The 57,671-nt window shown below is 63.9% G+C and carries 43 protein-coding genes (1 of these 43 running past the window's edge); 25 read left to right on the top strand and 18 right to left on the bottom strand.

The annotated features are described in order from the left end of the window. The 3 genes from KA354_13950 to KA354_13940 all read right to left on the bottom strand — a co-directional run. A protein-coding gene (locus tag KA354_13950; GenBank protein MBP7935746.1) for a glutamate synthase subunit alpha crosses the window boundary here: on the bottom strand, positions 1-667 show its start. It extends 4,007 nt beyond the left edge of the window; 667 of the gene's 4,674 nt are visible here — the first part of the coding sequence; its start codon is at positions 665-667; the stop codon falls past the left edge of the window. Between the two features lie 3 nt (positions 668-670). After that, a complete protein-coding gene (locus KA354_13945; GenBank protein MBP7935745.1) occupies positions 671-1,678 on the bottom strand; it encodes a LysR family transcriptional regulator in 1,008 nt (335 codons plus the stop codon). Between the two features lie 247 nt (positions 1,679-1,925). After that, positions 1,926-3,569, bottom strand: a complete 1,644-nt coding sequence (locus tag KA354_13940; GenBank protein MBP7935744.1) for an NAD+ synthase — start codon at positions 3,567-3,569, stop codon at positions 1,926-1,928. 189 nt (positions 3,570-3,758) lie between these two features. Here KA354_13940 and sucC point away from each other — a divergent pair, with 189 nt between their 5' ends. From sucC to KA354_13900, 8 genes are all read left to right on the top strand, one after another. Next, the gene (sucC, locus tag KA354_13935; GenBank protein MBP7935743.1) at positions 3,759-4,919 is read left to right on the top strand and encodes an ADP-forming succinate--CoA ligase subunit beta; all 1,161 of its coding nucleotides are present in this window, start codon (positions 3,759-3,761) and stop codon (positions 4,917-4,919) included. Between the two features lie 366 nt (positions 4,920-5,285). Then, positions 5,286-7,070, top strand: a complete 1,785-nt coding sequence (locus KA354_13930; protein MBP7935742.1) for a DUF3592 domain-containing protein — start codon at positions 5,286-5,288, stop codon at positions 7,068-7,070. Between the two features lie 105 nt (positions 7,071-7,175). Continuing rightward, entirely contained in the window at positions 7,176-8,060 is an 885-nt protein-coding gene (locus KA354_13925) for a sugar phosphate isomerase/epimerase (GenBank protein ID MBP7935741.1), read from the top strand. Then, positions 7,963-8,538, top strand: coding sequence for a GNAT family N-acetyltransferase (locus KA354_13920; GenBank protein MBP7935740.1), 576 nt, complete (start codon positions 7,963-7,965; stop codon positions 8,536-8,538). Before KA354_13925 ends, KA354_13920 begins: the two co-directional genes overlap by 98 nt. Positions 8,539-8,632: 94 nt before the next feature. After that, entirely contained in the window at positions 8,633-9,520 is an 888-nt protein-coding gene (gene sucD, locus KA354_13915; GenBank protein ID MBP7935739.1) for a succinate--CoA ligase subunit alpha, read from the top strand. Positions 9,521-9,756: 236 nt separating this feature from the next. Beyond that, the gene (locus KA354_13910; protein ID MBP7935738.1) at positions 9,757-10,560 is read left to right on the top strand and encodes a hypothetical protein; all 804 of its coding nucleotides are present in this window, start codon (positions 9,757-9,759) and stop codon (positions 10,558-10,560) included. 152 nt (positions 10,561-10,712) lie between these two features. Further along, positions 10,713-13,412, top strand: coding sequence for a hypothetical protein (locus KA354_13905; protein MBP7935737.1), 2,700 nt, complete (start codon positions 10,713-10,715; stop codon positions 13,410-13,412). Positions 13,413-13,423: 11 nt separating this feature from the next. Beyond that, a complete protein-coding gene (locus KA354_13900; protein ID MBP7935736.1) occupies positions 13,424-14,905 on the top strand; it encodes a hypothetical protein in 1,482 nt (493 codons plus the stop codon). 121 nt (positions 14,906-15,026) lie between these two features. Here the strand turns inward: KA354_13900 and KA354_13895 are convergent, their stop codons facing one another. From KA354_13895 to KA354_13885, 3 genes are read right to left on the bottom strand one after another with little or no spacing between them, the layout of a single operon-like run. Continuing rightward, a complete protein-coding gene (locus KA354_13895) occupies positions 15,027-18,038 on the bottom strand; it encodes a S8 family serine peptidase (protein MBP7935735.1) in 3,012 nt (1,003 codons plus the stop codon). A gap of 31 nt (positions 18,039-18,069) precedes the next feature. Next, positions 18,070-22,056, bottom strand: a complete 3,987-nt coding sequence (locus tag KA354_13890; GenBank protein MBP7935734.1) for a hypothetical protein — start codon at positions 22,054-22,056, stop codon at positions 18,070-18,072. 20 nt (positions 22,057-22,076) lie between these two features. Beyond that, complete coding sequence (locus KA354_13885) at positions 22,077-26,090, bottom strand: FG-GAP repeat protein (protein MBP7935733.1); 4,014 nt, start codon at positions 26,088-26,090, stop codon at positions 22,077-22,079. Between the two features lie 290 nt (positions 26,091-26,380). Here KA354_13885 and KA354_13880 point away from each other — a divergent pair, with 290 nt between their 5' ends. After that, positions 26,381-26,668 carry a hypothetical protein gene (locus KA354_13880; GenBank protein MBP7935732.1) on the top strand — a complete coding sequence of 96 codons (288 nt, stop codon included), beginning with the start codon at positions 26,381-26,383 and terminating at the stop codon, positions 26,666-26,668. 119 nt (positions 26,669-26,787) lie between these two features. Here KA354_13880 and yajC read toward each other — a convergent pair whose 3' ends face one another. Both yajC and tgt read right to left on the bottom strand, forming a co-directional pair. Beyond that, complete coding sequence (gene yajC / locus KA354_13875; GenBank protein ID MBP7935731.1) at positions 26,788-27,096, bottom strand: preprotein translocase subunit YajC; 309 nt, start codon at positions 27,094-27,096, stop codon at positions 26,788-26,790. A 9-nt stretch (positions 27,097-27,105) separates the two neighbouring features. Further along, the gene (gene tgt / locus KA354_13870) at positions 27,106-28,242 is read right to left on the bottom strand and encodes a tRNA guanosine(34) transglycosylase Tgt (protein ID MBP7935730.1); all 1,137 of its coding nucleotides are present in this window, start codon (positions 28,240-28,242) and stop codon (positions 27,106-27,108) included. 252 nt (positions 28,243-28,494) lie between these two features. On the opposite strand from tgt, the gene ispD reads away from it, so the two are divergent. Both ispD and KA354_13860 read left to right on the top strand, forming a co-directional pair. Further along, positions 28,495-29,232: a 2-C-methyl-D-erythritol 4-phosphate cytidylyltransferase gene (gene ispD / locus KA354_13865; protein ID MBP7935729.1), complete on the top strand. Its 738-nt coding sequence runs from the start codon at positions 28,495-28,497 to the stop codon at positions 29,230-29,232. A gap of 115 nt (positions 29,233-29,347) precedes the next feature. Next, on the top strand, positions 29,348-30,301 hold the full coding sequence (locus KA354_13860) for a hypothetical protein (GenBank protein ID MBP7935728.1): 954 nt from the start codon (positions 29,348-29,350) through the stop codon (positions 30,299-30,301). 296 nt (positions 30,302-30,597) lie between these two features. Here the strand turns inward: KA354_13860 and glgP are convergent, their stop codons facing one another. Further along, a complete protein-coding gene (gene glgP, locus KA354_13855) occupies positions 30,598-33,156 on the bottom strand; it encodes an alpha-glucan family phosphorylase (protein ID MBP7935727.1) in 2,559 nt (852 codons plus the stop codon). Between the two features lie 322 nt (positions 33,157-33,478). Between glgP and KA354_13850 the strand changes: the two genes are divergently transcribed. Then, entirely contained in the window at positions 33,479-33,922 is a 444-nt protein-coding gene (locus KA354_13850; GenBank protein MBP7935726.1) for a cupin domain-containing protein, read from the top strand. Between the two features lie 101 nt (positions 33,923-34,023). Here the strand turns inward: KA354_13850 and KA354_13845 are convergent, their stop codons facing one another. After that, positions 34,024-35,625, bottom strand: coding sequence for an alkaline phosphatase family protein (locus KA354_13845; GenBank protein ID MBP7935725.1), 1,602 nt, complete (start codon positions 35,623-35,625; stop codon positions 34,024-34,026). A 360-nt stretch (positions 35,626-35,985) separates the two neighbouring features. Here KA354_13845 and KA354_13840 point away from each other — a divergent pair, with 360 nt between their 5' ends. Next, entirely contained in the window at positions 35,986-37,467 is a 1,482-nt protein-coding gene (locus KA354_13840; protein ID MBP7935724.1) for a hypothetical protein, read from the top strand. Between the two features lie 145 nt (positions 37,468-37,612). On the opposite strand, the gene KA354_13835 is transcribed toward KA354_13840, so the two are convergent. Further along, a complete protein-coding gene (locus KA354_13835) occupies positions 37,613-38,584 on the bottom strand; it encodes a serine acetyltransferase (GenBank protein MBP7935723.1) in 972 nt (323 codons plus the stop codon). A gap of 255 nt (positions 38,585-38,839) precedes the next feature. On the opposite strand from KA354_13835, the gene larC reads away from it, so the two are divergent. From larC to KA354_13795, 8 genes are all read left to right on the top strand, one after another. Then, positions 38,840-40,015: a nickel pincer cofactor biosynthesis protein LarC gene (larC, locus tag KA354_13830; protein ID MBP7935722.1), complete on the top strand. Its 1,176-nt coding sequence runs from the start codon at positions 38,840-38,842 to the stop codon at positions 40,013-40,015. 71 nt (positions 40,016-40,086) lie between these two features. Then, positions 40,087-40,668: a hypothetical protein gene (locus tag KA354_13825; protein MBP7935721.1), complete on the top strand. Its 582-nt coding sequence runs from the start codon at positions 40,087-40,089 to the stop codon at positions 40,666-40,668. 4 nt (positions 40,669-40,672) lie between these two features. Then, positions 40,673-41,755 carry a Gfo/Idh/MocA family oxidoreductase gene (locus tag KA354_13820; GenBank protein ID MBP7935720.1) on the top strand — a complete coding sequence of 361 codons (1,083 nt, stop codon included), beginning with the start codon at positions 40,673-40,675 and terminating at the stop codon, positions 41,753-41,755. Between the two features lie 17 nt (positions 41,756-41,772). Further along, positions 41,773-42,030: a hypothetical protein gene (locus KA354_13815; GenBank protein ID MBP7935719.1), complete on the top strand. Its 258-nt coding sequence runs from the start codon at positions 41,773-41,775 to the stop codon at positions 42,028-42,030. Continuing rightward, complete coding sequence (locus KA354_13810; GenBank protein ID MBP7935718.1) at positions 42,023-42,877, top strand: hypothetical protein; 855 nt, start codon at positions 42,023-42,025, stop codon at positions 42,875-42,877. Before KA354_13815 ends, KA354_13810 begins: the two co-directional genes overlap by 8 nt. Before the next feature lie 34 nt (positions 42,878-42,911). Further along, positions 42,912-43,355, top strand: coding sequence for a hypothetical protein (locus tag KA354_13805; GenBank protein ID MBP7935717.1), 444 nt, complete (start codon positions 42,912-42,914; stop codon positions 43,353-43,355). Positions 43,356-43,452: 97 nt separating this feature from the next. Then, entirely contained in the window at positions 43,453-44,496 is a 1,044-nt protein-coding gene (locus KA354_13800) for an L-lactate dehydrogenase (protein MBP7935716.1), read from the top strand. A 223-nt stretch (positions 44,497-44,719) separates the two neighbouring features. After that, positions 44,720-45,757: a sugar phosphate isomerase/epimerase gene (locus KA354_13795; GenBank protein ID MBP7935715.1), complete on the top strand. Its 1,038-nt coding sequence runs from the start codon at positions 44,720-44,722 to the stop codon at positions 45,755-45,757. A 193-nt stretch (positions 45,758-45,950) separates the two neighbouring features. On the opposite strand, the gene KA354_13790 is transcribed toward KA354_13795, so the two are convergent. Continuing rightward, positions 45,951-47,270, bottom strand: a complete 1,320-nt coding sequence (locus tag KA354_13790) for a nucleotide sugar dehydrogenase (protein MBP7935714.1) — start codon at positions 47,268-47,270, stop codon at positions 45,951-45,953. A gap of 209 nt (positions 47,271-47,479) precedes the next feature. Between KA354_13790 and KA354_13785 the strand changes: the two genes are divergently transcribed. Both KA354_13785 and icd read left to right on the top strand, forming a co-directional pair. Beyond that, a complete protein-coding gene (locus KA354_13785) occupies positions 47,480-48,589 on the top strand; it encodes a DegT/DnrJ/EryC1/StrS family aminotransferase (GenBank protein MBP7935713.1) in 1,110 nt (369 codons plus the stop codon). Between the two features lie 105 nt (positions 48,590-48,694). After that, complete coding sequence (gene icd / locus KA354_13780) at positions 48,695-49,954, top strand: NADP-dependent isocitrate dehydrogenase (protein ID MBP7935712.1); 1,260 nt, start codon at positions 48,695-48,697, stop codon at positions 49,952-49,954. 286 nt (positions 49,955-50,240) lie between these two features. Here icd and KA354_13775 read toward each other — a convergent pair whose 3' ends face one another. The 3 genes from KA354_13775 to KA354_13765 all read right to left on the bottom strand — a co-directional run bounded on the left by KA354_13775 (position 50,241) and on the right by KA354_13765 (position 52,766). Continuing rightward, the gene (locus tag KA354_13775) at positions 50,241-51,173 is read right to left on the bottom strand and encodes a rhomboid family intramembrane serine protease (GenBank protein ID MBP7935711.1); all 933 of its coding nucleotides are present in this window, start codon (positions 51,171-51,173) and stop codon (positions 50,241-50,243) included. A gap of 225 nt (positions 51,174-51,398) precedes the next feature. After that, a complete protein-coding gene (locus tag KA354_13770) occupies positions 51,399-51,602 on the bottom strand; it encodes a hypothetical protein (GenBank protein ID MBP7935710.1) in 204 nt (67 codons plus the stop codon). 195 nt (positions 51,603-51,797) lie between these two features. Then, positions 51,798-52,766, bottom strand: coding sequence for a polyprenyl synthetase family protein (locus tag KA354_13765; GenBank protein ID MBP7935709.1), 969 nt, complete (start codon positions 52,764-52,766; stop codon positions 51,798-51,800). Between the two features lie 143 nt (positions 52,767-52,909). On the opposite strand from KA354_13765, the gene KA354_13760 reads away from it, so the two are divergent. Further along, positions 52,910-53,983, top strand: a complete 1,074-nt coding sequence (locus KA354_13760; GenBank protein ID MBP7935708.1) for a dihydrodipicolinate synthase family protein — start codon at positions 52,910-52,912, stop codon at positions 53,981-53,983. 252 nt (positions 53,984-54,235) lie between these two features. Further along, entirely contained in the window at positions 54,236-54,661 is a 426-nt protein-coding gene (gene arfB, locus KA354_13755) for an aminoacyl-tRNA hydrolase (protein MBP7935707.1), read from the top strand. 133 nt (positions 54,662-54,794) lie between these two features. Here arfB and KA354_13750 read toward each other — a convergent pair whose 3' ends face one another. The 3 genes from KA354_13750 to KA354_13740 form a co-directional block, all read right to left on the bottom strand. Next, entirely contained in the window at positions 54,795-55,400 is a 606-nt protein-coding gene (locus tag KA354_13750; protein MBP7935706.1) for a hypothetical protein, read from the bottom strand. A 52-nt stretch (positions 55,401-55,452) separates the two neighbouring features. Further along, positions 55,453-56,664, bottom strand: coding sequence for a glycosyltransferase (locus tag KA354_13745; protein ID MBP7935705.1), 1,212 nt, complete (start codon positions 56,662-56,664; stop codon positions 55,453-55,455). A 91-nt stretch (positions 56,665-56,755) separates the two neighbouring features. Further along, positions 56,756-57,415 carry a DedA family protein gene (locus tag KA354_13740; protein MBP7935704.1) on the bottom strand — a complete coding sequence of 220 codons (660 nt, stop codon included), beginning with the start codon at positions 57,413-57,415 and terminating at the stop codon, positions 56,756-56,758. Positions 57,416-57,671: the final 256 nt, after the last annotated feature.

The following is a 57,671-nucleotide window of genomic DNA, read 5'->3' as shown; positions in this document are numbered from 1 at the left end:
GGTCGCTCAGATCCTGATAGTACTTCTCGATCTGAGGGGCGAGGAGCAATCCCTTGTAGTTCAGCGTGCGGTGGGAGAGGCTCAGCACGTAGAAGAACCGGGCCTGGCTCAAGCCCGACGAGCGGGCCCAGGCTTCCATGACCTTGCGGATCACGTAGAGTTTGCGTTCGAAAGCCTCGTCGCGGTCGACGCCCCGGCCGCGGCTGATGAAGATCTGCCGAACGACCGGCTCGACCGCTCGGGCGATGGGGCCGATCACCTCGCTGTTGTGTGGTACGTCGCGCCACCCGAGCAACTGCTGGCCTTCCCGGGCGATGACGGCCTCGAAGACCTCCTCGCATTGGGCCCGCTGGTGGAGATCGGAAGGCAGGAACACCAAGCCCGTGCCGTACTCATGCGGATCCGGCAGCCGAATGCCTACCCCGCCCGCGGCATCCCTCAAGAACTCATGAGGGGTCTGAATGAGAATGCCCGCCCCGTCGCCGGTGTCGGGATCACAGCTGCAGGCCCCGCGATGCTCAAGGTGGACAAGGATCTCGAGGGCACGATGGACGATGTCATGCGAGCGGACGCCGTTCAGGCTGGCGATGAAGCCGACGCCGCAGGCCGCCCGCTCGGTGGACGGCTCGTAGAGACCCATCTCCGCAAGACGCTGATACGGCTCCATAGGTCAGACCTTCTCTTTCGTTTTCGATCGCCGCCGGTTCCGAACGGGTCCGGCAGCGGTAGAACTGGTTGTCCCTTCGACCTTGGCGGCACATGGGCTGGACGGCGGTTCGGTCGGGCGCTCCGCGGTCTGGGGCACGCCACCCCGGATCAGATCGATGAACACCTGGGCGGTGCGTGAAAGCACTCGTTTGGCGTGAATGATCCCCATCGGTCGGACCATGACGGGCTCCACCAGCGGCACGGCCACCAGGACCCCTGCGGAGAGTTCCGCCTGGACGGTGGGTTCCGGCAGGATCGCGATTCCCTCACCGATCTCGACTGCCCGCTTGATGGTCTCGACGTTATCGAAGGCCATGACCACGTTCAGCTGACAGCCGTGCTTGGCGAGCCGTCGGTCGATCTCTTTGCGGATCACGAGGTTGTCGGCGAAGGCGACGAACCGCTCGCCGCGCAGGTCCGCCGCCCGAGCCTCCCTGTGACCGGCCAGGCGGTGTTGCGGTCGGCAGACGACGACCATCGGCTCGTCTCGCCACGGCAGGGCCACGAGATCGCGGCCGATCGTGGGATACGACACCAAGCCCAGGTCGAAGTCGCCGGTTTCCACACCTTCCTGGACCCGGTGGGGGTGCAAGTAGGCCAGGCGCACTTCGGCCTTGGGGTACAGATGGGCGAACTGGGCCACGTATCGGCTCATATCGCCCAGGCCGACCGAGTAGATGGCCGCCACACTGACCGTGCCGGCCACCTCGTTTTTGAGCGATCTGACGCGGGCCTCGACGGCCGCGTACTCGTCCACCAGGGTCTGGCAGCCCTCGAAATACACTTTGCCCTCCGGGGTCAGCTGGAAAGGTCGTTTGGAGCGATCCAGGAGCTGTACTCCCAGGCCTTTCTCCAGTTGCAGGACGTTCTGACTCACGGCGGATTGGGAAATGCGGTTGAGGGCTGCAGCTCGGGAGAAGCTGTTCAGCCGGACGACGTCGCAGAAGATCTTCACGGCTTCGAAGTACATGCCTGTGGTATCCTATCATAAATATCGCTAATGTCAAACAAAAACATGAATCAGATATACTAATATATAGAATCAGCCTAGCCGATGCTCACATGGGCGGGTCTGGGCCTGCGAGTCAGGGCTGACCGAGTTGTGGGGGCGTGTGGTCGCCCCTGGTCCTGATCGCATCAACGTGTAGGCCGCCAAAGGGCGGTTGCAGGGAATCGAACCCGCACGGTGGTGCTGTCCGCCCTGCCGATCGTTCCGGTCAGTACCTGAAGCGTGCAGCGATCGGTATCCGGCGTCCGACGCCGAAGGCTCGGCTGGTGACTTTGAGGCCGAGGGCGGCCTGTTTGCGCTTGTACTCGTTCATGTCGATGAGTCGAATGACCCGCTGGACGGTCTGAGGCTCAAAGCCGGCGGCGACGATCTGGTCGGGGCTCTTTTCTTCGCGGATGTAGAGATCCAGGATTGCATCAAGGGTTTCGTATGGTGGCAGGCTGTCCTGGTCGGTCTGGTCTGGGCGCAGCTCGGCCGACGGCGGCTTGGTGATACTGCCTCGGGGGATGAGTTCCCGCCCTGCTCGCTGGTTGATGTATTCGGCCAGTCTATAGACCATCATCTTGGGCACGTCGCTGATGACCGCCAGCCCGCCGCACATATCGCCGTAGAGCGTGCAGTAGCCGACCGCCAGTTCACTCTTGTTACCCGTGGTCAGCAGCAGCCAGCCGAACTTGTTCGAGAGAGCCATGAGGATCCCGCCGCGGACCCGGGCCTGGATATTCTCCTCGGTGACATCGGGTGCTCGGCCAGCGAAATGTGGCGTGAGGTGGGTTTCGAATGTTTCGTGCATCGGGGTGATGGGGATCATCTTGAACTCGATACCCAGGTTGTGAGCCAGGATTTCGGCGTCGCTCTTGCTGTGACTGCTGCTGTATCGTGAGGGCATAGCCACGCCGGTCACGCCTCCGGGGCCGAGCGCGGCCACCGCCAATGCGGCAGTCACGGCGGAGTCGATGCCGCCGGACAGGCCGAGGAGGACATGCTTGAATCCGCATTTAAGGACGTAGTCGCGCGTGCCGAGCGTAAGGGCATCGTGTATCGAGGCGATCTCATCGGGATAGATCTCGGTTCGTGTTGCGCCTGGGGCGGTCAGATCGACGATTAGCAGATCCTCCTCGAACGGGCGTGCCTGGGCCATGACCTGGCCGTCGGGGCCGAAGACGGTCGATGCCCCATCGAAGATCAGTTCGTCGTTGCCGCCGACCTGGTTGACGAAGACCAAGGGCAGGTGATGCTTGCGGGCCTGGCCACCGAAAAGGCGGGTTCGGAAGGGGTGTTTTCCCTGCTCGAAGGGCGATGCGCTCATGTTGACGAGCGCCTTGGCGCCGGCCGCGGCGAGTTGGCCGACCGGGTCGCGCTGGTAGAGCCGTCGGGCGATGAACTGATCGTCGTTCCACAGGTCTTCGCAGATGCTCACGCCGACCGGTATGCCGGCATGCTGGATGAGGGCAACTTCCGGTCCGGGCTCGAAGTACCGCTGCTCGTCGAAGACATCGTAGGTCGGCAGGAGCGACTTATGGCGGACGGCCTGCACTCTGCCATCGGCACAGTAGGCGGCGGCGTTCCGCAACCGGCGGCCGACCGGGTTGGTGCTTGTTTCGACGAAGCCGATCAGGGCGGCGATTCCGATACAGGATTCGGCGATTCGCTGCACGGCCTCGACGTTGGCCTGCACGAAGCGAGGCCTGAGCAGGAGGTCGCGCGGCGGGTAGCCCACTACCGACAGTTCGGGGAAGACCGCCAGCGACGCCCCGGCCTGCCGGGCTCGCGAGATGGAGTCGATGATCTTCTGACTGTTGCCGACGATATCGCCGACTATCGGGTTGATCTGGGCCAGAGCGATCTTCACGTACCGTATCTCCTGTGCGGCTGCGGCAGGCACTTCTGGCACGCCGAGCCTCGCCCCTCGCTGCACGGGGGACGATTGTATCCCGCGGCGCTTGTTTGGACAGCCCCCATAGGGAGGCCACCGCCTTGGCTGTCTCACCCCGGAAGCATATACTCACCCGCGGACATCACCGTCCCAGGCGGGAGGCGAATGAGGATTCACGAATACCAGTCACGTCAGTTGTTGACCGATGCAGGCGTGCCGGTTTCCTCGGCCGAGTTGGCTGAGACCGTCGAGCAAGCGGTGGCGGCCCACGGTCGGATGGACGGGCGGGTGGTGGTGAAGGCCCAGGTCTTGGCCGGGGGGCGCGGCAAGGCCGGTTTCGTGACCTTGTGCAAGGACGCTGGGGAGGTACGAGCGGCGGCCGAGTTCATGCTCACTCATCGCATGGTCAGCCGGCAGACGGGGCCGGACGGCGTGCTGGTCCGCAAACTGCTGGTTGCGGCGGCGGTGGACATTGCCCGCGAGTACTACGTTGGCATGGTCATCGACCGCGGCCGGCGGTGCCCGGTGATGATGGCCAGCCGCGAGGGCGGCGTCGAGATTGAGGAGGTGGCCGTCCGCCATCCGGAGGCCATCGTCAAGGATTGGCTCCATCCCCACCTAGGCATCCTACCCTTCCAGGTGCGTCGGCTGACCGCCGGACTTGGTCTGACCGGCAAGGACGAGGTCAAGGTGGCCGGCAGAATTGTCGAGGGCCTGGCCAGGGTGTTCTTCAAGTACGATGCGACGCTGGCCGAGATCAATCCTCTCGTGCTGACCAAGGGTGGCGAGCTGCTGGCCATCGACGCCAAGCTCAGCTTCGATGACAACGCCCTGTATCGTCATCCGGAGATCGAAGCCCTGCACGACCCGAGCGAGGAGGATCCGGCCGAGATTCGGGCCAAGGCCGCCGGACTGTCCTACATCGCCCTGGACGGCAACATCGGGTGCCTGGTCAACGGCGCGGGGTTAGCGATGGCCACCATGGACCTGGTCAAGCTGCACGGCGGAGCGCCGGCCAACTTCCTCGACGTCGGCGGCAGCGTAACGGCGGAGGGAGCGTTTGAGGCGTTCCGCATTCTGCTGGCCGATCGCAAGGTCAAAGGCGTGCTGGTGAACATCTTCGGCGGGATCGCGAAGTGCGATCTGATCGCGGAGGCGCTGGTGGCCGCCGCCCGCGAGGTCGGTTTTCACGTCCCCGTGGTCGTCCGGCTGGAAGGCACCAACGCGGATCGTGCCCGGCAGATCCTGAGAGCAGCTCAGGTCCCCCGCTTAACCGCAGCTGACGATCTGACCGATGCTGCTCGGAAGGTGTGCGCCGTGGTGTAGGCGAGGACCTCGGCTCCACTCACGGCATGGCTTCCAGGGGCGGTCTACAGCCATCCGCGCGTAGTCGAGGCGGATCACTTTCTCTGGCCTGGCGTCGGGGTGCTGTCGGCGAATGCAGGCCGTCACCGCTCGCGGGAATGCCCAGCTCCGGCCAAGCTTGCGAGACGCTCCTATTCCGCTGTAATCTCCAGGGATCATGATCGTCTTCTCCCATGTGTTCCGGCTCGCCTGTTGCTCGGGGAGGAAGAGCCTCGTTGACGGAGTCGATTGCGGCACCGTCGGCTTCTCTCCCACAGCGGCAATACCTAGATCGAGAACGCGGAGCTACTATTTCCGCCGCCAGAACCCGGCATGAAAGCCCATACCATGGAACAGAAAACGAAGCACGCGTCGCTCTCCAAGAAACGCCGCTGGGGACTCTCGCTATTCGGCCTGCCGTTCTTTGCCGTTGGATGCGTCATGGCGTTCCTCTGTGCTCGCATGATCGTCCATTACTACGCGGCCCGGAGCTGGGCTGAGACGCCGGCCGAAATCGTGTTCGTGAAGATGGAGAGCGACGAAACCGACCGTGTCGTCTGCAGCTATGTCTACACGTTTGAGGGACGGGAATACAAAGGCGACCGGGTGAGCCTCATCGGGGGCAGCGACAACATCGGCAAGTGGCAGCGGGCCACCTATGAGCGGCTCAAGCAGGCGTTCGACCGGCAGCAGCCGGTGGTATGCTACGTCAACCCCCACAAGCCGGAGAGAGCCCTGCTGGATCGCGAGATCCGCTGGTTGATGGTCATGTTCTTCGTCGGCTTCATTGTCGTTTTTGGCGGCTTCGGAGGACTCATGCTGACGATCGGCCTGGTCGGAACCTCCACCGGCCGGCATGCCCAGCGGATGTCTCAGCAATACCCCGACGAGCCATGGTTGTGGAACAAGCGGTGGGCGGGCGGAGTCATTCACAGCAAGGCAAGTCACAAGGCGGCGGGCACGTGGGCCGGGGCGATTCTCTGGAACGGCATCACCCTCCCGGTGTCGACGGCGATCTGGCCGGAGCTGAGTCACGGGCCGCTGACATTGTTGTGGCTTTTTGTGATCGTCTTTCCGCTGGTCGGGCTGCTGCTCATCGGCGGCGCCATCCGGGCCACGCTCATGGCTCGCAAGTTCCGCGGCACTCGCCTGGAGTTGGACACCTTTCCCGGCGTGATTGGCGGACACTTCAAGGGCAATCTGCTGGTTAGCGGCGGGCTGTCGCAGTTGGACGAGGTGACCCTCACGCTGCGCTGCATCCGCACCGTCTCGTCCGGTGAGGACACGAATCGCAATACGCTCTGGGAGGACAGCCGGGCGGTTCACCCGCCGAGTACGACTTTCGGCCACGCGGGCGTCGTGCTGCCAATAGACTTCCAGATTCCCTACTCGTGCGAGCCCTACGACGATTCGCTGCAGGAGCGGCCGGTGACCTGGGAGCTGCACGCCCGGGCAGAGATACCGGGCGTGGACCTCGACCTGACCTTTGACGTCCCGGTCTTTCGAACGGAATCGAGTGACCCATCGCTGGGCGAGTCACCCGAGATGGACCGTCTCGAACGAGAGATGCTCGAAAGTGATGAGTCGCCCGCGCCGGGCAAGGTCCGGGAGGAACGGGACGCCTCGGGCTATCCTTCGCTGGTCTCGTCCGCATGGCCCGGCGTGGGACTTGCGGCCGTGTTTTTAGGTGCTGCCGTCGTGTGCAGTGGAGTGGCAGTCTTCTCCGCGATGCAGGTCGCTCAACATGAGTGGTTCATGCTGATTTTCCTGATCGTCTTCGGGCTCGTATCACTGCTCCTCTGGCTAGTGCTGTTTAGCCTCATCGGCGGCACGCGGGTCTCTTTTGAGCCCGGCATCGTCCGAGTGGCGCGGCGGCTGGGACCGATCATATTGAGGAAGGAGGTGCCGGCCTCGGAGATCGTGACGATCACCCAATCGCAGTCCGCCAGCAGCGGCAACAGGCGGTGGTATGCGGTGAAGGCGGAGACCTGCGGTGGCCGGAAGGTGCAGCTGGCGGGTATGATCCCGGGCGAGACGGCCGCCAAGTGGTTCGTGCGGCGTGTGGAGATGCTGGCCGGAGTCAAAGCCTTGCAGCGACCGGGCGGCCGATCGACCGGGAGCCTAGCCGATTGAGCGTGGGACCGGCATCTTGCCGGCCAGATGACAGGCTGGAAGCCTGTCCCACACTTTCCACCCAGGCTGGATCGAGCCTGCGAGCGCCAAGAAGGAGCCTTGCTGATGCGTATCGGATTCCTGAGTTCCTTCGATCGTGATCGCATCGCCTTCGCTCGTCAGCATGGGTTCGGCAGCGTGGAGCTGCTGGTCAAGCCCGAGGATCCGTTCATGCCCGGGCACGACGGCTGGCAGAGCCGGGCGGCTGAGGTCCGAGCAACCTACCGAGAGGCCGGACTGCGGGTCAGTTGCATCGGCGGCTTCTACGTTAACCACATGGACGCCGACCCGAACGTGGCCCGAGCTCACCACGAGCGGGTGCGGAGCTGCATCACCCTGGCCCGCGAGCTGGGCGTCGGCACGGTAGCGGGTTTCGCCGGGCGGGTCATGAACGCCGAACTCGACGCCTCGCTGCCTCGGTTCAAGGAGATCTGGAACGAACACGCCAAGGCGGCGGCCGATGCCGGGGTCCGCATTGCCTTCGAGCATTGCCCGATGGGTTTTTTCCACCTGCCGTTCGGAGGGATCAACTGCATCTGCACGCCGGCCATGTGGGAGCGGTGCTTCGACGCCGTGCCGTCTGAGGCGATCGGCCTGGAATGGGATGCCTCGCACCTCCTCTGCCAGCTGATCGACCCGGTCGCCAACTTGCGGCAGTTCGGATCGAAGGTTTATCACGTCCATTCCAAGGACGCCAAGGTCTATCGCGACGTGATGGGCCGTTACGGCATCTGCCACCCGGGGGCGATCGAGCACTGCTTCCCCGGTCTGGGCGATTCGGACTGGGCGGCCATCGTCAAGGAACTGCTGAGGGCCGGATACCGCGGGGATCTGAATATTGAGGGCTGGCACGATGCGGTCTACCACAACCACCCGGGTGGCCGGCAACTCGAGGACACCGGGTTGCTGGTGGCCAAACGCTGCCTGGAGCCGTTCGTGGACGGGATTTGAACCACACGGAGGCACAATCGTGAATCCGCCAAACGATACCCTCGAGTACCGCTACGCCACAAAGGAGGACTATCCCACGCTGGCGGTGCTCAACCGCCGGCTGATCGAGGATGAACACCATCGGAACACCATGACGGTCGCGGAGCTCGAACAACGGATGGCCGGTTGGCTGGAGGGTGAGTACGAGGCGGTCATCTTCTCACGTGCCGGGCGTGTTCTGGGCTACGGGCTGTATCGCCGCGAGCCCGGGTGGTACTACCTGCGGCAGTTCTTCGTAGATCGCGACTATCGGCGACAAGGCATCGGACGGACGGCGATGAAGTGGCTGATGCAGCACGCCTGGCAAAACGCCCCGCGACTGCGGGTGGAAGTCCTCGTCGGCAACACCCCAGGCATCGCTTTCTGGCATGCGGTCGGCTTCACCGACTACTGCCTCACGCTGGAACAGCCGATCGCAATGTCGAACGCAGACCCGTGATTCACGAGCCGATTGCCATATTCAGCTGCGAAGCCTAAGCTTAGCTGAGCCGTCAAAGCTGATCTCTGATCGCTGACTGCTGAAAAGCTACTTCATGAGCATTCTCGTCAACAAGGACACTCGCGTCATCTGCCAGGGCATAACCGGCAGGGCCGGCGCGTTTCACACCGGCCAATGCCTGACCTACGGTACGAAGATGGTCGGCGGGGTCACCCCTGGCAAGGGCGGCACCAAGAGCGAGCATGGTCTGCCGATCTTTGACTCCTGTCACCAGGCGATCCGGGCGACTGAGGCGGACGCAACCCTCATCTTCGTGCCCGCTCCCTTTGCGTCGGACGCGGCCATGGAGGCGGCCGACGCTGGCATCGGATTGGTCGTGCTCATCACCGAGGGCGTGCCCACGCTGGACATGATCCGGCTCCGCAAGTACCTCGACGATCGGGGCGTGAAGCTGGTCGGCCCAAACTGCCCGGGCATCATCACGCCCGGCGAGTGCAAGATCGGGATCATGCCTGGCTACATTCACAAGGCACCGGCCAACGGCTCGAAGAACGTGGGGCTCATTTCCCGGAGCGGCACGCTGACGTACGAAGCCGTCTGGCAGTGCACGACACGCGGGCTCTCCCAGTCGACCTGCATCGGTATCGGAGGCGACCCGGTCAAAGGGCTGAACTTCATCGAGCTGCTGGAGATGTTCCAGAAAGACCCTGCGACGCACGGGATTGTCCTGATCGGCGAGATCGGTGGCACTGACGAGGAGCAGGCGGCGGTGTACATCAAGGCGAACGTCACCAAGCCGGTGGTGGCGTTCATCGCCGGCCAGACCGCTCCGCCGGGCCGCCGCATGGGCCATGCCGGCGCCATCATCTCTGACGGCGAAGGCACGGCCGCGAGCAAGATTGCCGCCCTCGAAGCCGCGGGGATCATGGTGGCCAAGAGCCCGGCGGACATTGGAGGGACCATCGCTCTTCTTCTGCGATAGCCGAGGAGTCCATGGCCGTGGAAGGCACAAACCAAGCCAGTCTGTTTCAAGACCTTACAGGGGCCCGCGACCGAGGAAACGGCAGCGCATACCCGGCTGCGAATCACCTTCTGCCGCTAACCACCTCTGACTCGCCGTCGTACCGGCGGCCGTCCTGCCCCGAAGGGGCGGTCCGCGAAGGCGCGTTCGGCCGATTTCGCCCCTCGGGCCTGATCTCACGTGTGGCAAGCGCAGCGATGATCCTGACGGCACCAGCGGCGTTGTGGGCCTATCCCAGAGACTACGGCCCGTTCGAGCCTGGCAAGCCGCCTCCTCAGGTGAGACTGACCGAACTCCCGGTGATGGACCGCGTGATACCGCCCGCCAACCAACCAGGCCTGCAATACACGTTTGGAGAAGCCCGCTCGAGAGGACCGAGGATCCAGGTGCGTCAGCAGGATGATGGATGTTGGCTCACGCTCATCGGAGCCGACGGGGATACGATGCTGCCGCCCAGGCGGGTCTCGGCGTACAAGTGGTGTGCTTCCGCGGCCTATCGAGGCGACCTCAACCAGGACGGGAAGCCTGATTACGTCCTCCATTTTCCCAGCGGCGGGTGCGGCCTTGGGGCGGAGTACTACGATCGTGTGCTTCTGCTTTCAACAACCACGCACCATGCCGTCCTAACGGAGCCGACGGTCACCCCGGGGCCCGAGGACTTCGTCAGGACGTCGCCCGGCAGAGGATGCCAGATCGTTCACACCACCTTTGTCTACGGCGAGGCCGGTAAGGACGGGAAATCACACAACTACTGGGTTTATCACCTGCTCCAGATCGACGGTGACAAGATCACCCTCTTGGACCAGGACCGGAAGTTCCCGAAGTGGGTTCTTTACGCGTCCAGGCCCAACCACAAGGACACCCAACAACTGACTGAGGAACAGAAGAAACGCCTTCTCCGTGGGGTGGCCGGCGGCGGCAAGTTGATCGACCGCATCATTCGAAGAGCAGAGACCACGGCGACGCAGCCTGCCCGTTCCAAACCGAAGGAAGCGACGTAGAGCACGGTCCCCCCAACACGGCCCGGCTGACCTTAATCCTCGCCCACCACCGCCTGAACGTCTCCGTTAGACGCTGGCGTAGCAGCCACTCTCGTCTATAATCACGCGACAAGCGAGGGCATTTGTACCTGCTTTGTTCTCGGGGCCATCTCATGCGTTGCCTACCCACTGTTGCCGGGACCCATCTTTTCCTGATGCTCGCCAGCTTCGTCACCGCGGCTGACGTCCAGCTCCAATACCGCGAGGGCGAGGTCTCGTGCCCCGGGCTCAAGCTGGGCAAGTCGCTGGACAAGCCCTTTGTGCTCGACCACCGTTTTCAGCCATCCTACTGGCAGACCTCGATCTGCCTGCCCGACGACTGGCAGAAGACGCTCGTGGGCAAGGATGGGGCAATGCTGTACGACTATCCCGGCGAATTCGCTCAGTTTGGCACGCGGATCACCATTGGGCTGGACGGGGAGCCGGTCACATGGACCGACCAGCGGCTGGACGAGCCGCGCGTGCCCATCGTGATCACGACCGCCAAGCAAGGGTCGCTGGAGCTGACCACGCAGGCGTTCGCGGTCACCGACCAGGCCGCGTGGCCGTCGACACCCACGCAGGAGTTTGCGAGACTGAGCTCGGGGCGTGGTATCGAACGGCTCGGCCAGTTTGCTCCCAACCTTGGCTGGGCCAGACCCAAGGCTCCGGCCGGGGCGGTCTTCGCTGACATCGACGTCGGTTTCGGCACATCACTCCGCTACCGCTTCAAGGCCGAGGCTGGCAAGGATTATTGTGTCGTCTTCGGCCTGTGTGAGGGTTACTGGAACAAGCCCGGGAAGCGGGTGCTCGAGCTTCGGGTCGAGGGCAAGATCCGGAACCAGGTCGATCCGATCGCGGACCGTGGCCAGAATGTGGCGTTCGCCAAGGCGGTCGATGCCAAGGATCTGAACGGCGACGGATGGCTCGATATTGAGGTCAGCGCCGCCGCGGTCGCTTCGGACAAGAACACCATCCTCAACGCCCTCTGGGTGTTCGAGCAGCAGCCGGACCTCGACGCAGTCATCCGAGGCGAAGCCACCACGAAGGCCGTAGGCTATCTGCCCGGCGGCCGCCATGCCGGCTCACCACAAAGAACACCGCGGGCGGACCTCGTACTGGCCTCGGTTCGGGCCACCGCCTCGTTGCGTCCCGAGGCCCGGCCGGTGATCCGGGTGCAGTCGCAGCTCGGAATTCGCTACGACGAGCCGACGGCTACGCTCTGGGTCGGTGGGCAGCCCATGGTTCGTTGCTGCGGCGGGGTGGAATCGGCGAAGGTGGCCGAACGGGAAGCGACGATCGCACTCACGACCACAACGCTGCGATCTGGCGAAACGCACAGCTTCGTCGTCGCGATCACCCGAGCGGCGGATCCGCAGAGCTGGACGGTTCAGCAGGCGGAAGGGGCTTTGGGCAAGGCACGCGAGTACTGGCAGAAAGCCGATCTCCCCTACGGGGGAATGACGGTGCCGGACGCCGGGTTGCAGGCCCTGATCGACTCCTGCATTCGCAACATCTATCAGGCTCGCGAGATCAAGGACGGCCTACCCGCATTCCAGGTCGGGCCGACCTGCTATCGAGGCTTGTGGATCGTGGACGGGGCCTTTCTGCTCGAGGCAGTGACCATGCTGGATCGGGCCAAAGAGACCCGGGCCGGCGTGCAGTACATGTTGAGCCAGCAGCGGCCGGATGGTTCTTTCGAGCTGCTCAATCAGCACTGGAAGGAAACGGGCATCGTGTTGTGGGTCATCGACCGCCACCAACAGTTGACCGGCGACCGGGAGTGGCTGAAGGAAACCTGGCCACGAGTCGAGAAGGCGGTCAGTCTCATCGCCGAACTTCGCAAGCGGGCCTCGGCCGATCCGAGGGCCCTGCACGCAGGGCTGGTGCCCCCCGGCTTCCCTGACGGCGGACTTGGCGGTCCGATCAGCGAGTACACCAACGTCTACTGGATTCTCACTGGCCTGAAGTCGGCCGTCGCCATGGCCGAGCGGATGGGCAAGGCAGGTTCGGCCAAGCGCTGGGCGGCCGAATACGACGACATGTGGGCGACCTTCGCGAAGGCCGCGGCCCGCGACCTATACGCCGACTCGTTCGGCAACCGCATGTTGCCCATCCCCATGGATCGCCCATTGAAGAAGGCCCCACACAAAGCTCTGTGGGCTTTCCTGCACGGTGTCTACCCCGGAGAGCTGTTCGCGTCCAGTGATCCGATCCTGCTCGGCACAATGGCCAGCCTGACCGACAACGAATGCCAGGGGTTGGTCAAGGGTACCGGCTGGCTGGACGCGGGTATCTGGGGCTACGGCGGGTCGTTCTACGGGCACGCCTTCGCCTGGCTGGGGCAGGGCAGGAAAGCGGCCGAGGTGCTCTACGCCTTTGGCAATCACTCCTCTCCGCTGCTCGCCTGGCGTGAGGAGCAGAATCCCGTTGGTTCGGCGGAGGAGATCTGCGGCGACATGCCCCACAACTGGGCCAGCGCGGAGTTCATCCGGCTGACAGCCCACCTGCTCTGTATCGAGCGAGGGGCCGAGCTGCATCTGCTCGAAGGCTTGCCGTCGACCTGGCTGGCTCCCGGCGCGAAGACGTCGCTGAGAAACGTGCTCACGCGGTTTGGGCCGCTCACGATGAACCTGGCGATCGCCCAAGACGGCAGAACCGCAGTCCTGGAAGTCGCCGTCCCCGTGCGGACACCTCCGACACGAGTCGTGCTGCACACGCGTGACTGGGCGAGTACGGTTCGGCTTGGTGGTCAGACCGTGAAGGCGGGCGAGGACGTGGCCCTGGTGGCAGGTGACCGACCGGTCCGGTGGGAGGTTGAGATCCGGCGTTAGGGAGGTGAGCCATGCATCGTGTCACGGAATTGGATCGCCGCGGCTTTCTCCGTCACATGGGTGGAGCCGCCATGGCGAGTCTGACGGCCAGCTGGCCTCAGGCCCGGTACGCGGTCGAAGCCGCCGAGAGCCGGCCGTCGTCTAGCCTTCCTGCCTCCCGGGGCTCGCTCTCCCCCGGCCGATTCTACGTCCCGGAGAATCCGCGTTACACGATCTTCGACAGTGCCGCCGACTCGCTCCGGTTTACGCTCACCCGGTGCATGACCACTTGCCGTGGCCGAGCGTGCTCCAAATCGAGTTTCGTTGATCCCGACGCTGCGATCATGGGCTGGCACGACTTTGGCCCGCTGGAAGGCCCGGGGTGGGCGGCCAATGCCGTTGGTGGGGCTTACGAACTAATTCGATGGGCCCGGTTTACCGGCAAGATGGACATGGAACGGACCGCCCTTTCGGTCATCGACCACGTTCTCGACAATGGCTTCATCGACACCGGTAGCGGTTTGATCCGCGGGTACCGGCACATTCCCACCGATCGGATCGTGCTCAATTTCAAGCACACGAACGACTGGTTTTGTCCTGGCTCGACCGCCAAAGTGGCGGTTCAGATGCTGTTCTGTTCGGATCTCGACGAGCGCCGCCGGAGCCGGCTGCGGGCTGCGGCCGTCGCATACGCCCGCTGGCTCGATGCTCACCTCAAGCCGCTGGCCAACGGCTGGTTTCCCCGCCGCTGCACACCGGACGGCAGCTCGTATCCGCGGGCGGCCGAGGGTGGCGACGATGCCTTCTTTGCCACCAGTGGCGACGGCTTGTTCATCCTGCAATTATGGGCGGAGATGATCGACCGGAAGCTGGGCGATTACCGGGAGAAGTTGCGGACCGGGGTCCAGGCCTTCATGCGGGCGGGCGGATTCTATGCCAGCATCAACCATGACACCTACGACGCCGAGGAGAACGTGACCTGCTCGACCGCGTTCCGAGTCATCCGCCGCGCCGGCCAGGTTCTGGGGGACCCGGCCCTGGGCCGATTCGCCCTGGAGAAGATCCTGCCGCGCCTGGAGCGGTTCAAGATGAGTGAGGATCGCAACGGACTCCCGACGACCGGCCTGCTGTTCATGGAGGACAGCTGGAATACGTCGTACATGTGGGAGAACGCCGAAGCATCGCTGGCCTTCCTGGAGGCCTACTCGGACACGGGGGAGGTGAGGTACCTAACCGACGGGCTGACCATCCTGCGGGCCGCGGCCAAGCATCATTACGGCCCGCACGGTTTCCTGACCGAGGGCGTGGACTGGGATGATCGCGTGGGGCGGCAGCACCACATCGACGAGGCCAAGTACGGAGCCATCAAGTACACAGAACCTTTCCTGAACAACCAGCACATCGTCGAGCCGACGCTGTATTTCCTGACCCGATGTGCGACCGTTCGCACCGAGGACGACGCCAAGACCTACCGGGATCCTGAAGGGATCGTGGTGACCCGCGTGAAGTTGTAGATCAGCGCCGCACGTTCAGACGGCCGGGTGGCACGGAAACGCACGGGCCGGTCGAAGGGGTGTGCCTTCCGCCGGTCCCATGCCGTACCCACCGGGAGGCGGGCGATGCTTGGTGTTGATCTCAAGTGCGTCGGCGGCGGCCGGTGCGCATGGTCACGAGCCCCACCGAGACGCCGATTAGGGCCACCGGCAGGCCCATGCCGCACTGGGGCAGGGACCGACCCAAGGTATTGGGCGGATCGGTTTCGGCCAAGGTCGAGCTTGCCCCGCTCACGCTGATGAGGATGCTGGTGCTGCCGGAGGCGCCCTGGTCGTCGGTTACGGTCAGACTGACGCCGTAGGTCCCGCCGGCCACGAAGACGTGCTCCACGATCTGGCCGGAGGCGGTCGAGCCGTCACCGAAGTCCCAGTCATACCGCACGATGAAACCGCCGATATCCGCATCGGTACCGAAGCCCTGGAAGACGATGGGCAGCGGCGCCTGTCCGCTGGTCTTGCTCGCCACGATACTGGCCTGCGGGGGCTTGTTGGCGGCGCCGGAGACGACGATGCGTGTGCTGGCCTTGGCGGAGAGCCCGGCGGAATCCGTGACCGTCACCTGGGGGAAGTACTCGCCGGCGATGGTGTAGGTATGATCGGGCGTCACTTCGTTACTGATTGCGGTTCCGTCACCGAAGTCCCACTGGTAGGTCAGGTTTTTCACGCCGTGGCTGGGATCGATGACGCCGGCGGCGAAGTGGGTTGTCAGCGGAGCTCGCCCGGCGACCGGCGCAGCCGAGATCGAGGCGAGGGGCATGGTGATGGTTCCGGTGGTGGTGACGGTCACGCTGCGGCCCCAGGAGTAGTAGTTGGAGCCGTTCCGGGTGAAGAACGCGAAGTCGTACTTGCCGGCCTGGAGGCCGGTCTGATCAAGCGTATCGATCAGCGAGTTGGCCACGACCACCACGCCCGGTGCGACCTGCTGGCCCACGGTGTATTCGACGCCGTCGGTCGGGGCCCAGAGCAGCTTACCGCTAGGCGCCCGCACGATCAGGACGGCTGCGGCATCGGCATCGGCGAATCCATCCTCATCCCAATCCGGGAACTCCCAGAAGAGGCGGACGAGAGCCTGTGAGCTGACGTTCTGGATGTTCTTGATCGGGCTCGGCCAAGTCTTGGCGGCCTGGGCGGCCTGCACGGCCCGATAGGCATTGACCCGCCCGTGCCCGTAGCGGTCGTTGTGGCCGGTGATCGGATCCCAGTACTCGTTGGGTGCCAGAATCCGGTCGGCGGTGTGCTCGATGAGATTGCGAGCCTCCTGAGCAGTCATATTCGGATTGATGCTGAACGTGAGGGCGGCGACGCCGGTCACGACCGGGCATGACGCCGAGGTGCCATTCATGTGCCGCGTGTAGTCCTGCTGCGGGAAGTCCACGGTTTCATAGTTATCAGGCACTTGAGGGATGCAGAAAGTGCCGCCGGGCCAAGAGGGAATGCAGTTTGGCCCCGGAAAGTAGGTCCCGGAGGTAAGGAACTTCATCGGGGGGTTAAGGCCGCGGATCGGATAGCCGGGCAAGAACACCCAGGTATTGCCCACCAGATCGTAGTTGGTGATCCAGTAGCCGGGGACTTCCGAGTCGTCGGTGGTCGCGATATCGGCCTCGAAGCAGTCGCTGAGAGCGATGCCGCCGCCCATGGTGTCCCGGGGGGCCGCCGATCCGCCGCCGGGGGCACAGACGGACATTTCGGGGCCGTAGTCGCTGTAACAGGCAATCAGGCCGTTTCGCATGGTGGCACCGATGGCCATCACCTGCGGCACGCCTCCGTAGATGTTACCGAAACTGATCAGCATGCTTGAGTTGCCGGCGGAGTAGAGCACCAGCATGCCGCGTCCACCGCGTCCCACGGTGGAGACGGTCTTGATTGTCTCGCTGATCAAATCGGGCAGCATGAGACTCGTGTTGGGGATGGTGGGGAGGATTGCCTGACCGGGACCGCCCCAGCTGTTGTTCACCGCCATGGCGCCGTTGGTCTCGGCGAAGATGAAAGCGTCGGCCACATCCTGATCCATGGTGTAGAGGCTGCCCAAGCCGATTTTGCAGCCCACGAGGCTGGCCATCGGGGCCACGCCGCGTACCCCGACGTTGTTGGCTCGGGCGCAGATGATGCCGGACACGCAGGTACCATGAAACTCGCCATACAGACCCGTCACCGTGCCGAGGTACGGATCAGGTCCGAAATAGGGGCTCGGGTCGCCATCCGAGTCACCCGGAACGACCCATGAGGGGTCGCTCCAGTCGTCGTTGAATGTCGAGCCCAGCATGTCCACGCCGGTCAAGTAGTTGTCCTTCAGATCCTCGTGGTCTTTCTGAATTGAATCGTCGATGACGGCGATAACGGCGCCCTGTCCCTGGGTGATTTCCCAGGCTTCGGGGGCCTTGATATCCTCCCCAGGCGTCGCACCGGGCAACTGTCCGGTGTTCTGGAGGTGCCACTGATAGGGATAGAGCGGGTCGTCGATCGACTCCGCGTGTTTCTCCAGCTTGAAGAGGAGACTTGGATGGCTGAACACCACGTTGGGCTCGGCGGCAAGAGCCGCGGCGCACTGCATACCTGTGAGGGTTGAATCGTTGAGATTGAGCACGTAGACCTGGTTGAGCAAAGCGAACTGCCGTCGAATCGTGCAGCCGTGCCGAGCCGCGGTGGACTGCACCTGGGCATAGGGAGTACCGGGCTTGAACTTGGCGATGATCTGGCCGGTTTCCAGGATCGGGTAGTCGAGGCTGGCGCAACGATGGACGTTTCGAACGGCCAGGACGCCATCCACAGCGAGGAGCTGATCCTTGGTGGTCTGATCCGCCGCGGGCACGGTAATCAAGCGGTAGTGGGCGAAGCGGGGCGGCAAGCCGGGAATACGGCTGATGCTCGGGTGGCCGGCGCTCGCCAGGCGCTGAGTGATGGCTTCGCTCGACTGTCGAGGATCGAGGACAAGCGTGTACTCCGTAGCGGACTGTGTCACCAGCCCCGTAGCACCGCCGGCGCCATAGGCGGCTGAGCTCCATGCCGCGGCGCCAGCCATCGCGCAGGCGATGATTACCAGCGGGCCGGTCAGTGGTCGAACCTGCACACGAATACCCATCCGGTTGGATCGCATCGCTATCCTCACTCCCTTGGGGGGACCGTGGTCATCTCCAATTCCTGCGCCGCAGCATGGCCATGAACAAAGCGCTCATCAGCCCGAACGTCAGACCGGCGCCACTGCCGCAGAGCGGGACGATCCGATTGGTGGGCGAGTCCTGGCCGGTGGTGGTCGAGTCATCCGGGCCGGTTGGTTCCGGATCGGGATGCTGGGCCGATACGGGCAGCACGGTCACGACGACGGAGTCGGTCGTGATCCGCGACGCGGCGTCGGTGACCTGGACGGTGTAGGTTGTCGTCACCGTCGGACTCGCCACTGGGCTGGTGATGGTCGTCGAGCTCAGGCCGGTCGCGGGGCTCCACAGATAGGTGTAGGGTTCGGTTCCGCCGTTGGCCAGGCAGGTCAGCTGGGTGCTCGCGCCCTCGTTGATGGTCACATCCGGGCCGGCGTTCACGGAGAAGGCGTTGGCCACCCGGACGGTGACGCTGTCGCTCACGGTCTGTCCGGTCTGATCGGTGACGGTCAGCGTGTAGCTGGTGGTCGTCGAGGGCGACGCGACAGGCAGGAGGATGGTGGTGCTGGACAACCCCGTAGCCGGGGCCCACGACACGGTATACGGCGTCACGCCGCCGGTGGCAACACCCGTCAACTGAGTGCTGCCACCGACGCTGATGCTGTGGTCATTGCCCGCATCGACGACCAGTTCGGTGGCCACGGTCACCTTCACGAAATCGGAGGCGACCAACTGGTTGGTGTCGGTTCCCGAGTTCAAGTCAACAACCGTCAGCCGGTATGTGGTGGTCGTCTCCGGTGAGGCGACCGGCTGGGCAATGCAGCGGTTGCTCAGACCGGGAATGGTCACGGTGCAGTCATCCCACGCGGAGCCGGGGGGCATGGCCGTCGGCGGCTCGGTGTTCCAGACGTACTTGTAGTTGGCGGCGACGCCGGTGGCCCCGCCGGTGGCCGCACCCGCCAGGGTGACGCTGCCGCCCGGCTTGATGACCTGGTCCGGGCCGGTGGTGACGGTCAGGGTAGCGTTGGGAGCCAGTTTGGCGGCGATGTTCAGCAGGACATCGCTTCCACCGAAGCCGTCGTGGAGCACGTGGTTGGGATTGCCGGGATCGACCCCGTACCCACCTGGAACGTTGGCGTTGGTGTTCGGAGTCGCATCGGGGACGAAGCGGTAGTCGGCGTAGTTGGTTCCACCTCCGCCATCGAGGGTGTCCTCCAGCACGACCCAGTGGCCGTTCTGGAAGACATCCTGGTCACCTTGTCCGAGGAGATAGTCGTTGCCCAGGCCGCCGGTGATGACATTCGGGTACGAATCGCCGATGAGCGTGTCATTGCCGGCTCCCCCGGTCAAGTTCTCGAATCCGCTGAGGGTGTCGAAGCCCGCGGAGACGGTGTCCTGGATACCCAAGGTTCGCAGGTTGACGGTCACGGGCTGATTGGCGGCCGAAGAGGCGTAGGTCACCGTATCCGTACCGGCGTTACCGAGCAACACGTCGTCGCCCGCCAAGCCCTCGATGGTGTCGTTGCCGGCCCCTCCGTCCACCAGATCCGCCTTGGCGCCGCCGGTCAATGTGTCGTCACCGAAGAGGCCGTAGATCTCGGTCGGGAAGTCGGCGTAGCCGCGAATGGTGTCGTTTCCGAAACCGCCCTGGACGACTTCGAAGCGGTCCAGGTCCTTGTTCACTGCCAGGGTGCAGTCGATGGCCGCCAGAGCGACGGCGGCGCCGTTCGGGACCGGAGCCGGGGTCAGGTTGTCGCAGGTGGGGATTGTGTCGGTGGTATCGTTGTTGCCATCGCCGTCGAAGTCGCCGGTCGTGGTTCCGTTGCCCGCGGCGCTCAGGTCGACGGTGACCGTACCGGCAAAACCGCTGTAATCGAGGATATCTTCGCCGGGTCCGCCGTAGAGCACATTGGTGCCGGCACCTCCGCCGATGGTGTCGTCGCCACCCTCACCGTGCAGCTGGTCGTCGCCCGGGCCGCCGTCAAGGAGGTCGTTGCCCGCCAAGGCCGGGTTGGTGTGATCGCCCATATCGCCCCAGATCTGATCGTTACCGACCACGGTGATATCCATGGGATCATCGCCGACCAGGTAGTCGTTGCCCATGCGCCCGACAATGATATCGTTGCCGCCCATACCGATGAGGATGTTATCCCGGTCCACCATGTTGGCATCCGGGTTCGGCGGCAGCATCATGTCGGGAAGGCGAAACGCGTTGGTTCCGTAGAGGATATCGTCGTTGACTGAGCCGGTGGCGTTCTCAAAGCCGAACAGGAGATCGAGGCCGCCGCTGCCGTCATCCATGGCGAATCCGCCGGAGTCAAGCGTGCCCGCCCCCAGGTCGAGGAGGACACTGGCCCCGCCTTCCGCCACCAGGGGGATCTGGACAAAAGTCACAGTGTCGGCGGCGCTGCCGTCATTGGTCGGGAGCCAGGTTGGGAAGTCGGTTTCAGGATCATAGCCGACCGCTCCGCCATAGAGCGTATCGAACATTCCCGTTCCGCCTTCGATGGTATCCCCGCCGTCGCCACCGCTGACCATGTCGTTTCCGGCACCGGCGTAGATGATGTCTGCCCCGGCGCAGCCCATGATTTCATCGGCGGCGCCGGCGAAGATGCCCGTTCCCGCCAGGGCGGTTCCCACCTCGTCGGGGCCTCCTGGGGCGTTGAGGCCGATGAAGCCGTCAGCGTTGATGTCGTAATCGAAATCGCCGTAGATCGTATCGCCGCCGGCGTTGGCCGCATCCTGGTGTTCGTCGCCGATGATCCGGTCGCTGCCGCCACATCCGTAGATGAAATCGGAGCCGTCGCCGCCGAAGATGTCATCATTACCGATCGAGGTTGAGGCGATCATCGCGGCCGGATCCAGCATGGCGTCCCAGGGAATCGGGCCCACGGCCGTCACCAGCGGATCGTAGTCACCCGATCCGGTCGCTCCCCAGTCGGGTGGCAAGGGGCCGTCACCCACGAGGAGATCGCCGCCCTCCCGGCCGTAGATAATGTCATTGCCGCTTCCACCGAACACGATGTCGCCGACGTTCCCGGTCCCCGCGTCGATGGTGTCGTTGCCGCTGTCACCCAGGAGCACATCGCGCTGGCTTCCACCGGTGATGGTGTCGTCGCCGCCGCCACCGAGGATTGTGGTTGGGCGGATGGGATCACCGGTCAGTGTGTCGTTGGTGCCTTTTCCGCGAATGGCGGCGAAGGTATCGTCCGCCAGGGCGTCCGCATCGCCCCACCCGTCTGTAGCGGTATTGGAGTCCAGACTGACGACGACCGCGTAGAGCCCCGCGTCGGTGGCGTAGTCGAGGACGTCGAATCCGCCTCCGCCACCCAGTTCGTCAGCCCCTCTGTCGCCTCGAACCAGGTCGTTGCCGCCACCCCCGGCAATGGTGTCCTCATCCTCGCCGCCGTTGAGGATGTCGTCTCCGCCGCCACCGTCGATGGCGTCCTTGCCCTTGCCGCCGTTGATGAGGTCGTTGTCGCCCTCGCCGTTGAGGGTATCGTCCCCGCCGCTGCCGGTGATGATGTCGTCGCCTGGGCCGCCCCAAACCTCTACCGGCGGGGTGTCGTCACCGGCGAACATGCTGCAATCCACATCATCGGCGCCGGCCATGGCCCGGACGACGATCGAGGAGACCGCATCCAAGGTGATGGCATCCAGGTCGGCCTGGCTGGCCACGTTACCGCCGGCCACGAAGAAGGCCACCGGAGCGCCGGGCTTGACGGCGTAGAGTATCTGAACGACGGCGGTATCCTCGGCCGGGACGCCGGCGGCGACGCTGTCTGCCGCGAATACGTCGGTGGTCAACTGGATGGTTTCGTCGGCCCCGGTGGCCGTGAAGGTCAAGACGCCATCCGCGACCACGGCGGTCTGGGCCGAGGCTTGGCCGGCCAGGAGTCCGCCAACCAGGAAGACGGCCATAACAACGGGAAGACAACCGCCAAATCGGGCCGGATCAGTGAACCGCGAGCGCATACCGACGCCCTCCGCAGGGACGACCAAGTTTCGGGCAAACACCATGACCATCCACCTCACAAGGATCAGGGCTTGAAGCCGTAGATCAAGTATACCTCACCGGCGGCCGTCTTACCCTCGGGTGAGGCCAGAATCGAGCTCATCAGGAGATCGGCTCGGCCGTCGCCGTCGAGATCGCCCGCGGACGCAACGCCCTTGGACAGGAGGCCGTTTTGAGTGAGGCCGCCGCCCAAGGCGTCGCCGCCGTTGCTGCCGACGAACATGACGCCGGGCAGATTGTCGCTCCCGATCTGGCCCAAGGAGATCGTCCCGGTCAGGTGGGTGCCGCCAAAGACCACGTAGACAACGCCGGCGCCGGTGAGGTCATCGGGGTCGCCGTCGAGGTTGCGGTCGTCGGCCACACCGTTGCCGTCCAGGTCGACCCCGTGGGCGGTACCGGCGGCGGCGTAGGTGCCGTCGCCGCCGGGAGTGAACGTAAACGACGGGCTGGCATCCGGTGCAGCGATGAGGATATCGGGGGTGCCGTCGCCGTTGAAATCGCCGGCGTTCGCCACGGTGATGCCGGCGTGATGTCCGGTGCCCGCCCCGGTGAGGAGCATGCCGTAACCGGCGTCCCGGAGGTCGCCGAGGGTGATGCCGCCGGCCGGGTTGAGCAGGTTGCGGCCGCCGAACAGGATGAACACCTCGCCCGACTGGGCGCCGCCGGCGGTGAAGGCGTCGGGGCTGCCAATCAGCAGGTCGGCGTACCCATCTTTGTTGTAATCGTCGTTGAGATCGCCGCCACCGGCCAGCGACCGTCCGATGTTCTCGCCCGGCTGGCCGATGATCATCAGGCCGTTGAGGCGTTGCGGGTCTGAGGCGGGATCGCGGGCCAAGTCTTCGAGCAGGTAGTCCGCCTCGATCTCGGGCTGGCGGCGGTACAGGACATAGACCGCCCCACGCGGGAAGGTCTCGTTGGGCATCCTGGCCGCGCCCGGCGCACCGACGGCGACATCATCGACACCGTCGTTGTTGATGTCTGCCAAGCCGGTCACGTCGCCCACTTGGTCGCCGGCGGAGGCTCCGATGATGCGGATGGGGTTGGATATCTCGAAGTCCACATCGCCGGGCTTGTCGTAGCGGCGGCTATCGAGGACCTCGGCGCGAACGTAGCCGAGGTCGCCGATGATGTAGTTATGGGGCGCGGGAACCGTCTCATTGTCGCCGTGAGCCGGGGTGGTCCAGAGGTACTGGTTGTCGGGCGCCCCCGGTCGCTTCAGTTGGAGCATATAGACTTCGCCGGCCTGCTCGCGCGTCGCCGTCGGCAGCGACGGTGTCTCGGCGCGAAGGGCGGTACGCAGCGGGGCTCCGACCAGCAGGAAGTCGCCGGAAGTTGACACGCTGTGTCCGAAGCGGTTGGCGGTGGACAAGCAGGCGGCGGGGTCGGGGCACTGGCTGGTGGTCTGACCGAGGATCCGGCATCCGTAGGGCTCTCGGGGCGGGGACATGACCCGGGTGTCGTGGGTGACCCCGGTGCTGTAGAAACCCGTACCCAGAACGGCCATGGTACCGAACAGTGGCCATTCTCCGAAGATTGGGCCGAGGTTGACGTTCGGCGTGCACTGGTCGGTGCCGTTCGGTCCTGCCACTTGGCGGCCGCCGATGAAGCCGAGCTCGCTGGGTCCGGGTGGCGGGTCGATCTGGGAGAGATTGACCACCTCTCCGCCCATGCAGTAGGTCGTCTCCGGGGCGATGACCAGGCCGCCTGCGGCGAGTGATGTCGCCAACCGTGGCGGACTGATGGTCCCTTCCGTGCTCTGGAAGAAGCCTTCGCACGGGAACACGATCGTCTCCTCGGTTCCGTCGAGGGTGGTGTTGGGGAAGTTGGGGCAGACGTCGGCCACCGAAGGCGGATTACCCCAGCCGGGATCGACACCCATATCCTCGAACACCTGGCCGACCTCGTCGAGTTGAATGACGCGGTCAAAATGGCGGCTGACGGCCCGGCGGTTGGCGAGCAGCGAGTTCCGGCTGGACAGGGTGATCACACCGCCGCGCAGGAAGTGCCCGTTGTTTTCCAACCGGCCCAACGCGGGCAGGGGCGCGGGATGAATCCCATCGACCACCTGGTTGCTCAAGCTGAACGAGTTGCAGTACGGGAAGCCGAAGACGAGTTCTTGACGGTTGTCACCATCCTGGTCGGGAATCAAGGTGATCGACCGAAGGCCTTCGGTGGCGTACGGCTGGGCGACGCCGCCTTCGACAGTATACGGAATCGAGGAACCGGCCCGAGCGAGGCTCACGTTGACGAGATCGTCGCCGGCGTAAGGGTTGGGCACGACGCCTGTCAGGATGGTGCCGGGGAGAGCTGCGTCGGTGGTGGTCGTGGCTCCCAGTCCGACGCTATTGGCGTAGTAGTGACCCGAATACCGCGCCGCCTGGCCGTAGATCAGGTATGCCTCGCCGGCTCCTCGTCCCTCGGCGCGGGCGAAGAACGGCTTGCCGAACTGAGCGCCCATGATGATCTCATTACGGCCATCGCCGTCGTAGTCGTCGGCGGCGAGCAGGGCGCTGCCCAGGTTGTCACCGAAGTTATGGCCTCGGAAGATGGCCCCGCGGGCGAAGCCGGTTTGGGGCACCACGTTGCCGGTGTTGTCCCGCTTGGTGGCGAAGTCGCCCACCCAGAAGGTCTTCGGCACAACGGTCAAGGTGCCCGGGGCGTAGTCGGTCACGGGGTCGCCGGTCACCGGTGTCAAGGTCGCCCCGATGAAGAACTTGCCGATCGCGCCGGTGGTCTTGAAGTCCACGAACTGGGTCAGGGCTTCGAGGCCATCGACGATGGTCACTCGAGTCGCCTCGCCATCGGGCTCACCGTCGTTGTCGGCGTCCGGCTCGCGGAAGACCCGGACCGTGCCTTCGCTGCGTCGCAGGTTGGTTGTCCAGTTGATCCGGTAGGTATTACCTTCCAGGATGCTCGCGGCGGTCAGGGGAGAGGTCACGGAGAGTGACGCCTCGCCCGTGCCGCCGCCGCCGCTGCCGACCTGAACGACGCCGGCACTGTACCGGGTCAACGGAGGGCTCTGGCCGTTGAGCAGCTCGGCGCCGACGTAATACTCGCCGGTGATCACGCCGGTGGTATTCCAGTTCGTGCCGCCGACGGATGCGGGGAAGGTCGCGATGGTGGTCTCGTTGCCGTTGCCGAAGGTGGTATCGGGATCGTAGAAGGTGCGTACGCTGGCGGTTGGATTCGACGGGTCGTTAGCGGCCACGAGGACCTGGACGAACTCGCCCGGCTGCACGACCAGGCCGACGGTAGGCGAAAGGATCTCCATGTAGACGCCGGTCGTCACGGTCAGCGTCGCGGGATTGTAGCTCGCGATCGGTGAACCCGTGGCCGGGGTGACGACCACGCCGATGTTATAGACGCCGGTGGTGAGCGAGGCGGTGTTGAAGGTCCTTTCCACGGTCGAGGAACCGTTGACCGTTGCCTGGTGGATGGTTGTCTCGTTGGAATTGACGGTGGTATCGCGGTCGTAGAACAGCCGATACTGGAACTGGGTTGTGCCAGCATCAAACTCTATTGGAAGGCTGGCGCCCGCGGCGAGACTGACCGGAGCGGCCGGGGAGACCCAAGTCACGGCCACGCCGGCCTGCAGGGTCACGACGCCGGGGGCATACGCGGTCAGGGTCTGCAGGCCGATGGTCGCCCGGATGCCCACGCGCAGCGTGCCCGCCGCCAGGGTGCCGGTCTGCAGCGTCACCACCTTGCCCGTGCCGGCGGCGAGGGAGGTGGCAAAAACCACCTCGTCGCCGCTGCCGGCAACGCCGTCGCGGTCGTAGAAGGCGACCACGTTCGAGGCGGAGCTACTCACGTCGTAGACCATGGTCAAGGCATCGCCGATCCGAACCGTCTGGGCCACGGACGGCGAGTGCACGATGAGAGTGGTCGTTCCGGTGAGGCTCCCGGAGATGTTGCCGGTGATGGCACTGCTGAGATCGGCGATGTCCGGACAGCCCTGGCCGAGCAGGAGTGGCAACAGGGTGGCCACGGACACCGCGAGAATACCCAGACCCGGTCGCCACTTGCGCGTGCTTCTCATAACTCCATGCTCCAGCATGAGTTAAATCCAAAGGGGAGCCCGCCGAGAGATCGGCGAATACTCCAGTTAGGCGCGGCCGACACCAGCCTGCCTCGCCCCGCGAGTATAATCCGGGACACCAAGGTTCCTGTCAAGCTGCCCTGTGTTCAGCCCCGGGGTGGAGCCAGGCGGATCGGCCGCAATCTCGGGTACTTACGGTCTCGCGGATTGTCCGAGGGTAGTCGATATGTTCGTCACAGAGGATCGCAAGAGCGATATCCGTGGACAACGCCTCGGACAAGGGGTGGAGGATGTACCGATACGCGGATGATGCCAACCTGCTCTGGGAACGCTACCTGGAGACCAGGAGTACGGAATGCCAGCGGGCGCTGCTCCAGCACTACGCCCCGGCTGTCCTGATGCAGGCTTGTTGTTGGTCGCGAGGCCCCCTGTCGACGCCGGGGGAGCCGGCGGCCGACCTGCCGGGAACCGACCGAATGACGCTGCCACCGGAAGGCCAGCCATTCATTCCCTATGTTCCGCCCACGCCGGGGCCAAAACGCCAGGGGTCGGGCGAAGGGCCCGGCCCCCGAGCCTGAGAGCCAGAGGGGAGGATTCGTCCCCTACCGGCCCTACCGGGCGTTGCGAACAAGGGGACTGATCGCATCGGGGTTCTGGTCCGGCCGCGCGGCGCCCGGTTCCGAGACAGTGGGTGCGTCTACAGGCTCGGCTTCTCGTCCTCGACCAGCACTTTCTGGATGGCGCTGCGAACGACGGTTATCTTGACGTTGGCCGATTCGTCAACCTTCAGTGTTACCTCATTATCGGTCACGGACACGACAGAGCCGATGATACCTCCGATGGTCATGACCCGATCGTTCTTGCGTAGCCCGGCGAGCATTTCCTGGCGAGCCTTCTTGTCTTTTCGGCTGCCGGAGAGCATGACTCCGTAGAAGACCACCAACATCAGGATGAGGCCGATCCAGAGGAAGTTGCCGGCGTCCTGAGCCAGAATGGGAAGCATCATATGCGTCACTCAATCCGTGTTGATTCGTGAATCCGCCCGGCCGGGCTCGCCGGCCACGGGGAATTCGGCCAGCATCGTCGCGTAATCCCCATCTGGAATCAAGTCTCTCAGCCGGGCCATAAACCGCTGGTAGAACCACAGATTGTGGACCGAGACCAGAATCGGCCCCATCATCTCTCCCACGAGGAATAGATGCCGGATGTACCCCCGGCTGAACTGCCGGCAGGTGGGGCAGGGGCAGTTCTCCTCAAGTGGTCCTGGATCGAGGCGGTGCTTCTCGTTTCGCAGTCTCAGTGTCCCGTCCCCGGTAAACGCGGAGCCATTGCGTCCGTTTCGCGTCGGCAGAACGCAGTCAAACATATCGATACCGGCCTGAACCGCCGCGAGGATGTCCCGAGGCATGCCCACGCCCATCAGGTATCGTGGCCGGTCGGGAGGCAAGGCCGGCACGACCTCGCGTAGGACCGCGACCATCTGCTCGTGGGTCTCACCGACCGACAATCCTCCCACTGCGTAACCAGGGAAGTCCATCTCGATCAGCCTGTGGGCGCACGCCAGCCGCAGGTCACAGTAGACACCTCCCTGCACGATCCCGAACAGGGCCTGGTCGGAGCGTTGGTGGGCGGAGCGGCATCGCCCGGCCCAGCGGATGGTCCGGTCGACCGCCGCCTGGGCGGTGGCTCGGTCGGCGTCGCCCGGCGGACACTGGTCGAATGCCATGATGATGTCGGCGCCGAGCTGGTTCTGGATCCGGGTGGCCGAGAGCGGGTCCATGTGGATCGTCTGGCCGTCGATGTGGGAACGGAAGGTCACGCCTTCATCGGTGACCTTGTTCAGGTCGGCCAGCGAGAAGACCTGATAGCCGCCGCTGTCGGTCAGGATGGGGCCGTTCCAGGCCATGAACTTGTGCAGCCCGCCGAGCTGTTCGACCAGTTCTGCTCCCGGCCGCTGAAGCAGGTGATAAGTGTTGGCGAGCAGGATATCCGCGCCGCTGTCGCGCACCTGCTGGGGCCAGAGGCCTTTGACTGTGGCCCGCGTTCCTACCGGCATGAACGCCGGGGTACGGATCTGGCCGTGCGGCGTTGTCACCGTCGCGCAGCGTGCCCGCCCGCCCGGATCGGCCTGCCTCACCTCGAAAGTGAGCATCCTTGGACGTCTCCCTGCGGAGGCCGGCCGCGCGGCACGGCCTGGGCCTTATTCCACTTCCAGTTTGCCCTTCATGGGTCGGCATTGCCTGCCGCCATGCCGGGTTTTCTTGACCGCGCCCGGGGCCCGCTCTAGAGTACTCTTACGCCGCGTGGTCATATTACTCGGCGCGGCGACAACCGCCAGCACGTCCTCCTCGCCGACGACGGCCGGCGGGCGAATTCGAGCACCCAGAAGGAGCGATCGTCAGCCATGGGCAAGATGGCAGTCATCATTGTGGCCGCGGGCAAGAGCACCCGGTTTGGCGGCAAGGAGAAGAAGATTCTGGCCAAGCTCGACGGTCGGCCGATGTTCCTCCGCTCCGTGGAGCAGTTCGTCAACCGTGAAGACGTGTGTCAGACTTTGTTGGTCATTGCTCCCGAGGACGCGGAGCACATCAAAGAGAAGTTCGGGGCCAATCTGGGCTTCATGGGTGTCAAACCGGTCACCGGCGGGCCGCTGCGTTGCGACTCGGTAGCCAACGGTTTGGCGGCGGTGATTCCCGAGGCCGAGTTCGTGGCCATCCACGATGCTGCCCGCCCGTGCGTGAGCCAGGAGATGATTGACCGCGTTTTTGCCGAGGCGGGGAAAACGAACGCCGCGATCCTGGCCGCCCCGCTGCGCGGGACGATCAAGCGGGCAGGCGAAAGCCTGGTGGTTGACGAGACGATCTCCCGCGAAGGGCTGTGGGAGGCTCAGACGCCGCAGGTATTCAAGCGCGATCTGATCGAGCAGGCTTACGCCAGACGCGGCGAGTTCGAGGGCGAGCCCACCGATGACGCCCAGTTGGTCGAACGTTTGGGCCATCCCGTCCAAATCGTCGAGTCTGATTTCAGCAACCTGAAAGTCACCGCTCCGGGCGACATCGCCCTCGCCCAGTCCATCGTCAAGAACCGCCCGAAAGGACGGCCGAAGGGACCGCTGGGCGCCTTCGAGGAGGCCCAATGGTAGCCGCTGAAGCTTGACGATTCCGGCCTTTCTCGCTTACGCTTGGCTGACCTAACGTTGCCAGGGACGTGTGTTTCAGGATGATCGCGCTGGTTCGTCGTCGCAGGAGGCTGACGCAATGAGGACGCTGACGGATAGGTTCAATCGTCGGATGATCGTCGGGCTTGGTATCGTGTTGGGTGCGGTCCTGGCCGGCGGCTGCAAGACGGATGAGATCGCGGGTCCCGAGCGCACCAAGGTCGCCGGCCCGACCACGGATCTAGAGACGCCCGCGGGCATTCAGGTCCCCGACATCAAGACCGCGGGCCGCACGGAGCTGGACCTGGTTGAGGAGATGATCCTTCACCGCACCATGTATGCCCGGTTGCTCAGAGCGCTCGCCAACTACTACAACGAGAACGGCAATGCGGTGAAGGAGGCGTGGGCTCGCACCGAACTGAATGATCTCAAGTACGTGAAGCCGTACCGTTACATCAGTGACACCGAGGCGCCGGCGAGCGAACTCAAGCCTACGCAGTCGATCGCTGAGGCCGACAAGCTGTTCAACGAGGGCCGGGCCCTGATGAAGAAAGGCGGATCCGAGATCCCGGGTCTGTACAACCAGCGGACGATGAAGCTGGCGCTGGCCAAGTTCAATGAAGTGGTGGACAACTACCCCAGCAGTGACAAGGTTGCTGATGCCGCCTTCTACATCGCTGAGATCCACAAGGAGTACTTCGAGGAGAAGGACAACACCATCGCCGCGGAGTGGTACCGCAAGGCCCTGCTGTGGAACCCGAGTATCCAGCACCCGGTCCGGTTCCAGCTGGCCGTGCTCCTCGATTACCGGCTGCACGAGCGCGAGAACGCCCTGGCGATGTACCAGGAAGTCGTAGAGAACGAGCGATCGAACAAGAGCAATCTGGATTTCGCGTATCGGCGGATTGCCCAGTTGACCGACGAGAAGACGCGGCATTCGCCAGGCGAGATCGTGAGCCAGCCGAAGTCCAGCTCGACAAGCACCCCACCGCCGCCGCCCGCCGGCATCATCGAAGTGAAGCCCAAGCCCCCCGCGCCGACGTCCACTCAGTGAGCGAGTTCGCGAAGGTACGGTCCGACGCGGCCGTCTCGATCGCCCAGGTCGCGCCGGGAGGATGCCACGCGGAGGTTGTTCCTGGGCGCGTCCTGAGCAGCGTCTTGAGTCGAGCCTCGACCCGACTCCCGGCGTTGGCCATGGTGGCCCATCGCTATGGATGGCGAAGGGCTGGTCTCGGCAAGGCGGTGGTCCGAAACTCCGCTTCCCCCCTTACTGGCGGGATGGGGGGCGGCAGCCGAGGCGGGAGCCCGGGCAAGCTGCGGTCGCGGGTGCCCGAGCTGCGCGGTCGGGCATCAACCCCAGCGTACCAGTCCGATGTTGTAACGGGCGGCCATTTCCGGATGGTGCGGCACGATCCGAAGGGCGTAGCCATAGTGACCGCTGTACTCGCAGGGAATCTCGCCGGTGTACTTGTACCGTCCCGACGGGCCGTCGCGATTCTGGCAATGCAGCGGGGCCGAACTGCCCATGGTGATCAGGCCACGAGCGTCCAGCGGGCCGTAGTACAGCTCCACCGATACCTCGGCGGGATCGATGGAGCCGAGCCGGATTTCGGCCTGAACCGCCAGGCGGTTGCCGACCGTGACGGTCTGCGGAATATCGGCTTGCAGCGAGTCGATACTGATTTCGCTCCATCGCTGGAGCAGCTTCTGCCGCCAAGTGGCGATGTCGCGCGAGACTTTGTACTTCTCCTGGCTGAACCGGTGCCATCGCTCGGCCGCAGGCAGGTAGAACCGTTCGGCATACTCGCGAACCATGCGGTTGGTATTGAACACCGGGCAGCAGGTCCGCATTGACGATTTCATCGTCGCCACCCACCGGCGCGGGAGGCCGTCCGCTCCGCGGTCATAGAACCGGGGCACGATTTCCTTCTCGAGCAGTTCATAGAACGACTCGGCCTCCATATGGTCCTGGTAATCCTGGTTGCCGTAGATGCGGCGATCGCCGATTGCCCAGCCGTTGGTACCATCGAATCCCTCAGGCCACCAGCCGTCAAGCACCGACATGTTGATACCGCCGTTGGGAATGACCTTCATGCCGCTCGTGCCGCTGGCTTCGTGGAGCTTGACGGGCGTATTGACCCACACATCCACGCCCCAGACCAGGGACCGGGTGATGCTCATGTCGTAGTCTTCGAGGAAGACCAACCGGTTGCGGAGTTGGGGCGTCTTGGTCATGGCCACAATCCGCTTGATGAGTTCTTTGCCGGCCTCGTCTTTGGGATGGGCCTTCCCGGCAATAATGAGCTGCACGGGGCGGTCGCCGCTGGTGAGGATTCTGGCCAGGCGATCGGGGTCGCGCATTAAAAGGGTCGCCCGCTTGTAGGTGGCGAACCGGCGAGCGAAGCCGAGGGTGAGGGCCTCGGGATCGAGCACCTCGTCGGCCGCGTCGATTTCGGCCGGAGGGGCGCCGCGGGCGATGAGCTGGAGTTTCAGACGCCGACGAGCGAAGGCCACCAGCCGTTCCCGAAGCCGCTCATGCGACCGCCAGAGTTCCGCGTCCGGAATCAGATCTACACGTTGCCAGATGGCCTGATTCAGCGGATCGTCCGCCCATTGCGGACCGAGGTACTGATCGTAGAGATGAGCCACCTCGCTGGACATCCAGCTGCGGATGTGCACCCCGTTGGTGATAGAGGTGATCGGTACTTCGTTCACCGGCACACCTGGAAAGACCGCGCTGAACATCTTCCGGGAGACTTCCCCATGAAGAGCGCTCACCCCGTTGCTCAGATACGCGAGTCGCAAGGCGAGCACCGCCATACTGAATGGCTCGTTGGCGTCGGAGGCGTTCATCCGGCCCAACTCCAGGAGGCGATTCTGGTTGATACCCAGGGCTTGGCAGTAGCCGGTCATGTACCGGGTCACCAGGGCACTGGGGAAGGTGTCGATACCGGCCGGCACGGGCGTATGGGTGGTGAAGACCGTACCTGTGGCGACGACCTCCCGGGCCTCTTCGAACGTGAGCCCTTCGCGTCTCATTTTCTGCTGAATACGTTCGATCGCCAGGAACGCCGAATGGCCCTCGTTCATGTGGCAGACCGATGGGTCGATACCCAGAGCAGCCAAAGCCCGGACACCGCCAATACCGAGGATGATCTCCTGACGGATACGCGTCTCCTGGTCACCACCGTACAGGCGGGCGGTGATATCGCGATCCTCCGGCCGGTTGCGAGCGACGTTGGTATCGAGCAGGTAGAGATTCACTCGCCCGCAGCGGACGAGCCAGACCTGGGCAGCCACATCGTGTCCGCCGACGTCCATGCTGACGGTCAGGTGGTGTCCATTCTCGTCGCGCACGGGCACGATCGGGAGTTCGGCGAAGTTCAGCTCGGGGTAGTCCTCGAATTGATAGCCGTCCTGGGTGAGGTACTGATGGAAGTAGCCCTGGCGATAGAGGAGTCCTACGCCGACCAATGGCAAGCCCAAGTCGCTGGCGCTCTTCAAATGGTCGCCGGCCAGGGTACCGAGGCCGCCGGAGTAGATGGGTAGACATTCGTGAATACCGAACTCGGCAGAGAAATACGCGATCGTGCCCACCGGGCGGTTGCCGAAGTTCTTGTCGAACCAGGTCGGTCGCTCGAAGTAAGCCTCCATGGCCTCCAAGACCCGATGGAGCCAAGCCAAGTAGGCCGGATCGCTTGCCAGCCGATCGAGGCGTTCTTGTCGAACCTGGGCAAGCATGGCCACAGGGTTGTGTTTCAACTCCCGCCAGAGATCGATGTCCATTCGGCGGAACAGCTCGAACGATTCCGCGCTCCAGGTCCACCACAGGTTGTAGGCCAAGTCCCGGAGGGGGCGCAAAGGTTCCGGCAAGGCGGGCAAGACCATAAAACTGCGCACTTGGGTCATAATGTCCGATATCCTCCAGCTTGAGACCCCTTTAGCATCGGCAAAAACGGCTGCTGGCTGGCGGAATCATGATTGGAAGTTCACCCAACGATGAAATCGGGCTTCATGCCGAAAGACCGTCACTGCGGGCCGGGCCCCGCGTGACGCTCCGTCGTCACCCGTGCGTGCATTGCGCGCCGGGCGTGTCGAGTCTTCCAAGATGTGTTAGGATAGCTGGATGATCTGGGAATCGTGGGACCGGCGGCTGAGCGCGGAATGTTGAGGAGAGGGTGAGCAAGGCGGCACACGTGGACCACTTCAAATGCACTCAGGAGGCTGGGCCTTGATTATCGCTGATTTGGCCAAGATTGACGGCCGGACGTACCCCGCCCGGAGGAGAACCCAGAATGTGGTCGGCGGAGCATCGCCGATCCAGTTCACCCAGTTCTGCATGGGTTACGTGACGCTGGAACCGCGCGGCGGGCAGGTCCCGTGGCACAATCAGGAACAGGAGGAGGTTTACTTCATCGTCGAGGGGACCGGCGAAGCCTGCGTCGGCTCCGAGCGGCAGACCGTTCGTTCCGGCCAAGCGGTCAAGATCCCGCCCCGCGAGTTCCATCAGCTCACCAACATCGGCGAGACCCCGCTGAAGATGATCTACGTTTACGGACCGGCCGGCGACGTCGCTCACTGGCGTCAGGAACTCAGCGGGACACTGCCCAAAGCCGGCGTCGACGCCCCCCCGCTGCCCGACGGCGCCTGGCCGCAGTGCACGGAGACGCCTTAAGGGGCGTTCCGTGATCTGCGGTCAGCCATCACCCGACTCCTGGAGCCTCCTTCAGGGAGAAGGAAAACGGGGGCGGTCTGGACCTTTCGATATTTGGACGCTCACTCGAGGTATCCAAGCTCGGTCAGTCGCTTGGTGAGGGCCGCCTTCTCGGCCTCGGAGTAGATCTCCTCGAAGTCGCCAACGGTGGTCGCCTGGGGTGTCTCAAACTCGATCGTGGGCGGCGTGGTGAACAGCTCGGCGAGGGGTTTGCCCTCCATATCCCGGGGCACGCGCAGGCCGAGTGAGGCGAGGAGCGTCGGGGCGATATCGGCGATCTGAGCGTGGATCCTGTGGCCCTGGCGGACGTTGGGACCATTGGCGATGAAGATGCCCTCGATTCGATGGGTGCCTTCCAGATGGCGCAAAGAACTCCACCGCACTGGAGCGGAGCCGCGGATCTTGCGGACCACGGCCAGACCCGGCTGAGGTACGAGCAGCAGGTCGGGCAGCCAGGGTTGCTCCTCGCGCGAGCACTGGTACAGTTCCTCGGTCTTGTGGACCTCGGCGTAAACCGGGATCGTTTCGCCGGACGGACGGCGAGCGGTGACCGCCAGGAACCTGCGGCGCAGCTCGTCGCGAAGCGGCTCGTAATCGGCCGGATCGACCAGTCCACCGGGCTGACGCCCCTTGAGGCTGACATACAGGAAGCCGTAGATGCCCGCGTGAATGACGCACGCCCGGGTTTGCGACCAATCCAGAGCGAGCTCATGCTCGATGCCGAGGTTGGCCTCGAATCGCTTGCTGGTCCGGCCGAGCAGCCGATCCATGACCTGCCGAGTTCGCACCGAGGCCTGGGTCATCGGGCTCTTGATCTTGAGGTAGCCCCACTGGCTGAGCAGGGCGTTGGGCTGGGCCTTGCCGTCCAGGCTGCCGTGTCCGTGGTCGGACATGATCAAGATGGTGGCCCGGTTCTGGCGGGCGTAGCGGAACAGTTCGCCCAGGGCGACGTCCAGCTTCTCGAAGCAGCCGGTCACCAGCGCGGCCCGTTTCGGGTTCCAGTTGATCTGCGACAGGACCGGGTCGAGGTATTTCCAGGTCTTGTGCTGGAGGTTATCCACCAGCTTGTACAGGACCATCAGGACGTCCCAGCCGTATTTCTGGCCACAGAACGTAGCTACCTCGGCACCTTGGCTAAAGCTCCTTTCGATAAACCGGATATTCTGCTCGAAGACCTCGTCGCCGCCGATGGCCTTTCGCTTCCAGCTTGACCGGTAGCTGTAGTCCGGCCACCGTTTGAGGATCTCCGTCTTCAGTTCGGGCGGCCAGGTGAAGTCAGACTCGATGCTCGGGGTCTCGAATCCGGAGATCATGAAGCCATTGACCCGTCGAGGGGGGTAGGTCATGGGCACGTTCACCGAGCCGACCCGGAAGCCCTTTTCGCTGAGCATCTCCCAGATGGTCTTGACCCGGATTTCCAGCGTGCTATTGAAGGTCAGCTTGTTGGTCTTGACGTCGTAGCGCTCGAAATCGACGATCCCGTGCTGCCCGGGGCCCTTGCCGGTCATGAAGGTAGTCCAGGCGGCCGGGGTGATCGGCGGCTTGGTGGAGTTGAGAATGCCGGCCGTACCGGTTCGGACCAGCTCGGCCAAGTGAGGCATCTTGCCGGCGGCCATCAGCGGATCGAGCACGTCGAACGTGGCCCCGTCCAGCCCGATGACCATAGCTTTTTCTGCGACAACAGGTTGGAGCTCGCGATGTGGTGTCGAAGGGAAGGCGGCGAGGCCGGACTCCGGCGAACGAACGGGCCTGGTTCCAGCTTGCTCGGTCGAGATCACGTCGTCTCCAGTGCAGCAACGATGGGCGGCGGCCAGAGGTCAAGCTGGCTGGCCGCAGCAGGCGCGGATTGTACCCGGAGAGGGGCAAGGGGGGAACGGGGCGATCCGGGCCTGTTCCGGGGGTCGCGGGGGTGTGGGCATGGAGCATCTGACGGGCCGGTTGGGATGGGGCAATAATCAGCGTGTTTCGGCGTTTGGCCAGGAAGGAAAGGGATGCCGCAAGTCCCCTGCCTCGGGAGCACGACGATGAGTTCTCCGCACCGTGGATTGATGCTGGCGGTGGTTTTCACCCTCGGTGCGTTGATGCTGGAGTATCCCATGGCCGGCGCCCAGGAGGTTCGGCCAGACCAGCAGGGTCAGCCGAACCAACCGAGTCAAGGGCGACGCGGGTGGGGTGGTGATCGCCCTCGCGGTGGAGGCATGCGGGGACCGGAAGGCGTACGGGGGCCCGGAGCCAGCCGTGGTCCCGGAGCCGACCGAGGAACTGGCCGCGATCGTGGCCCCGAGGGTAACCGGGGTGCGGGGCGCGATCGCGGCCCAGGTGGCAACCGTGGTCCGGGCGGCGATCGCGGTTTCGGGCGTGGCGGACCGCCCGGCCCGTTTACGCCTGAGATGGTCGAGCAGTTCTACGTCCGGGTGAGCGAGGGCCACCTCCGCCGCCTGACCGACATCTACGCTTTGACCGAAGACCAGCGGGCCCAAGTGAGGCAGCAACTCGACACGATCAAGCAGCAGCAGCGTGAGTACAGCCAGCCGATCATGAGGGATGTTCAGACGATGATGAGGGAGCGGTTCGCGCTGGAGGGTCAGCGGCGTGCAGGGCAGGCCATCGACGAGAATCGTCTCCAACAGGTCACCGACTGGCTGCGTCAGGCCCGCAACCAGTCGCCGCTGATGAACTTCGAGAATGTCGCCGACGCGGTGGAGAAGACGCTGCCGGCCGATCAGGTCACCCGAGCCCAGCAGCGTCGCAGCGCATCCAAGGCCGAGGAGGATGCCCGTAGCGCCGAGCGCCAGCGTCGCCGGCAGGAAATGCGGGCTCAGCGTGACGCGCAGCGTCAGCTGGAACAACAGCAACAGGCCCAGCAGCCGGTTCCGCAACCGGTCCAGCCGGAGCAGAGCCCAAGCGGTGACGCGAGTCAGGCCCAGGACAGCCAGCTGCCTTCCGACAACCGGGGCGCAGAGCAAGGGGCGCGGCCCGACCGCCCCCAGCGACGGCAGCGTGCCGTCACTCAGGAGCAGAGCGTTCAGGATTCAGGCCAGGTCCAGGACGAGCAGGATCGCATGCGGAGTTGGCGTGAGCGGGCGAGGGAATCGCGTGGCACGGGCGATCCCTGGGATGATTACGTCATCGCCTTTATCCGCCGGTACCATCTGGACGATTCGCAGCAGTCGTCGGCCCATTCCCTGCTGCGCATGTACAAAGACGAGCGCCGGCAGTACCGCGATGCCCGCAAGTTGGACTATGCCGCCGCGGAAAAGATCGAGAATGATCAGAAGCGGCACGACGAGATCGAGCGGTTGAACAAGGGGATCGACCGGTTGTTCGAGGTCCTCAAGGAGAGACTGGAGCGCATCCCCACCGACAGCCAGATCGCTCAATACGGCAGCCGACGTCGACCGACCGGCGAGCGAGACAGCCCGACCTCCCGCCCGGCACCGGATTCGCAGCAGGATCGTCCGGCGCAGAGCCAGCCCGCGGCGTCTGCAGGGTCACAACCCGTTTGACTGGGGTCCTTCGGGACGGTCTTCCTTGCGAGCGTGTTTCGCCCGCCGGCACGGTCCGGGCGGCAATCCTGAGACTGCGCCGACGGGTCAAGAAGCCACTTCGCGTCCCCGCGTGGTCGCCTTGCGGGGCGCCGAGGTTCCCCGACTATATTCCCTCTCCGTACACCCCGAAGGGGTATTGGTCGTCCTTTTCGCCGCGCTTGCGGACTTTCAGCTCTGGCGGCTTCATGCTGACGGTGGCGTTCGGCGGAATGCTGTTGGTCAGGAAGACGGAACCACCGATGATGGACGAGTCGCCCAGAACGGTCTCGCCGCCCAAGACCGTGGCGTTGGCGTAGATGGTCACGCCGGCCTGGACGGTGGGATGGCGTTTGTGGCCGCGGATGATGCGTCCACGTTCATCTTTGGGGAAGGACAGGGCACCGAGGGTGACCCCCTGGTAGAGTTTCACGTTCTCCCCGATGTCGGTTGTTTCGCCGATGACCACGCCGCTGGCGTGATCGATGAAGAAGTTCGGCCCGATGCTGGCTCCCGGGTGGATATCGGTGCCGGTGGCGGTATGGGCCCACTCGGTCATCATTCGGGGAATGAGCGGGACACCGAGCATGTGCAGCTCGTGGGCAAAGCGGTACACGGTCACGGCCAGAACGCCCGGATACGCGAGGATGACTTCGTCGGTGTTGATGGCTGCCGGGTCACCGTCATAGGCTGCCTGGACATCACCAGCCAGCCTTGCCCGGATAGCCGGAATACGTTCCAGGAACTCCATCGTGATCCGCCGGGCCTTGGCATCGCAGGGCTTTTTCTCCGGGCGGGTCCGGCCGTCGACTTCTTCCTTGTAGCACAAGGCGTGGTCGATCTGGCGAAAGAGCCGCTCGCCGAGCTTGGGCAGCAGTTCACCCACATGGTACTTCACGTTGTGCCGGGTCAGGTTTTGCCGACCGAAGTAGCCGGGGTAGGCCAATTCGAGCAGCATGTGGATGATCTCGACAACCTCGGCCCGACTGGGCAGGTAGGTCTTATCGGTGTGGCGGGTGCGATCGTCGCTCTCGTAACTCTGGACGATTCTGTCCACCAGGCCAGGCAGAGCCTCGCCAATCTGGAACGCCGCGGGCATACGCAATTCTCCGGACCACCTGGTTTGAAGATCGAACACGGAACAGGAAACGGGGCATCCACCGGACGGCGCGGGGCAGCGACCATGCGCTCAGGCGCACGAACCGGCCCCGCGGGTACACGAACAGCGGCTCGATTGGCCGCTCGGAATCAGCCATGAGACGCGTGGCATAGACGTATTATAGGCCCGGCCCGCGTTCGCCAGCAAGTGCGGCTGTTGCAAAGACTTGGACGGCAACATAGACTCGATATCGGTATGCGCATCGCCTATGTTGACTGCTTTAGCGGGGCCAGTGGGGACATGATTCTGGCGTCGGCCATTGCGGCCGGCGCGGACATCGAGCGACTGCGGCGAGATCTGGCCGGCCTAGGCGTACCGGGTTTTCGAATCGAAGCCACGCAGGTCTGCAAGCAGGGTTTCGCCGCCACGCAGTTTGACGTGGTGGTCGATCCGGCCGTCGAGAAGCCTCACCGGCACCTTAAGCACATCCTGCAGATCATCCAGGGCGGCGTGCTTCCGGACCAGGTCCGACGGAGAGCGGAAGCCATCTTCAAGCGTCTGGCCGAGGCTGAAGCCAAGGTACACGGCACGACCGCGGAGAAGGTCCACTTTCACGAAGTGGGTGCGATCGACTCGATCGTGGACATTGTCGGGGCGTGCCTGGCCCTGGATCAGCTCGGTGTCGAGCAGGTGCACGTGTCCCCGATACCCACGGGCAGCGGGACAATCGCGTGCAGCCACGGCCAGATGCCGGTTCCGGCGCCGGCCACGGTTGAACTGCTCAAAGGCGTGCCCTTGGCCAGCTGTGATGAGATTGGCGAGCTCACCACGCCGACGGGGGCGGCCATCTTGACCACGCTGGCCCACGCCTACGGTCCCATGCCGGCGATGACCGTCAAGCAAATCGGTGTCGGTGCCGGTCGGCGCGAGGGCCAGACTCGCCCGAACATTCTGCGGCTGATCCTAGGCGAGTCAGCCGAGTCACCCGGCGGCGAGGAGGCGGACGAGATCCTGGTGCTGGAAACCAACCTGGACGACGTGACCGCTGAGACGATTGGCTACGTTTGTGAGCGGTTATTGGCGGCCGGTGCGATGGACGTATTCACTTCGCCGATCACCATGAAGAAGAACCGGCCGGCGACCTTGCTGACCGTTCTGGCATCGTCCGATCTGCGGTCCGTGGTCGAGAATATCCTCTTTTCGGAGACGACCACGTTTGGCGTTCGTGCCCACCCGGTCCGGCGGAGCAAGCTGAGCCGGTCGATGGCGACGGTGGAGACCGAGTTTGGCCCGATCCCGGTCAAGGTCGGGCGGCGAAGTGGACGGGTCGTGCGCGTTTCGCCGGAGTACGAGGATTGCCGCGCGGCTGCCGAACGGCTTGGTCGGTCGCTGATGGACGTTATGGAAGCGGCACGCAGAGCATGGAAGTAGTGTACGGTACCGGCCCGGCTCCGGCCCAGCCGGTCTTGAGACGGTTGTACGGCAGGTGATCCGTTTCAGTCATGAGCAACCTCTCACCAGTCTGCCTCTCTCTGGCCAACGGGGCATTCAGCTCCGACGGCCTGATCCCGTTGGGAATTGCGCTTTTGGCCATGTTCCTACTGATGAACTCGATGCGCCGGCGGCAGCGGGATGCAGCCAAGCGGTTTGACAGACCTGTTCCGCTCCGTCCCCCCCCGCTCACGCGGGCGGAGGAGGTGGAACTCCGCCGGAACATCGAATCGCTGCTCGCCGAGCTTCAAGAGTTGTCGCGGAGGATCAGCGCCGATATCGACACGCGTTACGCCAAGCTCGAGGCGGTGATCCGCGACGCCGACCGGCGCATTGCGGTCCTCAACCGGCTGACCCGGCAGCGTGGGGAAGTCCCCAGCCAACACCCGACCGAGGACATGGGCCTCGACGTCCGGTACGATGTGGTATACGAGTTGTCCGATGCCGGGTTCTCGGCGATTGAGATCGCCAAGGACCTGGGCAAGACCACGGGGGAGATCGAGTTGATCCTCAAACTCCGTCCCAAGCCGGGGAACAAGACCGCCGGCAAGGACGAGAAGAAGAACCTGAAGGCCGAGAGCAAGGAAGGATGACCTGATGAGCAAGGTGAAAGTTGGGATCATCGGCACGGGGTTCGTGGGCGACATTCACGCCGCCGCCTTCAAGATGGTTCCCGATGCCGAGGTGATCGCCGTGGCGTCGCCGACGCCCGGCAAGGCCAAGGCGTTTGCCCGTGATCACGGCATCGCCAGCGGGTTCGAGGACTATCGGCAGCTACTGGCCATGAAGGACCTTCAGATGGTCACGCTCTGCCTGCCGAACGACCTGCACTGCCAGGTGGCGGTCGATGCCGCCAAAGCGGGCAAGCACGTGGTGTGCGAGAAGCCGCTGTGCCGTACGCTGCAGGAAGCCGACCGGATGATCGCCGCCTGCCGTGAAGCCAACGTGCTTCTCATGTACGCCGAGGAATTGTGCTTTGCGCCCAAGTACGTACGGGCCAAGAAGCTCGTGGATGAGGGTGCCGTCGGGCGGGCTTTTCTGGTCAAGCAGAGTGAGGAGCACTTCGGGCCGCACAGTTCGTGGTTCTGGGACGTAGACAAGTCCGGCGGCGGCGTGCTTCTGGACATGGGTTGCCACTCGATCGAGTACGCCCGCTGGATCTTCGGCAAACCCGAGGTCAAGAGCGTTTTTGCCAACATGGGCGTCCGCGTCCACACCGACAAGACTCGAGGTGAGGACCACAGCCTGTGCATCGTCGAGTACGAGGGCAACCGCGTTGGGCTGGCGGAAAACAGCTGGGCCAAAACCGGCGGGGTGGACGACAAGTGCGAGATCTACGGCTCGGCGGGCTTCACCCGGGCGGATCTGCTCCGGGGCAGCTCGCTGCTGACCTACAGCGAGAGTGGCTACGGCTACGCGGTGGAGAAGGCCGGCTCGACCAAAGGCTACACCTTCACCATGTTCGAGGAGATCTGGAACTATGGCTTCCCGCAGGAGATGGCTCACTTCGTACGCTGTGCTCAGGGGCTGGAGAAACCGGTCGAGACGGGCGAGGATGGCCGGAAGGTGCTGAAGATCATCCTGGCGGCCTACGAATCGGCCGGCACCGGTCGTCGAATCGAATGGCCCTACGAGCCGCGGCAGGTGGACAAGCCGATCGACCTATGGCTGGGGAGGTAGCGAGAGCCGATCCGACGATGGACGAGTTTGACCTTTTCGTCTGGTTCCGCTGGCTACTGGCCACGGTCTGCACGGTGTATGCCGTGGTGGTGACCGGGCGGTCGCTCTGGGGTTGGCTCGCCTACTTCGGCAGCTCGCGCCAGACGGCGATTCTCGGACGTTACACCCTTGTACTGCTACTGAGGATGAGGTCCGCGCGTTTCGCCGGAGAGCTCTTGCAGATCGCCGTTTTGTCGGCCATGCTGTTGGCACTGGTTTGCATGCACCATGGATAACGGCGCGAAGAAGACTCAGGCGATCAGCGAACTGCCGGCGGACGAACTGGTCCGCTACGGAAGCGAGCTTGGCCTGGAGTTGAATTCCGAGATGGGCCGCGGCGAGCTGCTCCGCCTGGTTCGAGAGCGGCAGGAACTGCTCCTAGAACTCGACCGGGAAGCGATGCTCGACATCGCGGTCTGGGCTCGGCACCCGGTGCGCAAGTCTGCCGGCAAGGAGGAACTGGCCCGTCACATCGCCACCATCAGGAAGATGGAGGTACAGACGCTGAGTGATCGGGGGCTCGTGGCCCTAGCCAGGCTGCGCGGGCTGGTCGCTCGTGACGGTGAGCCGCGTAACGTCATCGAGGCTCGACTCCGCGACGCCGAGTGCTTCTGGGATCGCGTGCGCCGTCAGCGGCGAAAGCTGGTCGGCTCACTGATCACCAAGGCCATCGCCGGCTCGGCTGGCGAGGAGAGCGAAGCCTACCACTTTCTGCCGGAGGAGGCGGGCGTTCCCAGCCTGAAGGAGCATATCGCCGAGGAAGGCGTGGTCGGCGGGATCGCCCGCAAGCTGCGCGGTGTGGCCGACGACTACGTCCGCGAGAAGCTCGACGAGATCGAGGCTCGTATTGATCGCAAGCTCGACGAAATTGACCAACGGCTGGCGGAATGGCGAGATCGGGAAATCGCCAACCGGCTGAAGATCATCAAGATCACGCTTGTGGCCTCGGTCATTGTCGCTCTGCTCAGCCTGATCTACACCTACTTGCGGCCGGGGTCATCGCCGCCCGACTCGCAGCCGGCTGCACAGGCCGAATGGCCCTCCCCGCCCCGTGCTTGTGAGGCACCGCCGCTGTGGGTATAGTTGTGCTCATCTACTTGCGGAAGGACGCACTCTCATGTACGAGCAGTTGAGTCACGAAGTCCATCGAGTCATCAAGCAGGCCAACACTATTGCCCGCGAATACGAGCTGGAGTACGTCGGCACCGAGCATGTTCTCCTGGCGATCGCCGAGGGGGTCAGAGATTCCGGGGCGCAGATCCTGAAAGGCCACGGACTGAGCAAGGACAAGATCAAAGCCGAGGTGGACAAGCTGGTGAAGGCGAGCATGGAGGACACCTGGGTCTTTGGCCGGCTGCCGGGCACGCCGCACTTCCGCAATGTCGTCGCCCTGGCCATCGAGGAGGCCCGCAAGCTCGGCAGCAAGGAGGTTTGCACGGAACACCTCCTCCTGGCTCTCCTGCTGGAAAAAGGCTGCGTCGCCCAGAAGGCGCTCAGCAGCCTGGGACTGGCACAGGCCGCCGTCCGCCAGGAGATCCAGGCTCGAACTCCGACTCCTTGATCTCCTCCTGGTCGTGAAAACACGACCCCCACTGCCACACCCCGCCTATAATGAAGCCGGCTTGTGTTTCTCGGTCCACAGGAGCAGGCAATTCGGCATGTCCATCGAACCCGATTCCACGGCCGCCCCAGCAGGACGCATCGCGATCATCGGCGCGGGCTCGGTAGGTTCGACCATCGCCTATGCGACCATGCTTCGCGGCCTTGCATCGCAGATCGTCCTCATCGACCAGAACAGGGCCAAGTGCGAGGCCGAGGCCAAGGACCTCGACCATGGCCGGCGGTTCGTCCCCACTGTTCGCCTCTGGGCGGGTGATGTGGTGGACTGCGCCGAGGCAGAGATCGTCATTGTCACCGCCGGCGCCAAGCAGAAACCGGGGCAGTCCAGGCTGGATCTGATCCAAGCCAATGTCGCCATTTTCAATCACCTGATTCCCGCGATCTCCGAGGTTGCCCCGAACGCGATCCTGCTCATCGTCTCCAATCCGGTGGATGTCCTCACCTATCAGGCGTCCATACTACACCACGGTGGCCCCGACCGGGTACTCGGCTCCGGGACGGTCCTGGACAGCGCCCGTTTCGTGTCTTTGCTGGCGGAACGTCTCGGCGTCGCCCCGCGGAGCGTGCATGCCTATGTCGTCGGCGAGCATGGCGACAGCAAGTTGCTGCTCTGGTCCAGTGCCGACATCGGAGCCACACCGCTGCGATGCATGGTGGATTCCAAGGGTGGGCGGCTGACCGACACCGATCGGACGGAGATCAATGCCCAGGTCGAGGGTGCGGCGGGCGAGATCATCGCGGCCAAGGGCGCAACGAACTGGGCTGTCGGCCTGGCCGTCGCGCGGATCATGGAGGCCATCCGCCGTGACGAGAGCGCGGTGCTCACCGTCTCCCGACTGCTCGAGAACTACTTCGGCGTTTCCGATGTCTGCTTGTCGGTCCCGTGCCTGGTCAACCGCCACGGCGCCCGGCGAGTCCTGCCCGTGCCGATGAACGCCAAGGAACTAGCCGCCTTCCAAGCCTCGGCCCGGATCATTCGAGAGGCCTGCCGATCGGCGGGCCTGCGACGCGGTGTTCTCGGGCCCCGGGGAGCGGATCACCCGGCCCCGCCGGCGATACTTGGGTGTTCCGAAAGGTTCTAGTGGCGTGCTGGCCTTAACTCTATGATATAAAAGAGGTTACACATCGTGTTGCCCGGACTGCCCCGGTCATGGTATGATCCGGATACAAGCGCGGTCCCATGAGGCGAAACAGTGGCAGGCGACCACTCTTTGCCGGTGGGTCGAGTGCGAGGGGTGGCCTTGGCGAAGGCGCCAGGCGACGGATCAGGGTGAGTTGGTCACATCACGAAAGGAAGGCCTGACGATGGCAAGACCGGTCACGCTCTTCACCGGACAGTGGGCGGATCTCAAGTTGGACGTCCTGTGCAAGAAAGCCAAGAAGTTTGGCTACGAGGGTCTGGAACTGGCCTGCTGGGGCGACCACTTCGAGGTGAGCAAGGCCCTGGAGGATCGCAGCTACTGCAAGCGGAAGTGGGAAACGCTCAGCAAGAACAAGCTGGAGTGCTTCGCCATCAGCAACCACCTTGTTGGCCAGGCGGTGTGCGATCTGGTCGATGCCAGGCACAAGTCGATTCTGCCGGATCACGTTTGGGGGGATGGGAAGCCGGACGGCGTGAAGAAGCGGGCCGCGGTCGAGATGATGGACAGTGCCCGTGCGGCGCGCAAGTTCTTTGATGCCGCCCCGGCTGCGGTTCGCAAGAAGACCAAGAGAGTCGTGGTCAACGGTTTCACTGGCAGCAGTATCTGGCACCTGCTCTACTCGTTCCCGCCGGTCCAGCCGGGCCAGATTGAAGCCGGATTTGCCGACTTCGCCAAGCGATGGGCGCCCATCCTCGACGTTTTCGAGCAGGAGGACGTTTACTTCGCGCTGGAAGTGCATCCGACCGAGATCGCCTTCGACATCGCCAGCGCTGCTCGGGCGCTCGAGGCCATCAAGTACCACAAGCGGTTCGGCTTCAACTACGACCCCAGCCACCTGGGCTATCAAGGCGTCGACTACGTACGCTTCATCCGCGAGTTTGGCGACCGCGTTTTCCACGTGCACATGAAGGACGTCGGCTGGTCCAAGGTGCCGACCCGGGCTGGCGTGTTCGGCGGGCACCTGGACTTCGGCCATCCTGACCGCTTCTGGGATTTCAGGTCGTTGGGCCACGGCTCGGTTGACTTCGACGCCATCATCCGGGCGTTGAACAAGGCCGGCTACCAGGGTCCGTTGTCGGTTGAATGGGAAGATGGCGGCATGGACCGCGAGTTCGGTGCCGCCGAGGCCTGCGAGTTCGTGAAGAAGGTCAACTTCGCCCCGTCGCAAGTGGCCTTCGACGCGGCGTTCAGCGAGGACTAGCGGCCGCCTTTCGCCCCCGTGACTTGGATCGTCTTTGGCTTTCACCGTGTCGCGGGTATTCCTGAGGCGAGGGGCCGGATGCAGAGAAAACCCAGGCCGGCGGGTTCCTTGGGAGTCCGCCGGCCTGTGAGCATTCGTCGTTCTGTGATTCGAGGACTTCGATCGCGCGTCGCAACCTGGCGATCGCCTCCGATCAGGCCTTGTACACGTTCTTCTTGGGTCCCTTCACGCGGGCACATGCGTTCCGGCTATCCACGACGATCTTGCTGTTCTTAATGATCGCGGCGTAGTCGTAGCAGTCGTGGTCGGTGGACACGACCACACAGTCGTACTTCCTGAGATTAGCCGGGGTGATCGGCACGGACTTCATCTTCAGATCGTGTTCGCGCTGCTTGTGGGTGGTGGGAACGTAGGGGTCGTTGTAGTCGACCTTGGCCCCGCGGCGCCTGAGGATCTCGATCAACTCGATCGAGGGGGATTCGCGAATGTCGTCAATGTTCTTCTTGTAAGCGAGTCCCAACACGAGCACTCTGGCACCCTTCAAGGCCTTCTGGTGCTCGTTCAGGGCGGAGGCGCAGTGGTTGACCACGTACTCGGGCATGGCGGTGTTGATCTCTCCCGCCAGTTCGATGAACCGAGTGGCCATGCCGAACTCTCTGGCCTTCCAGGTCAGGTAGAACGGATCGATGGGAATGCAGTGTCCGCCCAGGCCCGGTCCGGGGTAGAACGCCTGGAAACCGAACGGCTTGGTCTTGGCCGCCTCGATGACCTCCCAGATGTCGATGCCCATTCGCTCGAAGAGCATCTTCAGCTCGTTCACCATGGCGATGTTCACGCAACGGTAGACGTTCTCGATGATCTTGGCGGCCTCGGCCACATCGCAACTGGTTACCGGCTTGACCTTGGCGATCGCGGCCCCATACAGGGCGGCAGCCACATTCATGCTCGGCCGGTCGTGGCCACCGACGACCTTGGTGATGGTCTCCGTGGTGAAGTCCTCGCGGCCCGGGTCCTCGCGCTCCGGTGAGAAGGCCAGGAAGAAGTCCTTGCTGACCTTTAGTCCGCTGGTCTCCAGGATGGGGATGCAGACTTCACGGGTCGTGCCTGGATAGGTCGTGCTTTCGAGGACCACCAGTTGTCCACGCTGGAGTTGGCCGGCGATGGTCTCGGTCGTCTTCACCACGTAAGTCATGTCCGGGTCGCGCGTTCTGGACAAGGGCGTGGGAACGCAGATCAGCAAGGCATCGCAGGTCCGCAGAGCCTTGGGGTCGCACGTCGCCTTGAATAGCCCCTTGCTGAGCAGGCCGCGAATGGTGTTAGCCGGGATATGCTTGATGTAGCTCTGCCCGGAGGTCAGCTTCTTGATCTTGACCGGATCGATGTCGAAGCCCAAGACACGGAAGCCCGCCCCGCAGAAGGTGCGGGCGAGGGGCAGACCGACGTAGCCCATCCCTAGAATTCCTACCCGAGCCGTTTTGTTCTTAATCTTCGTGAGCAGTCTTTTTTCCAGCAACGGAGATCTCCTTGGTTCAGAGGATTCAACGAATTAACGTACCACTGGCGCCGTCCCACGCCTCAGGAGGACGCTGTGCGCCTGCCAGTCGCCGGTTTTCGGCCACTGCGGGCCTGCGGGAATCGGCCCACTCACAGAGCTATTTCGGCGAAAACGCCGATCGGCTATAATGCTAACCCCTTGGCGCAGCCTTGATAAGGAGAGACTCGATGGAAATCTCGTTGTCCCGTCCGGACATCACCCAAGCGGAGCGCGACGCGGTGGCTGAAGCCATGCTCAGCCCGCAGTTGGCCCTGGGACCTCGGATGGTTGAGTTTGAACGACTGGTCGCGCGGTTTGTCGGCACGCGTTTTGCGGCCGCCATGAATAGCGGCACCAGTGGCCTGCACCTCTGCGTTCGGGCCATGGGCATCGGGCCCGGCGATGAGGTGATCACCACACCGTTCACGTTCATTGCCTCGGTGAATTGCTTCCAGTTCGAAGGGGCCAAGCCCGTCTTTGTGGACATCGATTCGGAGACGTGGAACATAGACGCGAGACGGGTTTCCGCCGCCATCACCCCCCGAACCAAGGCGATCTTGCCCGTTGACGTGTTTGGACAGCCGGCGGACATGGACCCGATCTGCGAGACGGCCAGGCGTCACAACCTCCGCGTGATCGAGGATTCCTGCGAAGCGTTGGGCGCGACCTACAAGGGCAGGATGGCCGGTACGCTGGGTGACGTTGGCGTCTTTGGCTTCTATCCCAACAAGCAGGTGACCACGGGCGAGGGAGGGATGGTCGTCACCGACGATGAGGACATTTGCCACCAGGTGATCTCCATGCGGAACCAAGGCCGTGGTGCGGGCGGGGGCTGGCTCGCCCATGTCCGCGTCGGTTTCAATTTCCGGCTGAGCGAGATCAACTGTGCCCTGGGCGTTGCCCAGATGAAGCGTATCGACGATATTCTGGCGAACCGCGCACGGGTGGCGAGCTACTACATCAAACGGCTCGGCGACATTCCCCGCGTCACCATGCAGCGCGTGCTGCCCGAGTGCAAGATCAGCCACTTCGTCATGGTGGTCCGGCTCGACGACTGTTACACCAGCAAAGACCGGGACCGGCTGCTGGTGGCGCTTCGGGAGAAGGGCGTCCAGAGCAGCAACTACTTCCCCCCGGTACACCTGCAACCCTTCTACATGAAGGACTACGGGTTCAAGCCCGGTGACTTCCCGATCTGCGAAGCTCTCTCCGATCGGACTGTGGCTCTTCCCTTTCACGGGCAATTGACCGAGTCGGAAGTTGACCGGGTGTGCGTGGTCCTGCGCGGGCTTCTGTGAAAGCCCCTCTCGGTGAGCGTAGCGCCGCCGTGTCGGCAGTGATGGTTCAGGTAGAACACTCTCTTCACGGAGTCGAGCGGGCTCGGTTCCGGGGTGCGAACAACGATGGCTTCTCGATCAGCGGTGTCAGGCGATCCCATTCGTAAGCGCGGCGACCGGCTTGAAGTGCCGGATCGCCCGATCATCCCGTTCATCGCCGGCGACGGCACTGGGCCGGACATCTGGCGCGCCTCACAACGCGTCCTGGACGCCGCCGTGGAGAAGGCCTACGCGGGCAGACGCCGGATCGCCTGGCTGCAGCTGCTGGCGGGCGAGGAGGCCTTCAAGACGATCCACAGCTGGCTGCCGGATGAGACCGTCGAGGGCTTCCGGACTTACCTGGTCGGGATCAAGGGTCCGCTGACCACGCCGGTGGGCGGTGGCATCCGCTCGCTCAACGTCGCCCTGCGCCAATTGCTCGATCTCTATGTCTGCCTCCGCCCGGTGCGCTACTTCCAGGGCGTACCCTCGCCGGTTCGCAAACCCGAACTAGTCGATATGGTCATCTTCCGCGAGAACACCGAGGACATCTACGCGGGCATCGAGTTCGCGGCCGGCAGCGAGGACGCCCGGCGATTCGCGGAGCTCTTTCAAGAGGCATTCCCTCAGCAGTCGAGCAAGATCCGGTTTCCCAAGACCTCGGCCATCGGCATCAAGCCGGTCAGTGCCGAAGGAACCCAGCGCCTGGTGGCCGCCGCGATCGACTACTGCCTGGCCAACAACCGCAGGAGCGTGAGCCTGGTCCACAAGGGCAACATCATGAAGTACACCGAGGGCGGCTTCCGCGATTGGGGGTACGCGCTAGCCCGAGAGGCCTACGGAGCGACACCGATCGACGGCGGTCCCTGGTGCCAGATCCCCACGAAGAGGGGCGCGGTCGTCGTAAAGGACGTGATCGCCGACGCCTTCCTGCAGCAGATCCTGCTCCGCCCGGCTGAGTACGACGTCATCGCCACGCTGAACCTGAACGGCGACTACATCTCCGACGCCTTGGCGGCCCAGGTTGGAGGCATCGGCATCGCCCCCGGCGGCAACATCAACTATCACACCGGCCATGCGATCTTCGAGGCAACCCATGGTACCGCTCCGAAGTACGCGGGGCTCGACCAGGTCAACCCCGGTTCGGTCATCCTCTCCGGCGAGATGATGTTCCGCCATCTCGGCTGGAACGAGGCCGCCGATCTTGTGCTCAAGGGCATGGACGGGGCCATCGCCGCCCGCACCGTGACGTACGACTTCCACCGCCTGATGGTGGCCGAGGGCGTCCCGGCCAAGCTGCTCAAGTGCAGCGAGTTTGGGGAGGCGATCGTGCAGCACATGGGCTGAGGACGCACCGGTGCAGATGCTCACGCCAAGCTTTGCCGCAGGGCCCTCGCACCGCTGGCGCGGATGCCGACCGACGTGACGTCATCCATCCTTGGTCCCCTCGGCAGCGATCCGCCAGGCCTCGCGCTCTGGAAAGGGGGCATGAAGATACTGGTGGCCAGCCGGGAACACGGCACTTGTGCTCTATCCTCGCCCCTGAATCCGCGTCATGTCGAGCGGGTAGATCCGGAGACGCGAGCCTGTTCGGCCGCTGCCAGGAACACGCGCGGGCCATTTCACCCATGATCTACGGTGAACCGGAAGGGCTTGGCGGAGCCGAATCACCACCCCGTTTACGCGACCGGCGTGTTGCCTCCCCCAGAGCGGCCTTCTCCTCCGGCGACAGGCCGTCGATCCCCTTCTCAGAGATCTTGCCGAGGATACGATCGATGGTCTCCTGGTCCGCATGCTCCTGGCTGGCTTCGAAGGGACGGTTCGCGGAACCGGTGAGACTCGGTCTGACCAACGATTTCAGCTTGGCGGCCATTGATCCGGGGTCGCTGGTGGTGTAGTGCTTGCCGGAAATCGAAACGCCGCCGGACTCCGCCCACCAGTAGCCGAGCAGGATGCCGCCCAGGTGGCACAGATCGCCGCCGTAGTTGGAGCCCTTATGAACGATGTTGTACACGAACCAGGCGCCGTAGGCGATGGCGAAGGTCCGAATCCGCACTGGCAACAGGAAGTAGACATAGATCTCCGCGTCGGGGAACAGTACCGACGCGGCACCGAGCAACGCCAGGATGCTCCCCGAGGCGCCCATGCCCAACGTCGTGGATTCGATCCACCCGATAGTGCCGGCCGCGGTGAACAGGATGTTCCCAGCGACACCGCCAAGCGTGTAGACCAGGAAGAACTGCCGCCGTCCCCAGACCCGTTCCAGAGCCGGGCCGAGGAAGTACAAGCCCAGCATATTGAGCAGAATGTGAGTCAGATTGACATGCAGGTAGGTGGCGGTGAACAACCGCCAGACCTGGCCGTGGAGCACGGCCTCCGGCTGCATCTGGCCGAGCGATTCTACCGGGATGTAGATCGCGGGCACGTACCTGAGGTAGAACACCACGGCGTTGGCAATGAAGATCAGGGCGGTGACACTGAGCGGCTCCATGCCCGACCCGTGGTACGATCTGCGGGGCCCTTCGGCGGAGTCCTCATGTGCATACGGTCGGTCCTGCCAACTCATTTCACGCTCCCTGGTACGGTTGACGAGCACAAGGTTAACCTCTTTCACACTTACGCGGAACTGGCAGGCGAGTTCTCGCAGGACCGGTTATGGGGACCTGGAACCTCGAGTCCGGTTGTCTTGCCGCTGATCGCCACTCACCGACCGCCGCCCAACAACGAACGGGGCCCGGCCATGAGAGGTCGGGCCCCGCTGGACCGGGGAGGCGTCCGCATCCCGGCTCGGTCAATCGCCACTGGGGCACTCGCCGAGGATACCGTACGACCCGTCGCTGCACGGGGTGAAGAACTCCTCGCCGGTCTGGCTTGAGTAGCCCAGGTTGAAGCCCTTGACGAACTCCTGCATGAAGGTGTCACACCCATTGGCCTGGAAGAGGGTAACGCCGCTGATACCCAGCACCACCAGGACTTTGCGAATCTTGCGAATCATGATAGATCTCCTTCAATCACACGCCTCACGATTTCTCGCCTGCCCATTGCAGGCCGTTCGGAATGACCCTGTGCAACTCCCGTGCCAGACCGCGAACCGATCCGGAGAGCCGGCACGAGCACGGGGAGACCGTGATGCGGGCACTATTGCCCAAGGTGGGTACTCGATTGGGCACTTTTGTCCAATGGAGGCAGGTTATTGCTCCCGCTCACTGACCAAGGTGGCCATGCGCCGAAGGGCGTCATGGGCGTCTGAGGGAGGCAGGACCGCCAGCGCTGCGGTGGCGGTTTCGATGTACTTGCGGGCGGTCACGAGCGCGAAGCTCACGCTGTCGGTCTCGCCGAGGATCTGGCAGACCGCGGATCGGTCCGGCTCTTCGGCGGTGAGGAGTTTACGGAGTCTCCGCTGTGTTTCCGGCGGCGACTTGGCCAGGGAGTGAATCAGCGGCAGGGTGAGTTTGCGTTTCTGAAGATCGCGGCCCAGGCTCTTGCCCATCCGATCCTCATTCCCGATGATGTCGAGCACATCGTCGGTGATCTGGAAAGCGATCCCGAAACTCAGACCGTACTGCTCGAGGGCCGCTGCCACCCGCTCATCGGCTCCTGCGAAATAAGCGCCCAGTCGGCAACACGTGCCGATGAGTGAAGCAGTCTTGCGGGTAATGATCTCCAGGTACTGCTCCTGGCTGAGGCTGAGGTCGCCGCGGTGATGAACCTGATGGAGTTCCCCCTCGCAGACCGTGTTGGTCGTCGCCCCCAGGATCCTGGAGGCGTACTGCGAGTCCAGCGAGCTGCAGAGGTGAAATGCGTGACTGAAGAGGTAATCGCCGAGAAGGACTGCTGCCTCGTTCCCTTCCAGCCGGTGAATTGTCGGCCCCCGTCTGCGGACGTCGGCCTCGTCAAGCACATCATCGTGGACCAGGGTGGCCATGTGTATGAGCTCGACGATCGCGGCCAGGGCCAGGTGCTCGTCGGTCACCTTGCCGCAGGCCCGGGCGGACAGGAGCAGCAGGCCGGGCCGGAGCATCTTGCCCCGATAGTGCCGAAGATGGGCGCACAACTGGTTGACAACGGGCAGATCCGAGAACAGTTCGTCGTCGAACACGGCGCAGACCTTCTCGAGGTCGGTTGCGATCGGTTCGTACAATGATGAACTCGCAGGCATTCTCTGGCTCTCGGCCCCAGTTCCGGCCCTTGGGCCGGGAAACCAGTGCGATCCAATCCGTCCTCGCATTGTAGCGGCGTTCGAGACGGTTCGCGAGCCCCCAGATTGTCTACCGGGGCCATCCGGGATATCCTCCAACGGCGATGGCTCTGCCGGCTCTGGCAACCCGAGTTCGCGATTCGCTCCGCCGCGGGCTGGTCATTCCCGCGCATCCTCTGGCTCTGACCTCGGATCGGCGACTCGATGAGCGGCGGCAGAAGGCCCTGAGCCGATACTACCTGGCGGCCGGTGTGGGCGGGCTGGCCGTCGGAGTTCATACTACGCAATTCGCGATCCACGATCCACGGGTCGGACTACTCCGTCCGGTACTTGAACTGGCCGTCGAAGAGATGTGCCGGCACGAGCGACAGGCCGGTCGGACGGTTGTCAAGACCGCGGGCCTTTGCGGACCGACCATCCAGGCGATCCGGGAAGCTGTCCAGGCCAAGGACCTGGGGTACGATATCGGCCTGCTGAGCCTGTCCGCCCTGAGGGCCGAGCCGACGGCGGCCCTCATCTCCCACGCTCGTGCCGTGGCGGAAGTCATGCCGATCATGGGCTTCTATCTGCAGCCCGCCGTCGGCGGACGACTGCTGCCGGTGGAATTCTGGCGAGAGCTGGCGATGATCGACAATCTGGCGGCGATCAAGATCGCTCCGTTCAACCGCTACCAGACCCACGACGTCGTCCGGGCGGTAGCGGAAGCCGGTCGGGCGGATCAGGTTGTCCTCTACACCGGAAACGACGACCACATCATCGCGGATCTTCTGACACCCTTCACCTTCGTTCGCGACGGCAAATCGGTCACCCAGCGGATCGTGGGCGGGTTGCTCGGACACTGGGCGGTGTGGACGCGGAAAGCAGTAGAACAGCTCGAGGCGATCCACGCATCAGACACCCGGAGCAACACCATTCCGGTCGAGTGGCTGCGTCTGAACGTCGAGATCACGGACGCCAACGGCGCTTTCTTCGATGCAGCCAACGGTTTCGCCGGGTGCATTGCCGGGCTTCACGAGGTCCTTCGCCGCCAGGGACTGCTGGCCGGTCGCTGGTGCCTGGATCCCCACGAGGAGCTTTCCGAAGGGCAGATGGCCGAGATTGACCGCGTGTACGCCGCCTATCCGCATCTCAACGACGACCGCTTCGTGGCGGCTCATCGCGACGAATGGCTGGCGTAATTCTGACCTCTTTTTAACTCTTCAGGAGCATTTCCTTTCTTCACACGATCGGATCTTGCCGAGGGGCTTGGCATGGTTCAGCGGTTCGGCTATAATGTACCCATGCGGCCAGGGCTGAATGGAATGACCAGGACCGGAAGTTCTGGATCGCGCTTAACGGTTTGAGGGGCTTAGCGGAACGCGGGCCATCAGGCAGCTTCCTGCTCAACGGCACAGATCGCGAGCATGCAACTCGCGAAGGAGCGGCGGATTATGATCGACATTTGCTCTGGTGTATCCGTCAGCGAGCACGAACTGAGCTTCTCCTTCGAGAGAAGTCCGGGGCCGGGCGGCCAGAACGTGAACAAGGTGAACACTCGCGTCACGCTCCACTTCAATGTCGGCGGCAGTATGTCGCTTTCCACCGCCCAGAAGGCCCTGGTCCGCAAGAGCCTGTCCAGCCGGATCGCCCAAGACGGCATTCTGCGGATTCACTCCAGCAAGGAACGTACCCAGTTGGCCAATCGCCGGGCGGCGGTCAACCGGTTCATCGAGTTGCTCTCCGAGGCCTTCAAGGTGCCGAAGACCCGGAAACCGACCAACATCCCGCCTTCAGCCCAGCGCAAGCGTCTCGACGAGAAGGTCAAACGATCCACCGTCAAACGCTCGCGGCAAACGGAACTGGTCTACGACGACTAAGCCTTCCTGGTCCCAGGTACATTGACACGCTTGAGTCGTGATCCGCGCGTCCTGAGGAGCTCCGCGCCCCGAGGCCTCACGGCGAAGCCCGACGAAGCCGGGTGCGACCGCTGCCTCCTTGTCTGGCGACCGATCAGTCGTCGAGCAGTGGATTGCGGGGAGGTGATGGCGGGGATTGCCCGGGAGGAGGTCGGGCGGCCGAAGGGGGAGGACCCGTCGGCTCCGGTGGCGCGGGCTTCACCGGGGGAGCGACGACATCCTCGGCAGAAGGCAGCTCCCGGCTCGGGGCGGCCGGTTGCCGCAATGGTTGGATGGCAGCCACGATCACCGCGTCTCCCGATGCGCTGCACCGACCTGCCGCAGTCCGCTCTGCGCCGACGTTGAGAATGCCGTTGGCCCCGCGCTCGGCAGCCGCCGCCTTCAGCGCAATCATCGCCTCTTCCGGTGCGCGATAGCCCTCGACAAAGACCGCCTCCACCTGACGCATGATCTTGAAGCCGGCCAACCGCGCACTGGTCGAAGTCGCCACGATCTTCCTGGCCAGCTGACGCCGCTTCCGATCCAGTTCCGCATGGTCCACGCTGTACTTGGCCAGCCTCGGATTGATGATCGGCGGGCGACGGCGACGCAGGAACCGAGCCAGCCGGCCCCAAATCACGCGCAGAACCAGCAAGCCGAGGATCGCCAAGCCGCAGGGCACGACATACGCCCGGTACGCCTCGGGAACACGCTCGAGCAAAGATGGCACATCAAAGGGCATGACTCAACCGCCGGCTAATCGCATCGATCGCTCACGATGCCTTGACCACTTTCTGCCCCTGGTAGGTCGTGCCACGCCATGTGGTCGTCCCGCACCCCCGCAGTCTGCGCATCGCACTGATTAGCATACCGATACACATGACCGCGCCAATGATGAACGTCGGGGCATACCAGGGATTGGCCCGGCTGATGCGGTAGAAACGGACGATGGTTGTCTGCTGGGCGATCACTGCCAGAGCGGCCGCGCAGCCCACCGCCCGCCAGCCACTGCCTGCCCCCGCCTCTCCCCATGTCAGCAGGACGCAGGCCGCGATTAACAGGCTGGCGTAGGGGAACACGTTCATGATGGTGAGCATGCGCATGGTCACCATCAGTTTGTGGAACGTGCCGAAGCAACCGTAGAAGATCCGGCTCCAGCCGCGCCAGATCTGCCGCAGGCCGGTGTACATCCGCACCCTGTACAGGCCGTCTCCCTGGATGACGTACAGCCGCAGGCCACGCTCTTTGGTCAGCCGGGCCATGTGCATATCCTCGTTGACCTCCGTCCGGACCGCCTCATGCCCGCCGATGGTTTCATAGCAGCGGCGGTTCATGAGCATAAAGGCCCCGTTGGCGTATGCCTCGCTGCGCCTCGGATCGTTCACCCGGCTGGGCTGAAACCAGAAGACCATCACCGCCGCGCAGGCCGGCTGGATGATCCGCTCCCAGAGACCATGCGTCTCGAGCTCTGGCAACACGGACAGCAGGTCGAGGCTGTTCGCTTGGGCAAACCGGACAGCCGCTGCGAGTGTTTTGCGTGAAGTTTGACGACAATCGGCATCCCCAAAACACAGCCATTGTCCCCGGGCGACCTGCATGCCGGTCTGCATGGCATTGTTCTTGCCGAACCAGCCATCGCGAAGCTCCTTGATGTGGATGACCTTCAGCCGCCCGTCCGCCTGCTCGGCCTTGATTGACTCCAGAATCTCGGCCGTTCGATCAGTGCTGCGATCGTTGATGACTATCAGCTCGAAATGCGGGTAGTCCTGGTCGAGCATGGTGCGCACGGCCGTCTCGATGTTGACTTCCTCATCCTTGGCGGCGATCAGCACGCTGAGAAAAGGCATCGCCGTGTTACCGTCCGCGGGGTAGTCCTCTGTCAGGGGAGGAAAGTCCCGGCGTGCGCGCGAGATGGTCACGTGCCGCGACGCCCAAACACAGGCCACACCGACCAAGAGAATGCACCAAATCACGAAACCGATCATGGCGACTCCATCGTGCGCCTTCACCACTTGGCAATAGCCGGGTGGCCGGTCCGGCCTTGAGTTCCCGGCAGGAAACAGACGCCCCGTTCTTCTACTGAACGAGTTTGATGACCAAGAACCCACCGACCAGCAGGACCACGAAGAGGACACACAGCAGGTCGAAATACCTGTCGATGATCCGTTTCATCGGCGGGCCGAACCAGTACAGCAGGGCCGCGACCGCGAAGAAACGCATGCCTCGCCCGACGATCGACACCAGGGAGAATCCCAGCAGGTTCATGTGGAACACGCCTGAGGCTATGGTAAAGACTTTGTACGGGATCGGGGTCAGGGCGGCGATGAACACGATCCAGTAGTCATACCGACGATACCAGTCCATGACTCTGTCGTAGTAGTGTTCCGCCTGATAAAAGGCGATGATCTTCCGCCCGACCGTCTCAAACAGACCGTAACCGATGAGATACCCCCCCAGACCGCCGAGCGCGCTGGCCACTGTACAGATCAGCGCGTAGCGGAACCACCGCTGGCGGGCCCCCAATACGAGGGCGATCAGGAGGACGTCCGGAGGGATGGGGAAGAAGCTGGACTCGGCGAAGGAAAGACAGAACAAGGCCGGGGTGCCATAGCGGGTGTCCGCCCAGTGAAGCACCCAGTCATACATCCGCCGGTGTAGATGCCACCGCGAGACCGCCTTGAACGGGCTCCCTCGGTTATCACTCGCCGCAGGTGTCGGATCGATCGTGTCACCCATTTCGTCGTGCCGGGCCTCGAACCAGGAATCCAGGCGGCCCTTCTACCCGAAAAACCGCCCGGATGCGAGCCCTGCAGTTATCGGACGTGCACCCGCCCCTCGATGCCGCGTTCCGATTGGCGTCGAACACAGCCCTGATGAATAGCCGATTCTTCGCACCGCAGGGGCAGGACGGAGGGCCCCGGGCTCGCTGAAAGGCTGAGAATCGCGGGGGGAGGGGCATCCCGACCGAAATCGAAAGTTTTTTTCTTCGCAG

This window comes from Phycisphaerae bacterium, assembly GCA_018003015.1.
In the GTDB taxonomy this organism is placed as follows: Bacteria; Planctomycetota; Phycisphaerae; order UBA1845; family PWPN01; genus JAGNEZ01.
The sequence above is the reverse complement of the archived record's forward strand: the minus strand, read 5'-3'. Positions and strand labels throughout refer to the sequence as shown.

Excerpts from the sequence above, each read along its gene's own strand:
- KA354_13945 (MBP7935745.1), bottom strand. The coding sequence starts at position 1,678 with ATGTACTTCGAAGCCGTGAAGATCTTCTGCGACGTCGTCCGGCTGAAC.
- sucC (MBP7935743.1), top strand. The coding sequence starts at position 3,759 with ATGAGGATTCACGAATACCAGTCACGTCAGTTGTTGACCGATGCAGGC.
- KA354_13930 (MBP7935742.1), top strand. The coding sequence starts at position 5,286 with ATGGAACAGAAAACGAAGCACGCGTCGCTCTCCAAGAAACGCCGCTGG.
- KA354_13925 (MBP7935741.1), top strand. The coding sequence starts at position 7,176 with ATGCGTATCGGATTCCTGAGTTCCTTCGATCGTGATCGCATCGCCTTC.
- KA354_13920 (MBP7935740.1), top strand. The coding sequence starts at position 7,963 with ATGCGGTCTACCACAACCACCCGGGTGGCCGGCAACTCGAGGACACCG.
- sucD (MBP7935739.1), top strand. The coding sequence starts at position 8,633 with ATGAGCATTCTCGTCAACAAGGACACTCGCGTCATCTGCCAGGGCATA.
- KA354_13910 (MBP7935738.1), top strand. The coding sequence starts at position 9,757 with ATGATCCTGACGGCACCAGCGGCGTTGTGGGCCTATCCCAGAGACTAC.
- KA354_13905 (MBP7935737.1), top strand. The coding sequence starts at position 10,713 with ATGCGTTGCCTACCCACTGTTGCCGGGACCCATCTTTTCCTGATGCTC.
- KA354_13900 (MBP7935736.1), top strand. The coding sequence starts at position 13,424 with ATGCATCGTGTCACGGAATTGGATCGCCGCGGCTTTCTCCGTCACATG.
- KA354_13895 (MBP7935735.1), bottom strand. The coding sequence starts at position 18,038 with ATGCGATCCAACCGGATGGGTATTCGTGTGCAGGTTCGACCACTGACC.
- KA354_13890 (MBP7935734.1), bottom strand. The coding sequence starts at position 22,056 with ATGGTGTTTGCCCGAAACTTGGTCGTCCCTGCGGAGGGCGTCGGTATG.
- KA354_13885 (MBP7935733.1), bottom strand. The coding sequence starts at position 26,090 with ATGAGAAGCACGCGCAAGTGGCGACCGGGTCTGGGTATTCTCGCGGTG.
- KA354_13880 (MBP7935732.1), top strand. The coding sequence starts at position 26,381 with ATGTACCGATACGCGGATGATGCCAACCTGCTCTGGGAACGCTACCTG.
- yajC (MBP7935731.1), bottom strand. The coding sequence starts at position 27,096 with ATGATGCTTCCCATTCTGGCTCAGGACGCCGGCAACTTCCTCTGGATC.
- tgt (MBP7935730.1), bottom strand. The coding sequence starts at position 28,242 with ATGCTCACTTTCGAGGTGAGGCAGGCCGATCCGGGCGGGCGGGCACGC.
- ispD (MBP7935729.1), top strand. The coding sequence starts at position 28,495 with ATGGGCAAGATGGCAGTCATCATTGTGGCCGCGGGCAAGAGCACCCGG.
- KA354_13860 (MBP7935728.1), top strand. The coding sequence starts at position 29,348 with ATGAGGACGCTGACGGATAGGTTCAATCGTCGGATGATCGTCGGGCTT.
- glgP (MBP7935727.1), bottom strand. The coding sequence starts at position 33,156 with ATGACCCAAGTGCGCAGTTTTATGGTCTTGCCCGCCTTGCCGGAACCT.
- KA354_13845 (MBP7935725.1), bottom strand. The coding sequence starts at position 35,625 with ATGGTCATCGGGCTGGACGGGGCCACGTTCGACGTGCTCGATCCGCTG.
- KA354_13840 (MBP7935724.1), top strand. The coding sequence starts at position 35,986 with ATGAGTTCTCCGCACCGTGGATTGATGCTGGCGGTGGTTTTCACCCTC.
- KA354_13835 (MBP7935723.1), bottom strand. The coding sequence starts at position 38,584 with ATGCCCGCGGCGTTCCAGATTGGCGAGGCTCTGCCTGGCCTGGTGGAC.
- larC (MBP7935722.1), top strand. The coding sequence starts at position 38,840 with ATGCGCATCGCCTATGTTGACTGCTTTAGCGGGGCCAGTGGGGACATG.
- KA354_13825 (MBP7935721.1), top strand. The coding sequence starts at position 40,087 with ATGAGCAACCTCTCACCAGTCTGCCTCTCTCTGGCCAACGGGGCATTC.
- KA354_13820 (MBP7935720.1), top strand. The coding sequence starts at position 40,673 with ATGAGCAAGGTGAAAGTTGGGATCATCGGCACGGGGTTCGTGGGCGAC.
- KA354_13815 (MBP7935719.1), top strand. The coding sequence starts at position 41,773 with ATGGACGAGTTTGACCTTTTCGTCTGGTTCCGCTGGCTACTGGCCACG.
- KA354_13810 (MBP7935718.1), top strand. The coding sequence starts at position 42,023 with ATGGATAACGGCGCGAAGAAGACTCAGGCGATCAGCGAACTGCCGGCG.
- KA354_13805 (MBP7935717.1), top strand. The coding sequence starts at position 42,912 with ATGTACGAGCAGTTGAGTCACGAAGTCCATCGAGTCATCAAGCAGGCC.
- KA354_13800 (MBP7935716.1), top strand. The coding sequence starts at position 43,453 with ATGTCCATCGAACCCGATTCCACGGCCGCCCCAGCAGGACGCATCGCG.
- KA354_13795 (MBP7935715.1), top strand. The coding sequence starts at position 44,720 with ATGGCAAGACCGGTCACGCTCTTCACCGGACAGTGGGCGGATCTCAAG.
- KA354_13785 (MBP7935713.1), top strand. The coding sequence starts at position 47,480 with ATGGAAATCTCGTTGTCCCGTCCGGACATCACCCAAGCGGAGCGCGAC.
- icd (MBP7935712.1), top strand. The coding sequence starts at position 48,695 with ATGGCTTCTCGATCAGCGGTGTCAGGCGATCCCATTCGTAAGCGCGGC.
- KA354_13775 (MBP7935711.1), bottom strand. The coding sequence starts at position 51,173 with ATGAGTTGGCAGGACCGACCGTATGCACATGAGGACTCCGCCGAAGGG.
- KA354_13770 (MBP7935710.1), bottom strand. The coding sequence starts at position 51,602 with ATGATTCGCAAGATTCGCAAAGTCCTGGTGGTGCTGGGTATCAGCGGC.
- KA354_13765 (MBP7935709.1), bottom strand. The coding sequence starts at position 52,766 with ATGCCTGCGAGTTCATCATTGTACGAACCGATCGCAACCGACCTCGAG.
- KA354_13760 (MBP7935708.1), top strand. The coding sequence starts at position 52,910 with ATGGCTCTGCCGGCTCTGGCAACCCGAGTTCGCGATTCGCTCCGCCGC.
- arfB (MBP7935707.1), top strand. The coding sequence starts at position 54,236 with ATGATCGACATTTGCTCTGGTGTATCCGTCAGCGAGCACGAACTGAGC.
- KA354_13745 (MBP7935705.1), bottom strand. The coding sequence starts at position 56,664 with ATGATCGGTTTCGTGATTTGGTGCATTCTCTTGGTCGGTGTGGCCTGT.
- KA354_13740 (MBP7935704.1), bottom strand. The coding sequence starts at position 57,415 with ATGGGTGACACGATCGATCCGACACCTGCGGCGAGTGATAACCGAGGG.